Origin of the sequence: Acinetobacter pollinis, assembly GCF_015627175.1 — a bacterium.
In the GTDB taxonomy this organism is placed as follows: domain Bacteria; phylum Pseudomonadota; class Gammaproteobacteria; order Pseudomonadales; family Moraxellaceae; genus Acinetobacter; species Acinetobacter pollinis.
Genome location: NZ_VTDQ01000016.1, coordinates 1 through 52,865 on the forward strand (window position 1 = coordinate 1; position 52,865 = coordinate 52,865).

The 52,865-nt window shown below is 38.0% G+C and carries 66 protein-coding genes, 1 tRNA gene and 1 other RNA gene; 14 read left to right on the forward strand and 54 right to left on the reverse strand.

The annotated features are described in order from the left end of the window. Together I2F23_RS07620 and I2F23_RS07625 are read left to right on the forward strand one after the other, a co-directional pair. Window positions 1-268: glycoside hydrolase family protein (locus I2F23_RS07620; protein WP_195772000.1), on the forward strand; the 268-nt coding region annotated here is incomplete at its 5' end. Between the two features lie 38 nt (window positions 269-306). Then, a complete protein-coding gene (locus I2F23_RS07625; protein ID WP_195772001.1) occupies window positions 307-510 on the forward strand; it encodes a hypothetical protein in 204 nt (67 codons plus the stop codon). A 149-nt stretch (window positions 511-659) separates the two neighbouring features. Here the strand turns inward: I2F23_RS07625 and I2F23_RS07630 are convergent, their stop codons facing one another. The 43 genes from I2F23_RS07630 to I2F23_RS07835 all read right to left on the reverse strand — a co-directional run bounded on the left by I2F23_RS07630 (window position 660) and on the right by I2F23_RS07835 (window position 31,304). Further along, the gene (locus I2F23_RS07630) at window positions 660-1,973 is read right to left on the reverse strand and encodes a hypothetical protein (RefSeq protein ID WP_195772002.1); all 1,314 of its coding nucleotides are present in this window, start codon (window positions 1,971-1,973) and stop codon (window positions 660-662) included. Window position 1,974: 1 nt separating this feature from the next. Next, window positions 1,975-2,499, reverse strand: a complete 525-nt coding sequence (locus I2F23_RS07635) for a hypothetical protein (RefSeq protein ID WP_195772062.1) — start codon at window positions 2,497-2,499, stop codon at window positions 1,975-1,977. Continuing rightward, window positions 2,499-3,542: a baseplate J/gp47 family protein gene (locus I2F23_RS07640; RefSeq protein WP_195772003.1), complete on the reverse strand. Its 1,044-nt coding sequence runs from the start codon at window positions 3,540-3,542 to the stop codon at window positions 2,499-2,501. Before I2F23_RS07640 ends, I2F23_RS07635 begins: the two co-directional genes overlap by 1 nt. A 1-nt stretch (window position 3,543) precedes the next feature. Then, on the reverse strand, window positions 3,544-3,906 hold the full coding sequence (locus tag I2F23_RS07645) for a phage GP46 family protein (RefSeq protein WP_195772004.1): 363 nt from the start codon (window positions 3,904-3,906) through the stop codon (window positions 3,544-3,546). A 3-nt stretch (window positions 3,907-3,909) separates the two neighbouring features. Then, on the reverse strand, window positions 3,910-4,374 hold the full coding sequence (locus I2F23_RS07650) for a phage baseplate assembly protein domain-containing protein (protein WP_195772005.1): 465 nt from the start codon (window positions 4,372-4,374) through the stop codon (window positions 3,910-3,912). After that, the gene (locus I2F23_RS07655; protein ID WP_195772006.1) at window positions 4,371-5,468 is read right to left on the reverse strand and encodes a phage baseplate assembly protein; all 1,098 of its coding nucleotides are present in this window, start codon (window positions 5,466-5,468) and stop codon (window positions 4,371-4,373) included. Before I2F23_RS07655 ends, I2F23_RS07650 begins: the two co-directional genes overlap by 4 nt. Beyond that, window positions 5,458-6,642, reverse strand: a complete 1,185-nt coding sequence (locus I2F23_RS07660; protein WP_195772007.1) for a DNA circularization N-terminal domain-containing protein — start codon at window positions 6,640-6,642, stop codon at window positions 5,458-5,460. Before I2F23_RS07660 ends, I2F23_RS07655 begins: the two co-directional genes overlap by 11 nt. Before the next feature lie 74 nt (window positions 6,643-6,716). Continuing rightward, on the reverse strand, window positions 6,717-8,867 hold the full coding sequence (locus I2F23_RS07665; RefSeq protein ID WP_195772008.1) for a phage tail tape measure protein: 2,151 nt from the start codon (window positions 8,865-8,867) through the stop codon (window positions 6,717-6,719). Between the two features lie 199 nt (window positions 8,868-9,066). Further along, the gene (locus tag I2F23_RS07670; RefSeq protein WP_195772009.1) at window positions 9,067-9,399 is read right to left on the reverse strand and encodes a hypothetical protein; all 333 of its coding nucleotides are present in this window, start codon (window positions 9,397-9,399) and stop codon (window positions 9,067-9,069) included. A gap of 2 nt (window positions 9,400-9,401) precedes the next feature. Then, entirely contained in the window at window positions 9,402-9,782 is a 381-nt protein-coding gene (locus tag I2F23_RS07675) for a hypothetical protein (RefSeq protein WP_195772010.1), read from the reverse strand. Window positions 9,783-9,901: 119 nt separating this feature from the next. Next, complete coding sequence (locus tag I2F23_RS13995) at window positions 9,902-10,036, reverse strand: hypothetical protein (protein ID WP_266096415.1); 135 nt, start codon at window positions 10,034-10,036, stop codon at window positions 9,902-9,904. A gap of 35 nt (window positions 10,037-10,071) precedes the next feature. Continuing rightward, on the reverse strand, window positions 10,072-10,863 hold the full coding sequence (locus I2F23_RS07680; RefSeq protein WP_195772011.1) for a phage tail sheath C-terminal domain-containing protein: 792 nt from the start codon (window positions 10,861-10,863) through the stop codon (window positions 10,072-10,074). Between the two features lies 1 nt (window position 10,864). Beyond that, entirely contained in the window at window positions 10,865-11,446 is a 582-nt protein-coding gene (locus I2F23_RS07685) for a hypothetical protein (RefSeq protein ID WP_195772012.1), read from the reverse strand. Then, window positions 11,395-11,682: a hypothetical protein gene (locus I2F23_RS07690; protein WP_195772013.1), complete on the reverse strand. Its 288-nt coding sequence runs from the start codon at window positions 11,680-11,682 to the stop codon at window positions 11,395-11,397. Before I2F23_RS07690 ends, I2F23_RS07685 begins: the two co-directional genes overlap by 52 nt. After that, complete coding sequence (locus tag I2F23_RS07695) at window positions 11,679-12,227, reverse strand: hypothetical protein (protein ID WP_195772014.1); 549 nt, start codon at window positions 12,225-12,227, stop codon at window positions 11,679-11,681. The genes I2F23_RS07690 and I2F23_RS07695 overlap by 4 nt, the downstream gene beginning before the upstream one ends. An 11-nt stretch (window positions 12,228-12,238) precedes the next feature. Next, the gene (locus I2F23_RS07700; RefSeq protein ID WP_195772015.1) at window positions 12,239-12,841 is read right to left on the reverse strand and encodes a phage protein Gp37; all 603 of its coding nucleotides are present in this window, start codon (window positions 12,839-12,841) and stop codon (window positions 12,239-12,241) included. Beyond that, a complete protein-coding gene (locus I2F23_RS07705; protein WP_195772016.1) occupies window positions 12,835-13,263 on the reverse strand; it encodes a gp436 family protein in 429 nt (142 codons plus the stop codon). The genes I2F23_RS07700 and I2F23_RS07705 overlap by 7 nt, the downstream gene beginning before the upstream one ends. 2 nt (window positions 13,264-13,265) lie before the next feature. Then, window positions 13,266-14,195: a Mu-like prophage major head subunit gpT family protein gene (locus I2F23_RS07710; RefSeq protein ID WP_195772017.1), complete on the reverse strand. Its 930-nt coding sequence runs from the start codon at window positions 14,193-14,195 to the stop codon at window positions 13,266-13,268. Continuing rightward, complete coding sequence (locus I2F23_RS07715; protein WP_195772018.1) at window positions 14,192-14,614, reverse strand: hypothetical protein; 423 nt, start codon at window positions 14,612-14,614, stop codon at window positions 14,192-14,194. Before I2F23_RS07715 ends, I2F23_RS07710 begins: the two co-directional genes overlap by 4 nt. Continuing rightward, entirely contained in the window at window positions 14,611-15,687 is a 1,077-nt protein-coding gene (locus I2F23_RS07720) for a phage protease (RefSeq protein WP_195772063.1), read from the reverse strand. Before I2F23_RS07720 ends, I2F23_RS07715 begins: the two co-directional genes overlap by 4 nt. 173 nt (window positions 15,688-15,860) lie before the next feature. Continuing rightward, window positions 15,861-16,337 (reverse strand): phage virion morphogenesis protein, encoded by a 477-nt coding sequence (locus tag I2F23_RS07725; protein WP_195772019.1) that lies wholly within the window; start codon window positions 16,335-16,337, stop codon window positions 15,861-15,863. A gap of 113 nt (window positions 16,338-16,450) precedes the next feature. Continuing rightward, complete coding sequence (locus I2F23_RS07730; protein WP_195772020.1) at window positions 16,451-17,773, reverse strand: phage head morphogenesis protein; 1,323 nt, start codon at window positions 17,771-17,773, stop codon at window positions 16,451-16,453. Then, window positions 17,770-19,332, reverse strand: a complete 1,563-nt coding sequence (locus tag I2F23_RS07735) for a DUF935 domain-containing protein (RefSeq protein WP_195772021.1) — start codon at window positions 19,330-19,332, stop codon at window positions 17,770-17,772. Before I2F23_RS07735 ends, I2F23_RS07730 begins: the two co-directional genes overlap by 4 nt. A 72-nt stretch (window positions 19,333-19,404) precedes the next feature. Continuing rightward, entirely contained in the window at window positions 19,405-20,172 is a 768-nt protein-coding gene (locus I2F23_RS07740) for a DNA adenine methylase (protein ID WP_195772022.1), read from the reverse strand. 244 nt (window positions 20,173-20,416) lie between these two features. Continuing rightward, window positions 20,417-20,998, reverse strand: coding sequence for a hypothetical protein (locus I2F23_RS07745; protein ID WP_195772023.1), 582 nt, complete (start codon window positions 20,996-20,998; stop codon window positions 20,417-20,419). 48 nt (window positions 20,999-21,046) lie between these two features. Next, window positions 21,047-22,582 carry a hypothetical protein gene (locus tag I2F23_RS07750; protein ID WP_195772024.1) on the reverse strand — a complete coding sequence of 512 codons (1,536 nt, stop codon included), beginning with the start codon at window positions 22,580-22,582 and terminating at the stop codon, window positions 21,047-21,049. Beyond that, window positions 22,582-23,127, reverse strand: coding sequence for a DUF3486 family protein (locus I2F23_RS07755; RefSeq protein ID WP_195772025.1), 546 nt, complete (start codon window positions 23,125-23,127; stop codon window positions 22,582-22,584). Before I2F23_RS07755 ends, I2F23_RS07750 begins: the two co-directional genes overlap by 1 nt. Window positions 23,128-23,130: 3 nt before the next feature. Beyond that, window positions 23,131-23,439 (reverse strand): hypothetical protein, encoded by a 309-nt coding sequence (locus I2F23_RS07760; protein ID WP_195772026.1) that lies wholly within the window; start codon window positions 23,437-23,439, stop codon window positions 23,131-23,133. After that, the gene (locus I2F23_RS07765; protein ID WP_195772027.1) at window positions 23,436-23,780 is read right to left on the reverse strand and encodes a hypothetical protein; all 345 of its coding nucleotides are present in this window, start codon (window positions 23,778-23,780) and stop codon (window positions 23,436-23,438) included. The genes I2F23_RS07760 and I2F23_RS07765 overlap by 4 nt, the downstream gene beginning before the upstream one ends. Further along, window positions 23,777-24,061: a DUF7940 domain-containing protein gene (locus I2F23_RS07770; protein WP_195772028.1), complete on the reverse strand. Its 285-nt coding sequence runs from the start codon at window positions 24,059-24,061 to the stop codon at window positions 23,777-23,779. The genes I2F23_RS07765 and I2F23_RS07770 overlap by 4 nt, the downstream gene beginning before the upstream one ends. After that, on the reverse strand, window positions 24,058-24,558 hold the full coding sequence (locus tag I2F23_RS07775) for a glycoside hydrolase family 108 protein (RefSeq protein WP_195772029.1): 501 nt from the start codon (window positions 24,556-24,558) through the stop codon (window positions 24,058-24,060). Before I2F23_RS07775 ends, I2F23_RS07770 begins: the two co-directional genes overlap by 4 nt. A 120-nt stretch (window positions 24,559-24,678) precedes the next feature. Beyond that, window positions 24,679-25,107, reverse strand: coding sequence for a Mor transcription activator family protein (locus tag I2F23_RS07780; RefSeq protein ID WP_195772030.1), 429 nt, complete (start codon window positions 25,105-25,107; stop codon window positions 24,679-24,681). After that, window positions 25,076-25,504 carry a gp16 family protein gene (locus I2F23_RS07785; protein ID WP_195772031.1) on the reverse strand — a complete coding sequence of 143 codons (429 nt, stop codon included), beginning with the start codon at window positions 25,502-25,504 and terminating at the stop codon, window positions 25,076-25,078. The genes I2F23_RS07780 and I2F23_RS07785 overlap by 32 nt, the downstream gene beginning before the upstream one ends. After that, window positions 25,485-25,700 carry a hypothetical protein gene (locus tag I2F23_RS07790; protein WP_195772032.1) on the reverse strand — a complete coding sequence of 72 codons (216 nt, stop codon included), beginning with the start codon at window positions 25,698-25,700 and terminating at the stop codon, window positions 25,485-25,487. Before I2F23_RS07790 ends, I2F23_RS07785 begins: the two co-directional genes overlap by 20 nt. Window positions 25,701-25,705: 5 nt before the next feature. After that, window positions 25,706-25,782, reverse strand: an RNA gene (locus I2F23_RS07795) — hammerhead ribozyme type II. Then, window positions 25,781-26,053: an HU family DNA-binding protein gene (locus tag I2F23_RS07800; protein ID WP_195772033.1), complete on the reverse strand. Its 273-nt coding sequence runs from the start codon at window positions 26,051-26,053 to the stop codon at window positions 25,781-25,783. Before I2F23_RS07800 ends, I2F23_RS07795 begins: the two co-directional genes overlap by 2 nt. A gap of 16 nt (window positions 26,054-26,069) precedes the next feature. Then, window positions 26,070-26,687 carry a DUF3164 family protein gene (locus tag I2F23_RS07805; protein ID WP_195772034.1) on the reverse strand — a complete coding sequence of 206 codons (618 nt, stop codon included), beginning with the start codon at window positions 26,685-26,687 and terminating at the stop codon, window positions 26,070-26,072. Window positions 26,688-26,691: 4 nt separating this feature from the next. Further along, entirely contained in the window at window positions 26,692-26,895 is a 204-nt protein-coding gene (locus I2F23_RS07810) for a TraR/DksA C4-type zinc finger protein (protein WP_195772035.1), read from the reverse strand. Beyond that, on the reverse strand, window positions 26,895-27,218 hold the full coding sequence (locus I2F23_RS07815; protein ID WP_195772036.1) for a LysR family transcriptional regulator: 324 nt from the start codon (window positions 27,216-27,218) through the stop codon (window positions 26,895-26,897). Before I2F23_RS07815 ends, I2F23_RS07810 begins: the two co-directional genes overlap by 1 nt. 164 nt (window positions 27,219-27,382) lie before the next feature. Next, window positions 27,383-28,075: a hypothetical protein gene (locus tag I2F23_RS07820; protein WP_195772037.1), complete on the reverse strand. Its 693-nt coding sequence runs from the start codon at window positions 28,073-28,075 to the stop codon at window positions 27,383-27,385. Window positions 28,076-28,089: 14 nt separating this feature from the next. Further along, window positions 28,090-28,839, reverse strand: coding sequence for an AAA family ATPase (locus tag I2F23_RS07825; RefSeq protein WP_195772038.1), 750 nt, complete (start codon window positions 28,837-28,839; stop codon window positions 28,090-28,092). Window positions 28,840-28,907: 68 nt separating this feature from the next. Then, complete coding sequence (locus I2F23_RS07830; protein WP_195772039.1) at window positions 28,908-31,043, reverse strand: Mu transposase C-terminal domain-containing protein; 2,136 nt, start codon at window positions 31,041-31,043, stop codon at window positions 28,908-28,910. Then, window positions 31,044-31,304 (reverse strand): helix-turn-helix domain-containing protein, encoded by a 261-nt coding sequence (locus I2F23_RS07835; protein WP_195772040.1) that lies wholly within the window; start codon window positions 31,302-31,304, stop codon window positions 31,044-31,046. It lies immediately after the preceding gene. A 223-nt stretch (window positions 31,305-31,527) separates the two neighbouring features. Between I2F23_RS07835 and I2F23_RS07840 the strand changes: the two genes are divergently transcribed. The 4 genes from I2F23_RS07840 to I2F23_RS07855 all read left to right on the forward strand — a co-directional run bounded on the left by I2F23_RS07840 (window position 31,528) and on the right by I2F23_RS07855 (window position 33,035). Then, the gene (locus I2F23_RS07840) at window positions 31,528-32,142 is read left to right on the forward strand and encodes a hypothetical protein (RefSeq protein WP_195772041.1); all 615 of its coding nucleotides are present in this window, start codon (window positions 31,528-31,530) and stop codon (window positions 32,140-32,142) included. Further along, window positions 32,129-32,386, forward strand: a complete 258-nt coding sequence (locus I2F23_RS07845; RefSeq protein ID WP_195772042.1) for a hypothetical protein — start codon at window positions 32,129-32,131, stop codon at window positions 32,384-32,386. Before I2F23_RS07840 ends, I2F23_RS07845 begins: the two co-directional genes overlap by 14 nt. Window positions 32,387-32,610: 224 nt before the next feature. Further along, complete coding sequence (locus I2F23_RS07850) at window positions 32,611-32,808, forward strand: hypothetical protein (RefSeq protein ID WP_195772043.1); 198 nt, start codon at window positions 32,611-32,613, stop codon at window positions 32,806-32,808. 150 nt (window positions 32,809-32,958) lie between these two features. Continuing rightward, window positions 32,959-33,035 (forward strand) — tRNA-Ile (locus I2F23_RS07855). Window positions 33,036-33,329: 294 nt separating this feature from the next. On the opposite strand, the gene I2F23_RS07860 is transcribed toward I2F23_RS07855, so the two are convergent. The 3 genes from I2F23_RS07860 to I2F23_RS07870 are packed head-to-tail and all read right to left on the reverse strand — an operon-like array spanning window position 33,330 to window position 35,121. After that, window positions 33,330-33,755 carry a hypothetical protein gene (locus I2F23_RS07860; RefSeq protein ID WP_195772044.1) on the reverse strand — a complete coding sequence of 142 codons (426 nt, stop codon included), beginning with the start codon at window positions 33,753-33,755 and terminating at the stop codon, window positions 33,330-33,332. A gap of 8 nt (window positions 33,756-33,763) precedes the next feature. Then, entirely contained in the window at window positions 33,764-34,606 is an 843-nt protein-coding gene (locus I2F23_RS07865) for an FAD:protein FMN transferase (RefSeq protein WP_323127189.1), read from the reverse strand. Then, window positions 34,597-35,121 carry an FMN-binding protein gene (locus I2F23_RS07870; protein WP_195772046.1) on the reverse strand — a complete coding sequence of 175 codons (525 nt, stop codon included), beginning with the start codon at window positions 35,119-35,121 and terminating at the stop codon, window positions 34,597-34,599. The genes I2F23_RS07865 and I2F23_RS07870 overlap by 10 nt, the downstream gene beginning before the upstream one ends. Before the next feature lie 124 nt (window positions 35,122-35,245). Between I2F23_RS07870 and I2F23_RS07875 the strand changes: the two genes are divergently transcribed. Continuing rightward, a complete protein-coding gene (locus I2F23_RS07875; protein WP_211140202.1) occupies window positions 35,246-36,175 on the forward strand; it encodes a DUF6662 family protein in 930 nt (309 codons plus the stop codon). 208 nt (window positions 36,176-36,383) lie between these two features. Here the strand turns inward: I2F23_RS07875 and I2F23_RS07880 are convergent, their stop codons facing one another. Together I2F23_RS07880 and I2F23_RS07885 are read right to left on the reverse strand one after the other, a co-directional pair. Continuing rightward, window positions 36,384-37,292: a DUF5655 domain-containing protein gene (locus I2F23_RS07880; RefSeq protein WP_195772047.1), complete on the reverse strand. Its 909-nt coding sequence runs from the start codon at window positions 37,290-37,292 to the stop codon at window positions 36,384-36,386. A 242-nt stretch (window positions 37,293-37,534) separates the two neighbouring features. Next, window positions 37,535-38,062 carry a DUF2939 domain-containing protein gene (locus I2F23_RS07885; protein WP_195772048.1) on the reverse strand — a complete coding sequence of 176 codons (528 nt, stop codon included), beginning with the start codon at window positions 38,060-38,062 and terminating at the stop codon, window positions 37,535-37,537. A gap of 329 nt (window positions 38,063-38,391) precedes the next feature. Between I2F23_RS07885 and I2F23_RS07890 the strand changes: the two genes are divergently transcribed. The 7 genes from I2F23_RS07890 to I2F23_RS07920 all read left to right on the forward strand — a co-directional run bounded on the left by I2F23_RS07890 (window position 38,392) and on the right by I2F23_RS07920 (window position 46,043). Beyond that, on the forward strand, window positions 38,392-40,788 hold the full coding sequence (locus tag I2F23_RS07890) for a TonB-dependent receptor plug domain-containing protein (protein WP_195772049.1): 2,397 nt from the start codon (window positions 38,392-38,394) through the stop codon (window positions 40,786-40,788). A 62-nt stretch (window positions 40,789-40,850) separates the two neighbouring features. Beyond that, a complete protein-coding gene (locus I2F23_RS07895) occupies window positions 40,851-41,828 on the forward strand; it encodes an ABC transporter substrate-binding protein (RefSeq protein ID WP_195772050.1) in 978 nt (325 codons plus the stop codon). Between the two features lie 9 nt (window positions 41,829-41,837). Beyond that, window positions 41,838-42,725, forward strand: coding sequence for an amino acid ABC transporter permease (locus I2F23_RS07900; protein WP_195772051.1), 888 nt, complete (start codon window positions 41,838-41,840; stop codon window positions 42,723-42,725). Next, window positions 42,722-43,498 (forward strand): amino acid ABC transporter ATP-binding protein, encoded by a 777-nt coding sequence (locus I2F23_RS07905; RefSeq protein ID WP_195772052.1) that lies wholly within the window; start codon window positions 42,722-42,724, stop codon window positions 43,496-43,498. The genes I2F23_RS07900 and I2F23_RS07905 overlap by 4 nt, the downstream gene beginning before the upstream one ends. Window positions 43,499-43,583: 85 nt before the next feature. Further along, on the forward strand, window positions 43,584-44,771 hold the full coding sequence (locus tag I2F23_RS07910) for an MFS transporter (RefSeq protein WP_195772053.1): 1,188 nt from the start codon (window positions 43,584-43,586) through the stop codon (window positions 44,769-44,771). 47 nt (window positions 44,772-44,818) lie between these two features. Then, window positions 44,819-45,103 (forward strand): DUF1330 domain-containing protein, encoded by a 285-nt coding sequence (locus I2F23_RS07915; RefSeq protein ID WP_195772054.1) that lies wholly within the window; start codon window positions 44,819-44,821, stop codon window positions 45,101-45,103. Window positions 45,104-45,209: 106 nt separating this feature from the next. Further along, window positions 45,210-46,043: a helix-turn-helix domain-containing protein gene (locus I2F23_RS07920; RefSeq protein ID WP_195772055.1), complete on the forward strand. Its 834-nt coding sequence runs from the start codon at window positions 45,210-45,212 to the stop codon at window positions 46,041-46,043. Window positions 46,044-46,095: 52 nt separating this feature from the next. Here I2F23_RS07920 and I2F23_RS07925 read toward each other — a convergent pair whose 3' ends face one another. From I2F23_RS07925 to I2F23_RS07950, 6 genes are all read right to left on the reverse strand, one after another. Continuing rightward, the gene (locus I2F23_RS07925) at window positions 46,096-46,794 is read right to left on the reverse strand and encodes an acetolactate decarboxylase (RefSeq protein ID WP_195772056.1); all 699 of its coding nucleotides are present in this window, start codon (window positions 46,792-46,794) and stop codon (window positions 46,096-46,098) included. Window positions 46,795-46,803: 9 nt separating this feature from the next. Then, a complete protein-coding gene (locus I2F23_RS07930) occupies window positions 46,804-47,097 on the reverse strand; it encodes a putative quinol monooxygenase (protein WP_195772057.1) in 294 nt (97 codons plus the stop codon). Between the two features lie 180 nt (window positions 47,098-47,277). Then, window positions 47,278-47,535: a cupin domain-containing protein gene (locus I2F23_RS07935; protein WP_195772058.1), complete on the reverse strand. Its 258-nt coding sequence runs from the start codon at window positions 47,533-47,535 to the stop codon at window positions 47,278-47,280. Between the two features lie 160 nt (window positions 47,536-47,695). After that, window positions 47,696-50,428 (reverse strand): type VI secretion system Vgr family protein, encoded by a 2,733-nt coding sequence (locus I2F23_RS07940; RefSeq protein WP_195772059.1) that lies wholly within the window; start codon window positions 50,426-50,428, stop codon window positions 47,696-47,698. A gap of 67 nt (window positions 50,429-50,495) precedes the next feature. Continuing rightward, entirely contained in the window at window positions 50,496-52,187 is a 1,692-nt protein-coding gene (locus tag I2F23_RS07945; protein ID WP_195772060.1) for an esterase/lipase family protein, read from the reverse strand. Next, a partial coding sequence (locus tag I2F23_RS07950) for a T6SS immunity protein Tli4 family protein (protein ID WP_266096416.1) occupies window positions 52,180-52,865 on the reverse strand: 686 nt, incomplete at its 5' end. The genes I2F23_RS07950 and I2F23_RS07945, both read right to left, overlap by 8 nt.

The window sequence follows — 52,865 nt, forward strand, 5'->3', positions numbered from 1 at the left end:
GCTCAAAGCATCTATTCCAAATGTACAACTTTCACAAGATGAATATGATGTTTATCTAGACTTTGTGTATCAGTTTGGCATTGGTACGTTTAATCAATCTTCTATGCGAAATTATTTACTAAAAGGTGACTATAAGCAAGCTTGTACAGCGTTATTAAAATATAAATATACGGCTGGTCGGGATTGTTCAGTCCGATCAAATAATTGCTATGGTGTCTACGTTAGACAATTTAATAGATACCAAAAATGTATAGGAATGAATCAATGACTTATTTCATTGCAATATGTAAATATTGGAAAGAGTTTATGATTTTACTTCTAATATTTTTAGTACTTGGTCTTGTTGTTATCTTAAGTCATAAAGACAATCAAATGATGTTAATTAAACAAAAGTATCCCTCTTATGTGGCAGAGCAATCGGAGCAACATCTAAAAGCACAGCTTGCTTTACAGGAAAAACAAGAAGAATACGACAATCAAATTATTATTGCAGAGAAAAACTATATGTAAGTTGCCGATTTATTTTGCACTCTTTTACATTTCATTTTGCACCGTTTTTTTACAGTTATTTTGCACTAAACCTTAAATTCTAACGATTTTTATACTTAACCTATTTAGTGCAAAATAAAGTGTCAATATCTCCATTTATATAGTTAATCTTATGGGCGAGCATAAATGGTATGTCTACCATTTAACATACCTGTTGGAAAGTCTGAATCCTTAGTGGTTTTACTCACTTCTTTAGCGTAAAAGGCTACTGAATAAACCAACGTTTCATTATTTGGTGTACTCACTGTTCTCATTTCAAAAGGTATACCTAATACGATATTACCGTCTTTATCTGTAGCTGCACGAACGACTTGTGTATTCACTGGTGTATAGTCAGCATTTGGTAAAGCTGCTGTTTGTTTGGCAACCTCAACAATCGCCCATAGCTCTTTATTGAGTTGGTCTTGAAGTTGACTGCGGTAATAAGTCGGAATATGGGTCACAGGCTTTTCAAATGTAGAAAGGCTATTTAACTCAATATACTTTTTAGTAGTATCACTATAATAGAACCATTCATAATTTGGATAAATTGCGTATCCATCATCTTGTTGAGCATCCTCAACGCCACTTTTATTTGAGAAATCTACTGTTGATGTATAACCAACTGGGGAGAAGCTTTTTGGACGATCATTTACATAGATTGAACCTTTTCCATTGCCATAGTCTTTATTCCAAACGGATAAATCATAAGCAATCTCTGCATATCCACCTTGAGGCAATTCAAAAACATATTTTAATGGTGTTTCTTTAAGGTCATATCCTGCGGCATTGTAAGTTCTAACGTTATTATCAGTCAGTTTTGTTCCATCTTGGCTAAATGTTCTGACGTAAATATTACCGTTACCTTGTGGTTGAAAATCGAAATAGAGTAAGAACTGGCCATAAGAACGCCAAGGTTTAAATGTAAAAGTGCCTGATTTACTGTTCCACCAACGGACACCGCCAACTTCAAAGTTTGTATCACCATCTAAACCGTCCCAACCATAAACACGGTTTGTATCAGCAATAGGAGTATCAGCACTTGCTGTCATAGGTAAGTTAACCCCAAAAGTACTGGCAAGTAGGTACTGTGGGTGAGGATTCTTCGCACTTTTATGTTGTTGTAAATTTGCTGAAGCATAGTCTATGGCTTGTTGTAGTGCTGCTTTGGTTGCTAAGGTCATGAGTCTATTTTCTATGGCTTCAGCAAGTGCCATCACGCTATCATTGGTTGCAATAATTTTATAAAGCTGTTCTCGGCTATTACTATCGAGTGTATAGCCATTTTTCTCAATAAGATTACAGAGCTCTTCTTGTAGGGTGTTGCACCAATCAGGGGTGAGGTAGGTGGCATCTTGGCCTGAAAGGTCGCTATTGTCATGAAAGCCTGCTTTACCTGTCCCGTTTAGATCAGGACGTGCATTCACGCTATTAATTCTTTGCATTTTAACTCTCTAATTCAATTTTTAAATAGGCAGGGAGATAGTGTTCGGCAATACAACTTAGATCAGTATTGGCATTGAGCTTTAACTTCACCTTGTAGCGCAGTTGTTCGGTATTTACGGACAGATTGCATGGCGTTGTGCACTGTATTGGTTTGTAAGTCGTAATTTTGAGGAGGGTTAATCCAAATAGTGTCAAGATGGTTTTTAAGTAGCTCAAGTTAAAAACATTTTGGGTTTCTTTAATCCAAGAAAGTATATTTAAACGTTCCTCTATATTTGGTGTGGTAATAGCATTACATTTAAGGGGTAAACCAAACTCTGCTTCGTATTCACTGATTAATTCCACAGGAATAGATGACAACGTATTCAGGAGACGCTTTGCATCAAGATCGCATTGTGCAAGTGCTTTTGCATGTACCAAAATGTCTGCTGCAATCGTGGTATTGGGTGCTGTGTCATAGCCACCAGTCGGTAAGAGTTGGCGTAGTACCGTGGCGTATAAGCGAGTAGTTTCTTCTATCGTCATCATGTTTGTTTCACTACAATATTACCTGCACGTAACCATTCAACATGCATCCAATTGACTTCAGCAACAATATTACTGTTCTGCGATAACACGACATCACTTACATTATCTAATGCCATGATACGGCTGATTAACGTTGAAACTTGGAGGGTCTGAGCAGGTTCAAGTTCATTGAAGTAGCTTTTTATGGTTTCTTCTACATCGGTTAAGTTGGCAGATATTCCTGTAATAGTGGCGACTAAATCGACTTTACGTTCTGTTGGTGCAAAAGCACGACAATCTGCCCAAAAGCCTGCATAGTCATCTAAAACAGCTTGTGCTGTATCTAAAAGAGATTTAGAGGGGAGAGCCTTTCCACTGGCGGTGATAGCAACATCTAAAGAACCAAGCCCTCGACGTTTAGGGTAAACGTAAATGTATTCAACCCCTGAAATTGTATGCATTACAGATACAATATCGGCTTTACGATCCCGATTAAAACCGAGTTGCTTGCGTTCAAGTAGACGTGTACGCCAGTCTTCTAGTGCTTCGCTATCTGCACCACCAGTTAAATTATTGACAGTTGCTGTACCATCAAGACCTGCTAAAGGGCTAACCCAAAGCAATGATGTGCCTGTAAAATTCCAACTTGCACCAACTTGATCAGCAGTAATATTAACGATCGTCTTTTGCCCAGAAATTAAATAAGTATCATTGATAACATGCCAGTAATAGCCATTGCCATCCGTCAGTTTTGTGCCTGACTTAATTGTTAAGTCGACGTTAGATTGAGCTGTAACTGATCCTGTGGTCGTACTTCCACCTAAACGAGGAAGATTGAGTTCTTCAGCATGAATATATAAGTAAGGCTCATCTGCGGTACTAATAAAAAGCTGGCGTTGTATGTAGGTTTGATGGTGATATAAGCCTTCAACAACTGAGGCTGTACCATCGGCACGGATACCTGCATCAGAGTCATCTGAAGCAGTAATTCCTGTTGTATTACGATATTCTTGAAGAATGCTTTTGCGTATTTGTTCAAAGCTTTTAATGGAGTAAGCCATCTTATCCTCCGACTGCAACAAAGTAAGGAATTGTTTGTTTTTGTCCTGTGAGACGTGTGACCTCAATACTTAAATCAACACGACTTTGTACAGTTTGTGATGCACTCACGACGATGTCTGATAAGCGATCAGGGATAAGATCATCCAATGCTTCTGCTGCATATTGTTCTATCAGTTGCAACATGCGTGGTACATCTTTTGAGCGCTTTAATTTGTAGAACTGACTGCCTAAATCGGGATTAGCCCAATATTTTGCACGGTGAATATTTAAGCGCTGACAGATACAAATGACATCATCTTGTGTGAATGTCGCATCAAGTGAAGTCAAGATGTAGTCTTTGGTTTCTAGATTAATATTCGCCATGCGTTATCCTTCCATTTTTTGGTTAGGTGAAGGGGAGTTACCATGATTATGGCCGTTATAAACTTCTCTAATTTGTTGCATCGTTCCTGTTTTATCTTTGACTTGACCATCGACAAATAAGTCACCTTTGATGTGTGTGCCATCTTTTTTAAGCCAGACAGAATGTCCAAATTGGTCATAAATACAGGTTTCGCCTGATGCAACATCCACAGTGATTGCACCACCTTTAGTGGCGATCACCACGGAACGTGAGGTCTTGCCTTGTAGGGGTAACAGCACTACCTTTGCATCTTTAGGTATATGTGAGCTAAAGCCGATTTGCTGATAATTTTCAATTTCTTGTAAAACTTCATCGGCAAAGCCTTTAAGCTGTAATGCGCTTGATCCCGCACGGGCAACGATACCTAAAAAGCTTTGACGGACTTGAGTTTTCGCTTTGCCAATTTGATGGCGAACTGTATGAATCATTGGGCTTGTCTTCGGTGATGTTTGTGGTGACGATTACGCTTTTTATGCGTTTTGTTTTTCTCAGCAATCGGTTGTACCCAGTCACCTTGTCTTTTGAGTTTGAGTTCAGTGGTTTGTCCATTGCTGCGGGATAGGTGTAATGTACGTCCCATCACTGCCCATTTCGCAGTTGCCCGACTGAGTACGTCACTTCTTAGATTGAGATACCAACCTGCTGACCAGACTTTTTCATCAACTGTCCAACCTGCAACCGTTACTTTTAGGTTATATGCTTCAAGGTTGTTATCACCGATGATCTTTTTAAGTGCCACATCTGCTTCAGCTTTTGTATCAATATCACCGAGTGAAACAATTTTTAGGCGATTAAATGGGTAAGGTGTTTTTGTCAGAGTCTCAGCCAAAATGTGATTTGCATTGCTGTCTTGACTAAGTATTTTTATTTGGCTGAAAACATCAGATACATCCTCATCATATTGGGCATCAAGGACATTGTTTTGATTACCATCAAACATAAGCTGTAAAGATGTTTGAACATAGTATGGTCGTTCAAAGGGGTTACCAATTTGAAGTGTGCCATCTGCATCTAGCCAAATTGTTTGACCTGTGGCTGAAGCGGCTTTCGTTAATGCATCCCAAAGTGATTCGCTTGGCTCAACAGATATTTTACTTTTTAAGGTATTGTCATCATGGATGATAATTTTGGGAAATAGCTGACTAAGATTGCCCTTTTTAATGTATTGGTTGATGAGTTCTTCAAGACTGATTTGTCGACCATTAAATATAGGAACAGAGCAGTTAATCAACTGCCCAACCAAGTCACGTCCTGAAATCTGTAAACCGCGTCCATGTCTTGTGATTGCTTCAGATAAGCGATCAACAATGCCTGTCATAATTAACTGATTGTCGTAGTACAACTGAGCTTGTTGACCTGCGCTGATACTGTTAGGCAGTTGATCATAAACAGGATTAAATAATGTGACACTAAAACTGTCGGCAGGAATATCAATGGCATTATCTACAGTTGCCTCGTCCCAACCCGATAGCTCGTATCCTCCAATCATTAAGCGAATACTTTTATTTTGATTATCTTGCATAAACGTTTAACTCCATTCCTTTTAAAAGAAGTGCAGGGTTGTTTAAGCGTGGGTTAAGACGTTGAATTTCATTTGCACGGGTATAGTCACCATACAATTGATGTGCAAGCCAATGCAGGGTACATGGCAACGTAATGGTCGTTGTTGTAAGCGGAGGGCGTTGCTCAATGAGTTCTTGTATTTGCAGGTGTATCTCATCTGCAAGGTTTTTATAAACTTGAATCTGTTGTGTGTTAATAAGCGTTAGACTTGCCGTTGTACGTCGTTCTTCATTAATGGCTTGTTGTATTGCTTTACGTACAGACTGACGCACTAATGCGAGTTCTAACGGGGTGAAACTACTTGTTGTTTGGTTATGACTGAGTTCGGTGCGTGTTTGTTGAATAATGGTTTGAGCAAGTGAAACATGACTTGAAATAACACAGGCACGCCATGCTTGTTGTAACGTTGTTTTTTCATCATTTTCAAACAGTGTGCTAAAGCGAGTAATACGTTTAGATAAGTCTCTCCATTTTGTGAGTGCTGAAATATTCGTATCAAAGGTAAGTAATTGTCCTAAATCATCTACAAATGCCGTGATATAGCTTGGTGGGGAGAGCATATCGTCTATATTTTGTTTGGCAAGGTTGAGGTAAGTACGAGCAGTATTTATACCTGTACGAATACGATTTACGATATGGAAAAGGTGATCAGAATCTTCATTGTTGAGTTGAGCAAGCTCACTTTGTAATGCTGTGGCAGGTGCTGCAATAATGCTTTTTGTATCTGTAATATTCTGATTAACGGTAACTGGCGTAAAAAAGTTTTGTTGCTCTTTACCGACAATAAATTCAATGTTGATTGTGCATGCATCAACATTATCCGCTTCATGATCAATACTGTAATTTGCGACACTGGCATTGCACATGCCATAAATAGGGTGAATTAGTACACCGCTACCACGGCTATTGAGTGCATCAATCAGTTGATCTGAGTCCGCTTTGTATGTATTGCCTGTAAAGATTGCATTGATTGAAATTTTACGAGGGTCTTTGCCTACGTCCTCAATGCTCGCTTCGTCAGAAAAAGGAGCTTGATGTATTGCTTGAGCTTTTGAAACAGCATCTTTAATTGTACTGCACTCAAAATAAATGCCTCTAAAGCTTGCATCTTGTAACTCGTTTTTCCATGACATTGCAATAGACCTTAACCATAATAAGGTCTATTGTGCGATGGTCTATCGTTTATCGGAGCGGGAAAATATTCCGATTATTTTAAGGCAAGTGGGGCAATTGCTCCGTACCTCTGCTCTTGTTGAGTGGCATGAGATGAAATGCTTTGTGCAAGAGAGCTTAACGGTTGAGGAGCAGGAAAGTTCGGCAATATGGGTTTATTATTTACAATAGTTTGAGCAAGCATTGAAAAACCCTGATTTATTGAGTTAGTTTGCTTTTGTTGTTCTGCAATCATTTGCTCATATTTCGCTTGGCCTTCTAAAGCATCTTTGGCTTCTTGATTACCAAAAAAAGCCAATGCCTGTGTGATTTTTTCACCGCCCCAGTTATCAAATTTCTGACCTGTTTCAGTAGTCATGTACATATTGCGAGAGACTGTGCCGACACCGTAGCCCAAGGCACCAGCGATGGCGACTTGGCCTGCTGCAGAACCGATCACTGCACCTGTACCCGTTGCAATTGCACTACCACCACGCATGACAGCACCACCTAAGCTACCTTTGCCTCCTAATGCTCCACCAAGAACAGCACCACCACCTGCGGCTGCCAGTACAGATAAAGCACCTGTGGCTGCAATGGCTGATGCTGTTAGTGCTTCGTTAGAGCGCATGGTACTAACAAGTCCTTTTTCAAAATTACCTAAAGCACTATTTACAGTTTCATAGATTTTAATCTGAGCGAGTATTTTTTCTTGTTCTACAGCTTCGCTTTGAGCAAACTCATTGTCGCCTTTAATATCGGCAAGGCTTGCTGTCGCGCCTTCTTTATTCCATGACTTATCATAAATGTCTTTATAGTCGCCATTTTTTACACCTGTGATGATGGCCGATATACCTGCTAAAGATTGTTTATTATGAAAAATATCCCCAAATTCACCCGATGTAACTAATTCTATAGCTTGTTTTGTACGGCTAATTTCCTCTTGGTTCTTACTTTTTATAGCAGTAGCAAGGCGAGCATTTAACTTTTGATATTGTGGGTTTTTAGAAAGCTGTCTATCCATGAGCATCGCAACGGATGTAATGGTATCAACACCTTTGATTTGGTTGTTTGCTAGATAAGTTGTTAAATCAAAAACACGTTTATTCTTTTTTCCAAGTTTGGTCGGATCGCCTTTTTCAACATGGATATTTTTAGCAATCGCATCTTTAAAGTGCTTTTGGTTGACTAGGCCATAGAGGTCATCAATATTCGTTGCGGCTTCACCTGGTGTACCTGTATATTTTCTAGCAAGCTGTAGGTGAGTAGTTACATCATTTAAACCACGTTCCCCTGTGTAGCCTGCACGACTTGCACTGGCTAAGAGTACAGGTAAGAACTGTGACATATCTTTTAACTCAAAGCCACCTGCTTGTCCTGAGCCAATCATACGGTCGAAAGCCACTTGTGTTCGATCTACGCCAACCCCAAATTGTTTGACCTGTTGAGCAAGTTTAGCCATATCTGTTTCATCAGCACCACTTGCAAATGATGATTTTGCAATGGCTTGTAAAGGTGCTTTTAAGTCAGAAACTTTTTCATAAATTCCTGATGCTGCTAAAATCCCTGCGGCTTGTGATGTACCTTCAACAGTACCATGTCCTTGACGTACAGCATCTTTTGCATACCCCATAAGTTGTTCGTTTTGGGCTTTTGCTTCTTGCTTAGACATTCCATTAAAGCCATTGGTTATACTTGCTGTTGCATCAAAAATGACTTTGGAAAAGTTGCGACCACGTTCAAGTGGAGTCGCTGCGACTGCCTTTGCTGCCATATATCCACCTGTAACACCGCCGACAACTGCACCGCCTTTTTGCCACAGGGAAGCTGTTTCTTTACTGGCCTTTTGGGTACGTTGGCTTGACTGTTCAACTTGCTTCATCCAGTTTGCCATCTGTTTGGCAGAACCTTCTTGCTGTTTGAGTAGTTGGCTTTGTAATTTGGTTTGAATAGACTGCTGACGTAAAACACCTTCAAGCATTCTGTTAGTGCGTAGTAGTTGATCTCCTGCACGCGCTGTATTTATTGTGGCTTCTGTACCTGCTTTTGCAGTATTTACAAACTTTGCTTGAGCGCTATTTACTTGCGTCCATTGCTGATTGAGTTTGGTCGTCGATTGAACCTGATAATCAGATATCCGCTTTAATTCAGTGCCCGCATTACCTTTAATTTGAAGCGTCAATGAAACGGTCGTATTTTTACTCATTTGTTAGAATGCCTGCGTTTTGTCGAAACATAGGTTGTGCCATGAGTTTTAAATGGCTTAGATGTAGAAGGCTTTACATCGGTAGAGGTTTTTTTAGATGGGATTTGATGAGTATTGTCTAGCCGCTCATCGTTTAACAGCGCGATTGCTAAATCAAGCGGCATATTTGCCGCTTGATCAAAAGGAACTCCGATCTGCATCAATGCTCGGATGACTTTTGCTCTGACGTTGTATGCTCGGCTTGTTCCTTTGCATCTAACTTTTCTTTCAAATGATTTAAGTAATCTAAGTTTGTGCGAGAGGAGTGACCAAGCATGTCATAAGTAACGTCATACTCAGTCCCATCTTCAGCAATCAGTTTGGTCATTGCAGACAGGTCAGCAATAGCAATAAATTGACCTGCTTGAACTGATGCTTGGGATTGCAAGTATTCAATTGCAGTCATTTGTCGCATAACGACTTTCTTACTTTTAACTTCGGTTTGACCCACTAGCTTTTTGATCGCAACGGGTAGAGTGCCTTTAATTTCCATTTTTAACTCGCAGATTCGTCTAAATCGTCTAATGCAAACATGGTTAAATCACGACGTGTCTCACCATCGACTGAGTATGCATCGCTGACTGTTTGGGTTGTGCAATCGATATAAGTTTTACGGTAGTTGCCTGTTACAGACTCTAGGCTAATACGTGCATCTTCAATATCAGCCCATGCCACAGTATCTTTACCATCGGGAATAACGACAGAAACATCTAATGTGTAGGTCTTAATCCCATTGGCTTTATATTTGACCTTCCCAGTACGGTTCATGGTCTTAATGGGTTTTTTACCCGTATCTATTTTTGGAGTACATGTTGCACAGTCATATTCTTGACCGTTTACGCTCATGACAATAATTCCGACTGCATCTTCAGCCATGTGAAATCTCTTTGATTAAGATGATCTAAGCCTAAATTAAGTTTTATGTAGGTGAAGTGGGAAAATATTCCACAAAAAAAGACCACCGATGGTAGTCCTTTTATAGAGAAGAGTATGAACTATAAGCTACATGAAAGCGTTAGCGTATAGCTTTGTATTGTATTGTTTTGACAGTCACTACTTTGTGTTGCTTGTAATGATACTTGAGTATTGACGGGTTTATTTGTACCTACACTTTGACAAGCGCTTAGCATAAATAGACTCGTTAAAATTAAGAAATATCGCATGTTTAATACACATCAATAGTCGTATCAATCACATGCATACCACGTACCCAGTTAGAAGGAATACGTGCATCAACACGGTAGCGATCGGTTGTATTTTCGGTAACAGTCAGTTGATCTGCGGTGGCTTCAACATTTTGCAAAATTTCCGCTTTATCGAGTTTAATTGCTTCGGTTAAAAAAATCGAGCGTAGGTTACGACGTTGTGCAGCAGTATTTTTACGACGACGTTGTTTTGATGCAGCAGCACGCATAACTTTACGTACATAGTCGATGGTTAAAGCCCCATTAATATCAAGCATGATGTCATCGTCTAAACCACTATCAGGATTGGTGCGATAAGTTGAAACTGCACGAACAATTTCTGGGATACCATCTGCTCCTGTTTGGATCATACAGACACCTGCATTAAGTGCTCGTTCCATACGTCCAAAAGTGAGCTTGTACTCATCAGAAACGGCTGTAACACCACCTAAATTTACGCCATTAAATGGCAGCGCAGGGTCTTGTGAGTCTGCAAGAGCAGCAGCCATTGCCCCTGCAATTTCAGGTTCTTGATCTACTGCACCGTGATAGCAAACAGCGACTATCCGATAGCTTGTTTTTACACTGGTTTGTGCTGCAAAGATCGTTGCATCATCTACATTGGTAAATGGGACAATTAAAATAGCAGGGCGTTGCTCAACGTTATTACTCACGGTATTTAAGTGATCTACCCATACATTAATATCATCGGGTGGGGTAGACAGAGCAATAATTGTATGACCGAGTGGAGCAATGATTTCTTGAATAGACATTTTATGTATCCCCTTTAACTTTGAGGCGAGTATTACGACTTCTGAGAACACCATCTTGAACTGCTAATGAATAGGATGAGAAGTCAAACAAAAACGGGATTGATAACTCAAACTTTCCTGTTTCATCTACAACAAAGTATGCAGCGGGGTCAGGATTGTAATCAAAAATTAGATTAAGGATGCATGAAGGTTGGCATGTACCTGTGATGTGAACGGTATTACTATCATCTTTAACTAAACTTGTAATATTAGGCGCATCAGGCACACTTGTATTTGGAGAAACCTTATAGTAGATATCCGTGATCAACCCTTGCACACTCGTAATAATGTGGTAGATACCATCTTCTGCTGTCACCGTAAGGGTATTTGCTGCGATTACACCATTGACCTTCATAGCAAGCACATTGAATGTATCAATGATTCCATTCGGATGAATAACCTTTACGGCATCTTTGATATCTTGTTGTGCCCAGCAATTTAATTCTAAAGTGGTACTTTTTTGTTGAATATTAATTCGGTCAAGCTGTTTTACTATTTTTGAGGTATCATTTCCCCCGTTTGGTTCTGAGACTTTCCCAAGCAATCTACCTCCACAGTTTGATAGGTTTTAATTGCAGCTTTAAGCATCCGTCCTGCCTCTGAGTTTTGCCCAAAAACTTTATCCGCAGATGCTGTATCGTATATAGCTATAGGCGTAGATTGCACTGGACTATCATTAGTAATAAACAAAACTTTTTGAGTATTATTGAGCAATCCTGAGCGTTGGGTATTAATATTGACCTGAGTATATATACCAGGTGTTTTTATAAAACTAGTCATACGGCATCCCCATGAAGCTTCACAGGAATTTCAAATTGCTTTTTACCATTTGCCCATTCAACCAAAATAGATGCATTTCGGTAAGCATATTGTGGGAATATAATTATTTTATGAGTGTTTGCATCATATTTTAAGCCATTCAATGCATCATTTTTACTTACATCACTTACAGAAATTTTTTGATTTCCATCACTTGGTGTAATTATTAATGGAATTTCAGTTGCTGTAAGTGAATCCTGATAAATTACTGTATCGTCCGCAATAGTAATATCAGTGATTGGAATCAGATTGGTGTCTTGTTGCTTCGTATTGTTATCCTCTGTTGGTGTTGGTGTTGGTGTTGGTGTTGGTGTTGGTGTTGGTGTTGGTGTTGGTGTTGGTGTTGGTGTTGGTGTTTGATCTTTTGGATCAACCTGTATAACGCCACCTAACTTTTCTACTGCTACAAATAAAGCATTTAGTTTATTGACCATCTCTCCAGTCGCCTCATCACGGCCTGTTATACGTACAGTCATATCTAATTCAACCTCTGTTTTTAAACTCATGGTTTAACCTTTTATTTGGGTAAAGAAATAAGATCATGCTCATCTGCCACATCATCCTGTGGCTGAAAAACATAGTCCAAATTAATGCGATGGATTTCGCTTGTTGTCATTTCTTCAGTACGATCACGGTCTGAAGCTGTGATGACATATTGGGTTGTGAACTCTTGTGCAAGTACGCTAATAGACTGTTCACGTACCGCAGTGTTAAAAATCGTTTTCGTGCGTCCAAGCTTTAGGGGTGCAATCCCTGTTAAGCCTGTTATTGATAAATCATTGTTGGTAAGAAGTCGTTGTACATGGTCAAGCATCTGATATGTACCAATATCAAATGCTGTACCTTGGCGACGGGTTTCTTCATTACGTAATGAGCGTGCGCCAACGAGAACAACAAATGTGACTGGATATTCAGTCTTGTTATGACTGATTCGTTTAGGTGAACCTGAACCATCAAATGTGATCCAAATGGCAGGGAAGCTACGAATGGCTGTGGTGATGTCATCATCAAACTCACCACCATAGGTCTTAATTTCACGTACCCATGACCATTTCTTTTCTTGGATTTGCTCGGCCATCAGGTCTTTGATGGCTTGCTCAATCAGACTCAAATTCACCATGATCTATCTCCGAAATCATGCCGACCAACAGTAAATACCACATTGTTGGCTGAGCTTTTTGTAGGCATAGAATCTCCCGCAGGTGTACCACCTAAACCGATTTCACCTTTGGCAATTTTCGTCAGTGTTCTCATACAGCCATCAAATCGAATCTTAATCGGGCTGTTTTCTGATAGATTGCCTGTCTCTGCATAGTAGCGTGCAAGATTACAAGCAATATTGATCAAGAAAGGAGGGATAGGGTGCAACGGTAATGTGTAGCGACTTGCAAGATAGGCATCAACTTCACTGTTTGCTTCTTCAATCGCAGCATTCAATTTGTCGTAATTAATCTCACCTGTATAAGGTTGCTCGGTATCTGTAAGCTGTATAAGCTCATGTTCACCAAACTTTCGACGCATGACTTCTACCGTTGCATACATGGTTATTTCTCCCCAGTAGAACCTACAGCCATTTGCCACAAGCCATAACCTGCCGCACCGCGTGCTTCAGCACCGAACTTAAACTTTTTACGGTTAAATACGCTGTCACTTGAAGTATCTGTTAAAGCAACAAATACAGGCTGTTTACGAGGTTGGAAAATGATTGGTTTAATGGCTTTGCTTGCATCAAGTAAGTGCCACTCGCTATCTGTTTCAAGCCAACCTGCAACCACCACAGTGGCTGTGCCTTTATAAGGGTTTGGTTTGCCATCTTCTAAACGGTCTACCGTCATCAATACATTGGCTTCATCTTCAAGTGCAGGTGGTACAAGTAAAATATTGGGGTTTAAGTTAAGTGGTCGCCCTTCGTTGTCTTTCATGCTACGAATCATGGTACGTGCTTTACCATAACTATTGCGTGCAGCTTCTAGGCTTGATGCATCTAACTTCACATCGAGTTTATTAGAAACAAGCTTTTTGCCTTTGCCTGCACCCACTTCATGGTTCGTTGCATAGAAGCTCTTGCCGTCGTAGCAAGGTTGATGAAATCCTTGTGAAATGGCAGTAAACACCAAGTCATCTGCCCATTGTTTTGAGCTTTCACCAGCCATTTGAGCCTGCGGTTTATAGATTCCAATGTTGTCGTCTTCAATATCATTGCGGTCAATTTCAACCGTTGCCTCAAAGTCATCATTGGTAATGGTATAGGCATGTGCAGATAATTGGCTAATGACTTTATCACCAAGCCATTTGCGTAATTTTGGAAACTTTTCAATCCATGCATAACTGTTCGATTTACCATTACTTGGTACTTCCATCGCGACCAAGTTCCATTGGCTCGGTGCTGCATCAAAAGCATTATTAAAGATGGTTTTAATACTGGTGGCTAAAGCAGTAATCACCGCACTTGCATTTTTTTCATTAAAAATCATTCAATTTCTACCCATACGTAATTTGTGAAACGGCTATCAAAGCCCATAAATTTGCCTGCTAAAGCGCGTGAGCCATTGCCATCACTTTTAGCGACGGTTTGGTTGTCACTAATAAAGACCTTTACACCAAGGTCGGCTTGAGTGATGGGATCACTCGAGTCATTGCTCATGAGAAATTGTGCTTTACGCTGTACTTGTGCAATCGCATCACCATCTGCACCTGTGTTTTGTGCTGAGTTATCCCAAATACCTAAACAAATTTGATCTGCACCACCAATATTTTGGCTATCTAAGGCAAGACCTGATTTATCGACTACAGCAAACGTGCCTTGTAATACAGTCGCGCCCGCTTTAAGTGGTACAGGCATGAGTCGCCCTGCACGTTGTTCCGTTACAATTGCAACATCGGTTTTACTCATGTCACAGCTCCTAAGTCTTTCGCGCTTAAGCCCAATTGCGATGCCACATTTAAAGTAAGGTCATCATGTTGTGCAGGGCGTTGGTTGTTGTCAGCTAAGTTGAGTGTCTGGGTTTGACGTTGGTTGAGTGCCGCGATTTTTGGAATGCTATCTAAATGTGCTTTAAGACCATCAGGGTCTTTTTCCCCAAATGCTTTCGCCCATTGAATTGTTGCTTCACCTGTTAAACGTCCATCGCTACATGCAGCTGTAATGAGTTGCTCAATTTCATGTTTTTGATGATTGGCTGACACTTGTACTGATTGTTGAACGGCTTGTTGATATACAGCCATCGGTACATATTCGGCAGGGTTGGGGCTTTGGTTATTTGCTGCGACTTTTGTGGTGAGTGCTTGAACGGCATCAAAGAGGTTTTGTGCATTTTCAGCAATCTGAATATCTGTACCATCTTCAATACGTGTAATCAGTTTATTGAGTTCCGCCAAAATATCATTTGCATCGGCAGAAATAGGCAGATTTAACATCCAACGCAAGCGTTCGAGTAATTCGTCCATATCATTGTCCTGTGAGGTTTGAGTAAGGAAGTCTTGAGCGGCTGCTGCAAGTTTTGCTTCAGGAAGTTGGTCAAGATTTGGGGTATTTGTTAAAGCAACATGGAGTAGGGCAAGCACATTGCCGTTGCTGTCATATAGAAAAACAGGTGATATATATTTATATTCTTTGGCTTCGATATAGCTTTGTGCTTTATCTGTCCATTCAAATGCATTGCTACATATTCCAACGCCTTCTACATAGATAAAGCCATTTGGCTTTAACCATCCCGCAGCAGGTGCAGGTTCATTGTCTTCTTGGATACGTAAGGTAGAATGTTCATAATCTATGACCATGTCGATCTGACGTTTATTCAACTCAGCAACAATGGCACGACCACGCTCAGGGGTGAGTTCCCAGTGTGGGGCATCTGTAGGGCGACCATCTATGCCACGAAATATCCCTTCAGGAATAATCACAAAGTGGTCGGTTGATGCCGTAATGTCGAATGAGCAAGCTGCTGCAAGTGGTTTCTTTTTCATACTTGCAGTATTCATGACAAATGAACTTTAAAAAGCGGGAAAACCTTCCGAATTGGTTTTTGCGTTCTAAGGCGTTTTAAGCCTTATTTTTATCTAAGCTGATAGATTTATTATTCTTGTTTTTAAAATGGCTTGCTTAAAAGTCTAACGAGCTTCTAACGCCATTGAGATGCTTAATCAAATAGTGATTGATAGAAATATTCAATATCATGCGTCAAAGCATCTTCAGCTTCAGGTTGTAAATTGCCATCTTTATCCATAGGTAAGAAAGGACGAGCAGGGATATTTCCCCAAGGTAGTGGTACATTTCTTTTGTTGTGCCCGTATTGCCCTTGCTTTGCACCAAACTGGTGGGTAGCGGCTTTAGGGTCATTTGTACCAATAACAACCTCCTCTTTATTTACTTTGGTGCTGATGCTATTTCTAAGCTGTCCAGTTTGATAAAGCTTTTTGCCACCTTTGCGTTTGGCAAGCGTGACAGCACTCAGTCCTGCCCAAGCAGGTCGACCTTCACTGTCAAAGTTATCTTCAACCACTGTTAAAAAGCTACTTGCGATTGCATGGCCGAGTTTACTTGTATCATTTAAATGTGTAGACACAGATTGTAACTTATCAATCAGTGCTTGATTATTGATCTGAATAGTTGTCATGTTTTATACTCGTTTATACCTTGTTAGGGCAGTAGTTTCCAAATAGAAAGGTTGCGGGGATCTTTCCTTTGCATTATGACGTGCAAGTCGTCCGCTATTCTGACAAGGCTCATTTATCTAATTTTCTCAAGTAATCCAGACTTGACATTCCCATCTATAGATTCAGTCGATACTTTAAAAATACTTACAATCTCCATGACACCATTTTGTGGGCGTATAGACAGCTTCAACACACTACTTTCTGCATGTTTTTCTAATACAGGTACCATCAACAGTACGCTGTCATTTTTTATATCCCATAATACCTGTTTCACATTTCTGATGAGGATAGGGAGCTGTTGCCACTCTTCAAGCGTGGGTGCATTACCTGCTTCACCATGTCGTTGTGCCTTTTTACCGACCATGAGATGATCACTAATCGTTAGTATCGGGCTTTCAACTGCTTGATTCTTGGCTGTTAAAAACTCAATATCTGTATTTTGTAATACGCCAACAGTACTGGTTTGCCGTTGGGTGCGACCAAAACTCATCGCATTATCGACAAAGGCTTGATGAGCTTTTAGACGGGTCGGTGCTGTTAAAATAGCCTCAACTGCTTTGAGTCCAGCTGTATTGCCAATCAGTTTAGTCGCCCGATCTGTGAGTACTTTGTCGATTAAATAGCTTGTTGCAGGTGAACCATTGAAGCCCGCAGCAGGGGCAAAGGTAAGTGTGCCGTCTTTGGTGGGAATATTAAACTGAGTACGTTTTACAGTAACATCTGCACCTGTTTGTCGATCTGTACCTACACGTTCATAAATCTCGGTGCTGTGACCTTCGCTGTCTAAAATATCTTTGCCTTCAACTTCACTGGCTGAACGTGCAATGACCCGACACTTACAACCCCACTCAGATGGTGGATAAGCGACTGACCAAAAGCCATCATCAAAACGAAAGATACAGCCATCTAATGCTAAATGTTGTTTACGTGGGTTCTTAATGGTGATGTGCCGCCATTCCCAATAGGGTCGGGTATCGGTTGAGGCGAGCATTGCTTTATAGCGTCCTGCACTAAAGGCACTTTGCATGTTGGTGTCATAAATTGTACGTAAGCGTCGAGGGCTACCCAGTTGTACTTCTTGGTCTTTGCCTTCAGGGTTTTTAACCACCTTTTTACCCCACCAACCTTTGTCTTGTAGGATAGGCGTTAGATTGTCTTTCCACTTCTCAAAACTTTGTCCAGTTTCTAACGCTGTAATCAATGATTTTCTAATGTCTTGAAGTACATCGATACGAGCGACTTTGGCGACTGTAAAGGCACGACTATGGGCATCATCTAGAGTTTCATGCCAATCCCAACCCAATTTAAAGCCTTTCTTTTTGAGGTAATCAATGGCATCGGTAGGTGGTAAGTCAAATAAAGCGTTGAGTTCAGGGCGTTGAGGGGTATGGCTCATGTTTCAGCCTCAACGCTTAAGCGGCCTAACATTTCACAAGCAAAAATCAGTTGGGTCAGGCGCTCTTGTAATGCAGGTTCATCATCTGTCGGATATAAGTCAGAAAGTAGCTGTAAAACTTCATCTTCATTATTTTGATTTTGAATTTTTTCAATAAGTGTACTTAACCATTGTTCACTAATCGTTTGGCTTTCATCTACTTGTTGGTTCAACAAAAGCTGCATGGCTTGGTCTTCAAGCGGGATTTGTGCGCTATTGGATGCCACTAAATGGTTAATGAGCTGTGGTTGATAACGATTGGCAGAAAGGTTAGGCGTTACAGGTGCACGTTGTAAAATTGCTGTTTTATCATCTTCAGGCTCAGGAATACCAAGTTTTTGATGCACCCATGAAGTTGGAATTTTCACACCAACATCGACTAATGCGGGAATAGATTTACTAAACTTTTCTAAATCTTCAGTGTCTGTGGTATCAAAATAAAACTTAGGATAACGGTCAGGGGTAATGTTTGGATAGTTCAAACGCATTAAATAGCTAACAAGGCTATCATTGATTGAACGTGCAAGCTGAAGTGCATCTGATTTCTTAATGGTATCAAACTGTACTTCATGCGTTTTACTCTGTGCATGTGTACTGGTTTTACCATCGGCTTGGCTGAGTAACGTACCGCCAACAATAACTTTGGAGGCAGTTTTCTCACACCAATCAATCAAGCTAAAGTGATTTTTAGTATCGCCATTTGCTGCACTTTGGAAATCAATTTTCATGCCTTGCGGGATGATGCCGCCTGCATTACGACCAATGCTCATCACAGCACGGGCAAGGGTCATTTTCTCATCTTGGGTTGCTCCGCTTGGATATTGTCCAATACGAATGGGTAAGCCATAAATCTCTAAAAATTCCATGACATCACGTGTGCCATAGTTTTTAAATAGAAAAGGCCATGCCAAAATACGGTTTAGACCTGAACGTGCAATGTAGCCCGACTTGGCTTTGTGGTAGTGAATGAACCAACCAAAGTCATTAAATTCACAGCCCATCATTGAGCCATCATTAATGCGTAATGTGTTGGGTTGATCGTATGGTGTTAAGAAGTGGCGAGGGTTAATATGCTCAAAGCTTTTTGGTAGCCATAAGTTACCAAGTTGTTGCCATTCAATTTCTTGGCAACTATAGCCATGACCGACTGCATCCATTGCATCGAATAAGAACATTTCAAAGTTCTCAATGTCATCAATCCATTCACGGACTTCTTCAGCAATTTTTCGTTCTTGGTCTGTTGAGTTTTTAGGTGGATGCATACCCCATGGTAAGCTATTCACAGCTTTAATACGTTTGTCCATTTCACTAAAGATATGACCGTCACGCTCAACCATGTCTGCCCATAAGTCGGCTTGTGTGGCAAGGTGGCCTTGCTCACCCTCAGTAAGCATTTTATGCAGTTTGGCAGGTGTTAAACCGATGACAGGATGTTCTTGCCATTGGTTGGCTAAGAATGTAATCCCTGCGGTTTGATTGCTTTCTAACGCTTGTCGGTTTTCTTTTTTTCGTTTTGCCATAAAAATTAAGCACAATATAAAATTGTGCTTAATTTGAATCAAATATGGTTTTTGTTCAGCGGGAAAGTATTCCTAGTAATTGGTAATAATCAACTCGGATTTTTTCCCACGACTTTCAACTTTTCTACCTATTATATAAGCAAGTTCTGTTTGTTGAATATTGAATTCTTTGTAAATTTCTCTAATGTCAGGATGGTCATTGATAGAAAGCATGACTTTTCCATCACATGAACTCATCAGGTCAGCAAGTTTTTGGTATTGGTCTAAACCAAACTCCATACCATAACCTGATAGTTTCCAATATGGGGGATCTGCATAAAAGAAGGTATGTGGGCGATCATATTTTTCAAAGCACTTATCCCAACTTAAATGCTCAACAGTAACACCTGACAGCCTCAGGTGCGCTTCACTGAGTTGTTCTTCAATTCTGAGTAAGTTTATAGGCTTTGTTGTCGTGGCTGTTCCAAAAGAGCGACTTGTCGTGTTCGCACCAAAGGCAAGTTGCTGGAGGTAATAAAACCGAGTAGCTCTTTGAATATCTGTCATGAGCGATGTATCTGCATTTTTAAGCCAGTCAAACATTTGACGGCTGACCAATGCCCATTTAAATTGTTTGACAAACTCCTCAAGATGATTTTGTACTACGCGATATAGATTAACTAGCTCACCATCTATGTCATTAATTACTTCAACTTTTGATGCAATTTCACGCATAAAAAATAAAGCGCCACCGCCTGTAAATAGTTCTACATAGCATTTATGTTCAGGAATATTTTTTGTTAATTCCTTTACGAGACGTCTTTTTCCACCTTGCCAAGGAATAATCGGGCTAATTTTCATGCAACTACCTGTAAAAACGTTAGAATTTATTAAAAACGTTAGAATTTTCTGATAGCCTAGCGTTGCTATGTACATGGCAACGGGGCTTTGCTTAAGACAGGTATCTTGTCGAGAGGGGCTGTGTATGTGACCGCATATACAGTTCCCCCGTTCTAATCGTATTTTAGGTGGTTATATAACAAGAAATTATGGGAAATTATTCCTTGTTTGGAATGAATGTTTTTTAGTTTATTGTGGACTAAAGTTATTTGCGGCCATCTGAAATAACAAAGAATATCTTATTGAGTTCAGGGCTATAGTTTACGGTGTAGTCATATCCACGTATCCTTTTTTGAGCTGCTTTCTTGGGGTGGCTAGTTGCATCATGTACTAAAGCTCCGACAGTGATTACTGTCTCTGTTCCTTGTTTTGATGGGTTGATTGCTTCAGATGCTCCAACCATTGCTGTAAGTATGGTTGTTTTCTGACTATCGGTCTTAGGCATTTCTGCAAGTATTAAAAGCTCTCTTAAAGTGTTGTCATCATTGATAGGAGCAGATATTTTTAATAAATCCGTTTTTGTTAAAAGTTGAACAATTGAATATTTTTGATCTGCCTCTTTAGTAACTTTCTTGATTTTGAAAATAGTGCTTTGGGGATCAATTTCATTCATTAAGATATTAAAAATATTTTTGAAATTTTGAGCATTGATATTTAAACTTTTATAATTCATTCGTTGAATGTAATTAGTGGGTGGTTTGGTTATATGGTTCTCATTGGCTTGTTGTGCTTGAACTGTTTCAAAATTCACCATACAAATCATTGCTGTTAATATAATTTTTCTCATAATTCCCCCTTATAAAGAGGGTCTCATGTTACTTGGTTTTTCTTGAAATTAAAAACAGCCCACTTCGCTAAATAATCCATCAATCACATCATCTTTTTCTAACTTACTAGGCTCAAAAAACTCAATCGGTGCGGTTGGGTTTTTACTTGCATAGTCAGCGAGTAGGTGAGCAATGGCACTATCGCCATGACGGTCTTTATTATTGGCATTTGTTTTACCTTGCGCGGGAATACGTGCCACACCATTGACCATCACAAAAGCTCTATGATCTTCAATCACATCGAGATCGGCAGGCATATTCTCAATATCGCCATCTTCTAAAGATGCTTTAAAGTGAGGTGTATGATCTCGATACCACGTTTCTGTCAGCATCACAGCTTCAACCCGTTCACCATAGCGTACTTGCATCGCTTCAGCTAAAAAGCCACCATTACCACCCGCATCATGTGCAGCCTTACTGAAGTTTGGAAGTTGTGCCACCATTAGCTCTAAAAACTTCTCTTGTTGCTTGTAGGGTACTCGGAACATCTCAAATAAAAAGGGAATACGCTTTTTAGTATTTTGCTGTTCGATCAATGGCCAAAAAGAGCAAGCATTGCGTTTACGTGCAAAGTCCAAGCCATAAAAGCTTTTGGCTTTCACTGGGATAGCATCAAGTAATGGCTTTAGGTGTTCATCAAAGAAATCTTCAACATCCGCATTACGAGCTTCCTCACTCACTTTGTCAAAGTCATCCCAACCTTTTGGTGCTTCAAAGCGAATCACAGGTACAGTAGTATCTTTGCGGTTCTCCAGTAAAGAATGAGGCAACCAACGACCGCCGCCTTTGCTAGGTATTACATCCAACTCCTCATCTGAAGCACTGCCGTAAAAGTCGTAAACTTCCTGTACCCATTCGGCTTCTTTCTCTTTACAGTAGGGTTCACCTTTACGCATACACACACGTTTATATAAACCTTGTTCTACGGCTTCTTTAAAACTTGTACGGTGTAGTGAGCCTTTACGTTTACCTGCACGTATCTGATTAATTAGTTCGTTAAAGGGATTGTCTTCACCATCATGCGTGCTAATTACACGCACACAGCCACCCCAAATTAATAGAGCAAGGGCAGCTTTTAACAGTTCATCTAACGACTCATGGAATGCAGCTTCATCTAAAATGACACGTCCTTGTCGTCCACGTAAGTTCGATGGGCGACTGGTCAAGGCCTCAATACGGTAGCCCGATTTAGGAAAACGAATAATATAGGTTTGAATATGTTTGTCACCATCTTCCCAAATACCTTCCTCAACCGCATCGGCTGCAAGTCCATAGGCTCTTGCCCACATCGCACAGGCTTGAATAAACTCAACTGTCATATCTTTGTTATAGCCAAGATAATAAGTATTTTGTCCACCTGCTTTTTGGTCACTCGCAGACTCAAGTGCCGCATCGGCAGCTTCTGCCCATGTGAGTCCAATCCGTCGTGACTTCTCGCCAATCTTGAGCGGACTACGATCTGCAATCCATGCTTGTTGGTAGGGTAATAATACCGCAGGTACATCACTGTTAAAGTCAGGTTTAGGAAATGGTGAGTCAGTCATTAGTCTGCAATTCCTAAAATTTGTTTTCTAATTTCTGTTGCTGTTTCATTCGACAGTCCACCTTTTTTAGCAATCTTCTCAACTGCTTTAGCTGCTTTTTCAACTTTGTCTTGAACTTCCATTTGCCACTTTTTCTGATTGACTGAGGCTTTGGTAATCTCAGCAATGCCTTTACTACAACTTGCAATGAGTGCCAATCGTTTTGCAGGATCGGCATTTTCTTCATTGGCTTGTTGCAAAGAAATCAGTGCATTAAAAAGCTCTGTTTGTACCAATGATAAGACAGCGGCAGAGCGTTGGTCGCCATCATCAGGTGCGGCATCGGCAATAAGAAGTGCCGCTTGCGTACTGGCTTGTACGGCTGCAAGCTTCTGTTCTAGCTTTTGCCCATAGCGATGTACACTAGATTTACTAATGTTATAGCCACGTTGTTGCAACACATGGGCAATTTCTTCATAACCACAAAAGCCTTTATCTCTAAACCATGTGTTTAACCATTGCTTATCTTCTTCATCAAGCAAGTCAACCGCAGATTCTCTTGCCATGTGTTAGTTCCAGTACTTCGTTGGGCGAGCAATTCCCGCAGGGCAATGCACTGTATAGTCGACAACATCCACACCATTACTGTTCAGCTTTGCATGCCAATGCCCATCAGGTTTTTTATCAATGTCTACAAGCGCACGATCTTTTAAGTACTCAAGTTCGCTATGTAGCTCTGTTGGCGTACAATCTTCATAAAGCGATTGAACCACAGTTAAAAGCAATTGATCTTGTGCGCCTATTGGACGTGCTTTATTCAGGGCGTTGAGTAGATTCCAACGCAAGTTTTCACGTCGTGCTTTAATAATATCTGTCATTTCTTTTGTACCTGTTCTTTATGGACATTGAGAAGTTGAGTGGCCACCGCATCAAGCTTTGCTTCAATAATTGTTTGCCCACGAATGTAGTCATCACGCCCAACATAGTTTTGCGGTACTTCAGCTTTGAAATGTAAAAACTGTCGTTCTAAATTGCGAATTTCATCTTGTGCTTTAAGCGCTTGTTTACCGATTTCTTCAATCTTCTGATTAGTCACATTAAAATTTTGCGTTAGATTATGCTCGGCACGAGTTAGAAAATGTTTAACTGCACCAACGAGTGTGCCAATCAAAGCCCCAAGCAATGAAATGATCTGCCATGTTTCGAGCTGTATGATCATTCCACCACCTTTGTTTTGGTTTGGTTGATGAAACGAGTAATCGTGCCAATCATTGCCAGTGCTGCAATCACTCTGTTTTGAGTTGCATCAGGCAATAGCTTTAAAACTTCTTGTGGAATTCCAAAAGTTGCAATGTAACAAATTAAGCCAAATGCCCAATTAGAAAACCATAGCCAACCTTTACGCCAGTTGTTGACAAGCTTTTGAGGTTTAGTTGCTGATACTTGTTCTGATGTATCGCTCGTTTCTTTCTTTTCTTCAGGTAGATCATTGTTACTCATACGGTATCAGTTGCTCCGTATCGTAAGTTTTGAGCAACACGACGTACCCAACCTTTACCAAACACGCCAAAGGTACTGAGCTTTGTGTAGAAATCTAAACGTTCAGCATTAAAAAGCGCGAGTACATCACTCAATGGTTTTGCTTTAATCGCATTAATGGTCATCAATCCAATGATGCCATCATCAGCAACACATACAGCACGTTGTAACATCCGAATAGCATTACCCGTACCATGATTCACAGCAGCATCAAACAGTTGATAACTGAGTTCACTTGGGTATTGGTCAGCTTGAATACGTTGCCAAAACGCAACGCGATAAATAGACTTAGCTTGCTCAATGCTCATGTCTTTCATAGAGCCGTTATAGCCATTTGCTCTTGCTGTACTTGCCGTAATTCCCCAAATTGTTTCCCCGCCTTGATCATTCGGGTTGTTTACATAGCCACCTTCATGACCTAAGGTACGCTCGAAAACTTCATCAAAACTAATTGTCATATAGGTTAATTAATATAAATAAAACCCATAGTGGAGGAAGTCGATTTATTAAAAAATGGGAATCAATTCCGTAAAAAAGGCTGCCTGAGGCAACCTTAAAAAAGCGAGTAATGTATATCACTAAGCCTCAAATAAACTCAGTTGATCATCATCTTTTTTTTGTTGTTCGACATCATGCATTTTGCGTTTAATTTCACGAATCCAACGCTCTGTAACTTTGTACTTTTTAGCAAGCTCTTTGTTGAGCTTAGGCTTACCACCCAGTTCTCTGAGTTCTTGTTTAATTCGTTCATCACGTAAATAGTTAATATAACGGTCAGGCTTTGGAATGTAGACCATTTCTCCATTCCAAAATTGTGCAAGTTTTTTTAAGTTGTTGAAGCCGATGAATTCAGCCAATTCGTGACTTTCAGTGACATTAGTCGAACGAGGGAATTTGTACTCTGAGCCACCAAATTCACTCGATAAAGCAAGTGCAGTACGGTAATCAGTAAGCTGAACAATGAGTCTGAGCGTCTCAGGAAGTTTGTTGATTGAACTGGATTGCATGGCTGACTCGCTTTTTTTTGTACTCTAAAGCCGCAACTATACGATAAAGCTCATTTACACTGCAAAATTCTAACGCTTCTTTATTAAACATTTTTTTAGCTATTCCTTTTGCATAGTTCCAGTGTAGCTTATGATCTGCAAGAATAGCTTCAATTTTATTGATAAGATTCTGCTTTGAAAAGGCGACATCAGGCTTTTGACCAAAATCTTTTTTAGCAAAACCTAGATGCTCAAAATGTTTTAATACCTTAATCAATTGATCATCATTCAAATGTTTTGCAGAGCGTTCACCTGTCACTTGTTCTAGTAAGTCACGGTAAGTGTCATCATCTAAGCCCAGTGACTTTTTAGCCACGTGAATAGTGGCAAGGCGTTGGTTACGAGTTGGTTTTTTCATGATCTACTGCCTTAGATAATGCCGCTTGATTGACTTGATGCAATGCTCGGTCAAAACCGCCATTGGAAATAAAACAGTCCATCGGATTGTTTAGATTCAACATGTAATAATCTGTTTTACAGGTCGTACAAACAGTAAAACGTTCAAACGTTAAACCACATTGATGACATTGAAAATGAAATGCTGTATGACTCATATTTTATCTCGCTGCTCGTCAGTACTTAGTCACGACACTAAGTAGACAAAAGCACGACCTGAGCCGTGCTTTTGTTTCGCTTAATTCACCGCGTCTTTTAGCCCTTTACCTGCTTTAAAGCTAGGTTGTTTACTGGCTTTAATTTCGAGTGGTTCACCTGTAGCAGGGTTGCGACCTGTACGTGCTGCACGCTCTTTAATACTAAACGTCCCAAAGCCTAAAATAGCCACGTCACCGCCTGTTTTTAATACTTCAGTAATACTGTCTTCAAAAGCATTTAATGCAGTACTTGCCTGAGTCTTTGTTAAGCCTGATTTTTCAGCAATCGCTTGAACAAGTTGTGTTTTATTCATAATGAATTTCCTTGGTTTAAATATTGGCAAAATCTAACGAAATCGGTTGATATTTGCCGTTATTATCTCGCTCATAAAAGCGAATATAATTCTTACTATCGGTGACCATAATACTGTCACTAATTGCTTGCATGGCTTTCTGCCAACGCTCATCTTGGATATCGTGTCGACGCAAACTGAGTACACGACCTGTCGATATTTTTCCTTCTTTATCTACTTGGAAGGCATCATTAACTAAAATTTTAATATAGCTATTAGAACCTTCAGACCATGACTGAATACAGTCATCAATCAGTGCTTTAGCGGCAGCAAGACGTTCATCAAAACGAATGGAGTCCTGATTTTGACGCACAATTTTATACGTTCCATCAAAACTTAACAGAGTAACATTGCCTTTATTACCGCCAAGCTGAATGTCATATTGTTCTGCTGAAAGCTGAATAAAAGCAGCAACATCTGCAAAAGCTTTACGTTTAAAAGCCTGCATTTGTATTTGTAATGCTTTGGCTTCTTCAATTAAGTCCTTGGTCAGATCATCACGTTCTAGTTCAATAGGCTTAATCTGAGCTTCAGGAATCAAACGGCCTTTTGCATCTTGTTTGAAGCCGAAAGGGATATCTACAACTTGATTCATACTATTATCCTTTATTAGTGCGTTCAAAACGGCTTTGACATTCAATACAACGTGTAACTCCACCAAGCTTGCGACGTTGCTCAGGAATCGTGGAATCGCATTCAATACATTCAAGTAAGCTACTTGACTGAGAGTGACTTCTAGCTGCTAAGCTATGTGCCAAATTCTTCTCAATTACAGTGTTTGCAATATCTGCACAATCGGCCATTATTTATCTCCTTTATTACACTGTAATGTGCAACTTTGGCACGCACGCCAGTGACGCATTTCAATAGGGTTTTGTGTGGGTGCATTACGCTCTTTGTATTGCTTGCACTCACTATTTAAAAGTGATTTATTCAAGTGAGGGCATTGCACTTTATTAAGTTTTGTCAGTACCGCCTCAATTAAACGATCTGTTTTACCGACGTATTTATCACGTAAAGCAAGCGATAAACTGCAACGTGCATAACCAATCTCATCAGCAACCTTTTGTAAGCTACCTAACTCAGCAACACGCTGTTCTACCAATTCTTTCCAGTTGTTAACCATGATGAATACTCACTAACAGGCTAAGTACGCATACCAAAATCATGAGGATGACTAAAGCAATCCGATACAGGTGCTGCTGAAGCTGAGCTTTGTGCTTGTAGGCTTCAAATTGAGCCTTAATGTTGTCTCTTTCTTCAATCAAATGGACGCGATGTATATTTGGGCTACGCATAGAATTCATCCATTGCACCGTGTTTTATTTCATCATCAAGCTCAGGACGTTCTGAGTACATGGTTTCATTCAAGTTAGGGTCAAAAACCTGCTTTACTCTTTGTACTTGTGGTGGTTTAGCACCTGTATTCATACTAGGTAAAAGCATATATTTGGCTTTACCACCTGTTGTTTTTGCTTCTTGTACTCTTTGAACATATCCTGCTTCATAGAGCATTGATAAGTAACTACTGGCAGTAGACACCTTGACCTGAAGGTCATCATTGCTTGATAAAGCAGCCAACTCATCAGGGCTAACAGCTTTCTGTGTAATACGTAAAGTATTCCACATTGCTTTATTACCAGTGATGCCTAACAACTCTCCAGACTTAGTCATCTGAGGGTAGTGATAGCCCAAGTCTTGAACTAAACGATAGACTTTTTGTTTCACCTGACAGTTCGGGTGGTGTAGTGGTTGCATTGAAATAACTCTAACTAGATCGGCTTTAGCTAGTTGATTAACGAAACTACGTGCACTGTCATATTTCATGCTACCTAAGTCCGCAACTTGCTGAATTGTGAACTCTTCTGCATTGTCACGAATGGCAAGCCAAACACGTTGGCGAGGTGTTTGATACGGTTGCTTTTTGTTTGGCATAAGGTCTTTCAATGATTTAAAATTTGGCTTAAAAAATGCGATATCCATGAGAGCGACTCCGTTCAGAAACTACGAGGTTTTGGGCTTTCGCCTGTTACAAATCCATGCGGTAAAATCTCCGCAAGATTGTCTACGGTTACGTGTTTACAGCCTTCTTCTAAAGCGAATTCATGGAGCATTTCCAAATTTGTAGATACACGACGTGTTGACCCTCTAACTGATGCAAGTAACTTCTCAAGTACAGGTCGATCAATTTCAATTTTGGGTGCGTAAATACTACTTAAACAGATGCAGTCATCTAAGTCAGAAGGTAATGCAGGCACCCAATTAAGGATTCGACCGTGGAAACGTTCCCACTTTTCTAATTTTCGAGCCAGTTGTTCTTCACCAATAATTAAAAATGTACCTTGTGAACCCTCATATAAGTCGCGCACAATCTCTACTTTATTGCCATTCACTAGATGATCAAACTCATCAATAATCAGTGGTCGACCTGATTTTGCAAGCTCTGCACTGGCTATTTGCATCATCTTACTCAAGGTGGATGGGGCAGGAATACTCATCTCACGTAATACAGATTCAATGAAAGATTTCTTAGTATCACTAGACTTTACTTGCACATAAAATGCATTGGCTTTGGTTGCGACAAAGTTGGCTGCTGTTGACTTACCGAACCCTGATGGGCCATAGAAAGCAGAAATACCAGGCAACAACGGATTACGCTTTAAAGTACGTTGTACAGCTTCATAGCACTGTGCGATATTACGAATATTAGCGATACCGCCCATTTGAGTATTGACATTCTGTGTCATTTAAATCACCATATAAAAAGTAGTTGGTTGTTTTTTGTGCTGTACTCCACATACAGCACAGTCTCAATTTATGCTTGACGGCACTCTAAGTAGCTTTTGAGTGTTCCGTCAGACATACTAATTTGTTTAAACTTCTTAGAACTCGGGAAGAGCTTCCAAAAATCTTGGTCTTCCTCAGATACAATTTCCCCCGCTTGAATTTTCTGATCGATCTCAATCCAACGTTGAATTTTGTCACTTTTAACAATAGGTCTTTCATCTTCTAACGGCATACGCTTTGCCTTAAAAAACGGTTGATTCTGTTCAGGCTCTACAGGTAATGCATGTAATTCCTCCATTAATTTTCTGCGTTTCATTTCATCAAACGGAATAATGTCTTGGTTATTAATGTGCTCTAAAACAGCTTTTGGACTGACTTCTGCCAAAGCTTCTGCCTGATGTACAGCCAGTCGTCGCAAACGACCTTGTGCACGTTTCTCAACAGCTTGCTCAATCTTAGTTTTAGGGAAATAATCACGCTTATTCGCATTCCACAATGCATGACAAATAAACTGACCCTCAACATTACGAACAGTAATTTTGTCGGCATTATGGATGTCATATCCAACCAATACAGCATCACCGTGAAACTGCTCTAGATCGGCACTAAAATAACGATTACCAAATAGCTCAATTTCACCGCGACGAACTTTGCGTTCTTCATACGGGCGGAATAAATCTTCGGCATCCCAGTCCTCAACTAAGTCAATGGGAGCACCTTGTGAGATAGCCTCATTCCATGCTTCAATCGGTGTTTGATACCGCTTTTTTAAAGTATTCGGATCTGTGAAACGTTTTAAGCCACTGTGTGGTTTATTGTTATATGCATCAACAACTTGCTCTGCATAACAAAGAAAGTCCTTCCATGTCATCAAGGCTTTTGCACTACCAAACTTTTTGATTTCGTTACGTGTCAACTTGTGTACAGCATTACTGGCTTCGTTATCCATGTCTTTACCAATATATGTTGGTAAATTTCTTGCTGCTTTTACCCATAAAGTTTGGTGGCTACGCTCAATAATTCCTTTCGCTTGCGAGTTATACGGTAGGGCATGACTAATTTCTGTATTCAAACGAGCCAGTACCCCGTGCCCCTGAGCATTTAACAAGTCATTCTTATAACCTGAGCCGTTATCAACATAAAAAATTGCAGGGATACCGCATGTTGTTGCACTCATACGAATTGCATCAAGTACACACCAACTACTTTCAGATAATGAAATTGACCAACCTACAACTCGACGAGTCGCTACATCAATAATAGATGTAATTTCAGGTCGAAATGGTCTGCCGTGTAGTGGGTGAGCAACTTCAGCATCAAAGCAATGCCCATCGGCTGTATATACATCAGATGGCAATAATGACTCTGTACCTCGACGTATAAATGGTTGTATGTTGCGTAACTCTTTCGTGCCCATACGACCACGCATTACCTCAACATTTCCCATTTTCTCTTTTAGAAACCGTCTTGCTTGTGCATAGCTAGGGCAGGGTGATCCATTTAAATAATTTGGAAGTAGCTCCATACAAGCTGCAAGCGTTGGTTTTTGAGGCTGTCCCCATACTTTAATTAAAGCATCTGCCCATACAGGTATTGGATTTATACGTTGTTTAGGTGCAAGTACACTAAGTACAGGAATATTATGCTTTTCAGCATCATCAACCGCCTTCATCCAGTCAAATAAAGAACGACGGCTAACAGTACGTGTTGAACCTGACTTCGCATTTGCTTTATTTAAAGCATCTAATATTGGCTCAGGCAATTTTTGATCATTAGCATCATCAATAAACTGCTGAATAGTAGGTGTTTTCTTTTGACCTGCTTTAATTTTTTGCTCTAAATAACGAACGATAATTAGCTTATGTGCTGCTATTTCTCTTTGGGCATCAGTCAAATGACCTTTACTATCTATATGTATAGGCAGTTGCTTTTCTTTAGGTAAACTTGGCTTTGGATTGATATGCTTATCAATAATTAATGCCAACTCAATAGGCACAATAAAAAGTTTCTTAGTCCCATTTCTACCTGTAGACTTTTCAATCTCAAAAGACCAGTTTTCTTTTTTAGCACGATATTCAAAACCTTGGCGGTTATTTGGATAACTGCTATTTTGAATGACAGATTGCAATTTAACGAGTTCCTGAATACTATACAAACGTTTCATCTATAGATCCTTATTTCTAAGGTTACGTGGATAAATACGTTTATTTTGATTAGTCCAACGTGTGGGAAATAGAATATGCAATGGGATATTTAAAAAGTCAGAAATGATTTGTTCCCCTTTTTTACTTGGCTTATCTAATGCATTTCGGATTGTTTGAGGTGGAACATCATATATTTTTGCTAGAGCTGTCAAAGACTTACATCTTCTTTCTATAGCTGCTTTAATTTGATGTCTATCCCAACTTTCTAGTTGTTTACACATGTGAAAAATCCCTAGCCCCTGTGGCTTTTTTTAATACCGTTAGATTAGGCGTTTGCCATATCTAACGACATGTTAGTATGCAAAAGTATTCAAATCAATACTTTTGCATACTAAAATTGAGATTATTTTATTCAAATTATATAACTAATTGTTATTTAATATTATTTTTATGCAAAAAAAGTATTCATTTTTGCATACCTATTTTGCATTTGAGGAGATAAATATGCAAAATGATGAGGCAAAAGAGTTTTGGGATAGACTGACCTATTTAATTGGAGCAGAAAGACCTTACTCTTGGGCTGAGAATAGAGGAATAAACAAATCATCATTTCAGTCAGCAAAAAATAGAGGAACAAAGCCTTTACCTAAAACAATAAAACTATGGGCTGAGCGTATAGGGTGTAATTATGAGTGGCTCAACAATGGAGTGGGAGAGCCTTATACAAAAGAAAGTAACAGCTTAAATGATCCCAAAGAAAAAACCTCTGTAGAACAAGAGCCAAATTTAAATAAAGACTTACTAATACAAGCATTTAATGCGTTAGAAAGCTCATTACAGAATGCAAATAAGGAAATGGAACCCAAAGGGCGAGCACGCTTTATTAGTGCCTTATATGAGGGATTAAGGAAAGATGATGGTATTGATATACAGGTGTTGTCTGATTGTATTTACACGATTGAAGAAGCATTAGCATTAAGGCGACAACTAATGTCGTCCAAGGCTAAGGCACAGCTTATATTATCTATATATAGACTGTATATTTGTAATACTTCTGATAATGAAGTCATTCAATCAACAATCAAACAATTAGTAGGTAATTTTTATGATGGAGAATAATAATATTTTTAGTATCAATGAGATGCAAACAACTAAAAATATTAAAGAAATTTTTGATGCTGAAGCCAAAGATAAAGATGTTGTAATACAGTTGAAGCTAAAGAATAAGGAGATATTTGAACTAAAGTTCAATTTAGACTCTATAGATCGGCCAAACCAAGATATCAATAAGATTGTTGGTGTAACAGTTGAGAAACTCCTGAATAGAGTACCAATACTATTAACGGTGCAAAATGAAATGTAAAAATAAACTGATATGAAAATAATTATAAAATTTAGTGCAAAATAAAGGGTAAATTGGTATTTCACTAATTTACCCTTTTTAATTTCTTCAAACTCTTATATATCAATGCTTTCATCCCACATTATCCCACCTGGTCACACACAGTCCCACATACGTGCAGTGCAGAATAAGTTAGTAAGTCACACTATAATGAAAAAATCAAAATTATCTTGCGTGATGCTCATATGGCTGAGTCTTATGCTAACAGCTTGTCAGAGCAACTTGCCTCAGCAAATAAAAAGCTCAGCACTGTTGATCGACAAACCGAAACAGAATATACCTATAAACTCGCAAACGTATTCCAAAGTTGCGTTACAGAATATAGAAAAATGGCAGAAAATGCTGATAATGCCACAGCTACTCTGAATAGATTAAGTTATTGATATTATAAAATAAAATGAGTTTATGATTTGACGGGTATCTATTTTTTAACCGAATATTCGGATAGTTCATAAAATTACTTGCAAAATATACTGGGTTTAGATAAGATTCATGCCAGAACGAATCCTTTGAAATACAAAGAGTTGTCGTTTGGGCCTATAGCTCAGTTGGTTAGAGCAGCGGACTCATAATCCGTTGGTCCCGTGTTCGAGTCACGGTGGGCCCACCATTATTAAACCTCGTAATTTTTTGAGTTATGAGGTTTTTTAGTCTCTAGATTTCCAGTTTTTATGCTGTTCTGAAGGACTGCAAAGTGGTCTATCTTGTGTAAGTACTATGTGAATCAATTCATATAAATTCTAATGGTTATACAACAGTAGAATTTGATAGTGATGTAAAAATCACTGAAAAAATGGGTTAGTTCTTAAATTTAAATTATATCTATGATTAATAAAATTTTTGGTATAAACAATCAAAGTTTGAAGTCAATGTGTAATCTTTTAACTGGTATCAAACAAGTATTTTATTTTATTATTTTCTTGCGTTTTCGACCGATGATAATGTGAATAGGTAGAAATATAATTACAAATATACCCATCCAAATATGTAGCATTTTGGCCGTTGCCATCCATGACTCACCACTGTAATACAGGGCAATACCACTAAATGCAAGTATAAACATGGTAATTAACATCGGAATACCAGACTTTAGATTTCTTTTCGTTTCTAAAGAAAGTTGTATATGAATGGGAATTAATGAACCAATTAAGATAAGCATGAGACTTGCAGAAATACCATGTAGTTTTAGAGTATATGTTGTCCATATGGTTGGATCATACATTTTCCAGTCTTGTGTATAGGCAAAATATAGCCCTGTTATACTTAAAACTGACCATATAACATATAAAAATGTTCGATGAAATTTGGGTAGGCGAATAGAAACTTTCACAACAGATCCTAAAATGATTCAGTCAGTACAGCATGTGCACCAAATTTGGCTAAACAAGGGTGGTTCGTATTTAAACTTGTTGCAACTACTTTTGTTAATGCATCTGCAAGCCATGCTTGTGATGCAATGACACTAAAACTTATATTTTTTACAATTGACTCACCTGTGAAAGGATGAATAAGATGAGAAATTTTTTTTCCTTGCCATGTTTTTTCGGTGAAATAACTTGCAGATGTTGCGATGGCACCATTTGACAACAAACCTATAGATTTTACTTCAGAAGGTCGATCTGGATTACGAATACAAATTTGTTCATTCATTTGACCTAAAACTCTTAAGTCTCCACCTGCATTGACCACTGCATTTTTGATACCACGTTGATTTAACCAATGTATTGCTAAATCTACTGCAAAACCTTTTGCAATCCCACCCAGATCAATGGCTATGGGCTGTAAGAAACGGACTTGATTATTTGGTAGCAATTGCATGGCTGATTGATCTATAACTTGAGAAATATGACGATGACGAACTGGTAAGTATTCAAGTTGCATTAGCTTAGATGCCACGGTACAGTCAAATAATCCATGGGTATATTGATATATTTTTTGTGCTCGACACAGCACTTGATATAACCAAGGATGAACAGTCACAATTTTTTGATATGCATTTGAATTTAATCGACTGAGTTCACTTTCAGCATGGTGAAAACTCATAATATTCTGGACATCTTGAATGATTGCATAAGCTCGATTAATTATATGATGTACATCTACTTCGCTCATGTCAGAAGTCTGATCTACTTTTATTTCAACAAATGTACCTAGAAGTGGCCTAGAGCGGACTATTTTAATGACTTTAACTCCATTGCATAGAGTCCCATAATACGGTGAACACCATCGGTGATATGTTTAGAAGATAAGGTTGCACCACTAATATTTTGAATATCTTTTCCTAAAGTAATTGCAGAGCTTGAAGTTTTACCCACAAATTGCTCACGCCAAGAAGCATTTCTAACTTGAGAACCATAAGTTTCGGTGTACTCCATAATCTCAATTTGTTTTACTGCACCTTTTGCATTAATACCTACGGCATAAGTAATCATTTCATGCTTTCCTAAAACCTGATCTATTACCAACCAATCACCTTCTTTTGTTTTAAAAATTTGATCTGTTTTTAAAGGTGAGGTAATACCAGATACTTCTTTTAATTTCTTTTCTTGATCTTTCGTGAGTTGAATATTCTGCTGTGTCAGTAGCTGATGAGGAAAAATAACTTGTTTTACCTGTTCGGCTGTTAAGTATGTTGTTGCATGCGAAACAAGTGGTGTAACGAATAATGTTGCACCGACAACAGATGTCCACTTCATAATAAACCCCTATTTTTTGAGGCTTTATTTTTAACATTTCATCTTAAATATTTCTTAAATTTAATAATAATTTAAGGAAAAGTGATAATCATTATATTTTAGATTAACGAAAGAGCAACAATTAATGCACATGCATTCTGTAAGAAAAACAATATTGTCTCTATGTTTGGCACTTGGTGTAGGTCATCTCTCGCATGCAGGTGAAAGTTTATTCGGATTTGCTTACACACTTGACACACAGCCCAAAGGAACCTTTGAGTTTGAACAACGCTTTGATGTTACTCATGGGCAGAGAACAGGTACATATAATTTAGGTCTATATCGTTCAGAAATTGAATATGGCCTAACCGATAATCTTCAAGTTGCTGGTTACCTAAATGCTTATTCTATTCAAGCAAAGAAAAACTATTTAAACGCAGATATGTGTGAAGGCCATACAGATGGCGAACCATGTACTGCAGGTTTTGGGGTGCCAAGTAGTGCGCACGATTCAGATTCTTATAATAAATTTAAAATTGATGGTGGCTCTCTAGAGCTAATTTGGCGTATTTTAAACCCAGTAACATCTCCTGTTGGTGTAGGGGTATACATTGAACCAACGCTCGGTCAACTTGAAGACTCACTTGAAATGAGACTTCTTTTACAATCTAACTTTTTAGATGATCGTCTTATTCTTACACTGAATTTCTTATATGAACCTGAAAAAGAAAAATATGATGATGCAGGAACAATCAGAAATTCAATGGGTGATATCCTTTATGGAGCGAGTTATCGTTTTGCACCAAACTGGTCTGCAGGTATAGAGGGTCGATATCATACCGATCATGATGGTTATTTTTGGAATACACATACACAAACAGCTCATTTTCTTGGTCCGACAGTACATTATGCCAGTGAAAAATGGTGGGCAACAGCAAGCTGGCGTTATCAATTAGAAGGTAAATGTTATGCAGATGGAACGGCTGATTGTTCTGTACGTACAGGATACGATAAAGTGTCTGATAACCATGGTAAAAACCAGTTTGTCGTAAAATTTGGTTTCCCATTCGGTTAATAAAGTGATTATGCTAGCGTAAGAGCGAAAGCCTTTATGCTAGCCAAAAATTCCGTTAAGTTTAGGTAAAAATAACAAAAGTCTGCAAATGTTTTTATGCACCTCTTATAGAGCAGTTCTAGTTTATAAGTTCTGATATGTAAAAATTCATGATATTGATCCGATGTTGAAACTTTATCGTTACATCGGATTTTACTTTAGCTTGGTGCTACAGTAATTCTTTGATTAAACTTAAAATATATTCTAGGTGATGAGTGTCTGATACATCGAGTTGATAATCTCCTACACCCCAATGTCCAATATTGGAGACATCACGAAATAAATATTTTGTATCATCTAACGTAGTTATTTTTGCATTTAACGTAATTCGAATAAGTTTTTGATATATCTCTATATATACAATATTCTTTTTTTGCTTTTTGAAGGCAATATAGAGTTTTTTAGGATTAATTTCAAAGTTAGAAGATAAATTTAATATCGCATTACGAAATGCTTCATATAGTTCTTTAATTTCCTCAGATTTATTATTGAGATGATATTCTTCATCGTAGTTCTGAATTTGTTTAGATATATTCTCAATATTGTGAGATTCAGCTTTTTGTACTTGCTTTATTGAAGGTGCAGATTTAGATTTCTGTAATGGATGAATTGAAATAATACCTTTTTGATATCTTTTAATCTCCCAGAGTTCTATGCCTAAATCTTTAAAGTTAGTGGATTGTTTTTGAAAGTCTGTAAAACTTGGAGATACGAAAAGAATTCTACTTTGCGACCAGTCGATGTCTGTTCTTTTGAGGGTGTGATGCTGGCTCTCATTATACTCTATAATAAAGTCCGCTTTATACTCTAGCATTAAATTAAGATAGGACACACCTTGATCGACCACGCTATAGTTGCGATCGCGTTTATATTCAATAATTACAAATGCGTTACTTTCAGTATCAAAAGCTAATGTATCTATACGATAATTTTTTATAGTGAATTCAGATTTAATCATTTTTAAGTCTGTAAATTTTTCTAAATTTTTTTCAAATAAACTTTGTATTTCCTTTTCTAATTTAAAAGGATCTTCATCTAATTCAAGTAATAAATCATTCTGTGATTGATAGATTTGCATGAGTAATCCTTAGCCTATAGAAGTATTAGCTTTATGTGATTCTTATCTTATTGAAGTCACAGTTTAGTATATTTAAAGTGCTTTATGGAAAATATCTTTATATTTCAAGATGATATTAGTTTTTTACGATTGCTGGCATAATATTATTAATGAAACTATCTATTTAATTTATTTTTTGTCTAATAGAGAAATAAAAGAGGCATTATTTTCCATATTAGGAAAATGCCTCTTCGCTTTTATGATTAGTGATTATCCATTGGAATATTAATTTTTACTACTTTCCAGCTGAGTCCATCTCGCTCTAAAACGATACTTATAGTTTCTGGTTTTCCTTGAGCTTTAATATTGACTTCGAATTGATTGAAGGACAAATAACGTGTTGAATAGGTTTCTACCGAATTTGCTGTATTAGAAGTAGATGTATGAGATGGAGTATTAAATCCAGTGTTCGGCTTTTTTCCTTGCATCATTAAAGTTATGCCTTCTGGTGTGATGGCAAGATCTACGATTTTTTCAACCATTGACATTGCAAACATACTACTAAGTTGCTCCATCCCATCTGTACGGTTTGAAGTACTCATTTTTTTCATAATATATGCATTCACTTGATCTTTTAAATTTTGACGTACGCTTGGAAAATTAATATAGGTTGATACCTTATTGCTGTCGTTTGCTTCTACCGCATTTTTCATATTATGAAGCGTAATATACGGCGATGCATAAAAATATACTGCAATAAGTAAAATAACGGCGAGAACTTTTTTATTCATGAAAAACTTTCCAAGTGTCGTAATTAACATAAAGCCGAATGAGTCAGATTCAACTTATGGTGATTGCTTTTAAAATATGATTATACACTTTATTATAGTTGAAATTAATTTAAGATAATGAATTATAAGATTTTTAATTCTAATTTAGGCATCATTCGTTATAAAATAAGAGAAAAGTGCATATAAGGAAATCATTTTTTACACTACATATGTGTCATAAATAAGCTGTCTTAAATCTTTTTTTTTCATATAGATAGGTTTAAAAGTTAATTTACATGATTTCAAAAATTAATAACATAAATAAACAATATCTTAAAAATGTATGACCAATGGAAAACACGTTTAGAGTTAAGTTACTCACATTATTGGTAGCTAGTAGTCTTTACCAAGTTACGCATGCAGAAAATAATACAGATGCATCTTCTGAGAATAAAGTTCAATCATTAAATAAAATTATTGTTACGGGTACGAGAAAAGTAAATCGATCTGCGACTCAGTCAGCACAACCTATTGATGTGATTACAGCAGATGATTTGCAGCAACGCACAGGTACAAGTGAATTAGGTACCGCACTTGCTAAAATAATTCCTTCAATTAACTTCCCAAGACCTTCGGTGGCTGATGGTGCTGAATTTGTACGTCCTGCACAATTGAAAGGTTTGTCACCTGATCAGGTATTGGTTTTAGTAAATGGTAAACGCCGTCATACCAGTGCATTTATTAATATGGGCGGTGCTATTGGTCGTGGTTCATCACCATCCGATTTAAATGCCATTCCTATGTCGGCAGTAGCGCGAATTGAAGTTTTAAAAGATGGCGCATCTGCACGCTATGGTTCTGATGCAATTGCAGGTGTAATCAACATTATCTTAAAAACAGATACCAAGCACGGTGAAGCTGGAGTACGTTACGGGCAGTATTCAGAAGGTGATGGTGCGCAAAAACAAAGTTTTGTTTCGGGTGGCGTGAATTTAAATGACCATGGCTTTGTAACCGTTGCAGGTGAATTGGAAAATGATGACTATACCAATCGTGCAGGGTTAGATAAACGCGATGTTAAATCTACGACTTACGGACAGCGAACCTTTCGTTATGGTGACCCTAAGCAGGATACTGTAAAACTTGCGATTAATAGTGAATACGATATTTCAGATGCTGCAACTTTATATGGTTTTGGTACATATAGTCGTAAAGATGGTGAGTCCACTGCATTTTATCGTTTAAGTAATGGCACCAATAATGTCAGTAAAATTTATCCAAATGGTTATTTACCTTTAATTTTAGGCGTATCTGAAGATCTTGCAGCTGTCGCAGGAATTAAAGGCAATCTTGCAGATTGGCGTTATGATGCATCTATTAATTTTGGCCGTAATAAATATACGGTAGATACAGATACCATTAATGTAAGTGCCTATAAAGATTTTGGTTACATACCAACACGCTTTTATAATGGTACGCTTATTAATGATCAGACTGCGCTAAATTTTGATTTATCTAGAGACTTTAATATAGACTTCTTAGATGGTCCATTAACATTTTCGACTGGATTACAGTATTTAAATCAGAACTATCAAATTAAAGCAGGTGAACCACTTTCTTATTATAAAACAGGTTCTTCAGGTTTAGCAGGTTTTAGAGATGCAGATGCAGGGCAATGGTCTCGAGATAGTTACGCTGCTTATGCAGATTTAGAAGCGAATATTACGGAAAAACTGTCAGGTTCTGCAGCATACCGCTATGAATATTATAATGACTTTGGCAGTACAAATAATGGTTCTTTGTCTTTAAGATATGCGCAAAGTCCCGCAGTTGCTTTTAGAGGAAGTGTTTCTACAGGCTTCCGTGTACCAAGTTTAGCCCAAACTCATTACGCACAAACCTCATCTCAGTTAATTAATGAAAGTGTCGTAGAAGCTGGAACATTCCCTACAGATTCTAAAGTTGCACGCCTTTTGGGTGCTGAAGATTTAAAACCAGAAACATCGCGTGACTATAGTCTTGGTATAGTCTTAACACCGACAGATAATTTTTATTTAACATTAGACGCTTATCTAATTGATATTAAAAATCGTATTAGTCTTTCATCGAATTTAGATGCGAGTAGTAGTACGGTACGTTCATATTTAGCACAAAACGGCATTACGGATATTAATTTTAGTACTGTGAGATTCTTTAATAACGCCGCAGATACACGTACTAAAGGGATAGATCTTGTTGCAAACTATGCTTGGAACGATTTACCTTACGGTCATTTAAATACATCTGTGGCGTATAATTACAATGAAAACAAGGTTACTAAGGTCAGAGCAAATCCAGCTATATTAAATGCGCTTAATGTTAACCTGAACAGAATTGATCGCCGTGAACAGTATGGTATTTTAGCTGCAAGTACGCCAAAACATAAATTAACGATTACGAACGACTATACAATTGGCAATTGGGGAATTAATGCCAATGTAACGCGTTATGGTAGTTTTAAGACGTATAGCAATAGCGGGCCTGCATTTGACCAAAAGTATAGTGCGAAATGGTTGCTAGATTTAGCGCTGTCTTATAAATATGACAACTGGAAGTTTGAGCTAGGTGGTGACAATATTACCAATGTATATCCAGACAAAGATGTGACGACTGCAGGTTCTACAGGGGGTAGTATTCAATATAGCTTATTCTCTCCATTTGGTGCCAATGGCGCGTTTTATTACACTCGTATTACATATCATTGGTAACTATAAGAAAGATGTTTGATGCAATATATACCTATTGCATCAAATACAATAAGGATAATGCTGTGCGACTTAAAACAAAGCTTTTGGCTTGTGCATCTATGGCTATATGCATAAGTATGTTAATAGGATGTGAGCAGTCGACCTCAAGTTCTATTTCAGAAGCAACCATAAAAACCATGCCTATTCATATGCGTGAGTTACTTGCAAGAAATACCATCCCTATTCATACCTTACCCAATAAAGATGCGATTCAAGCGATTCCAAGTCATCACCCTTTTGTCAATGATGGCTTTTTTACAGTTGCTATTATCTCTGGCAATTCACCTCCCATTACTACGCTTGCATTAGATAATAAAACACCAATTGGTATAGAGGTTGATGTCGCACGTCTAATTGCAGACAGTTTGGGTTTGAAACTCAAGCTGATTCCAACCTCTTGGGAGGATTGGCCACTTGGCATTGATTCGGGTAAATATGATGCTGCACTCATTAATATTTCTGTGAGTAAAGCACGTAAGGCACGATTTGATTTTGTGACATATCGAAAAGATAGTCTAGGGCTTTTTGTGTCTGTAGACAGCCCTATTCAAAAAATTGAAACAGCTAAGGACGTTGCAGGGCAAAGAGTTATTGTTGGTGCTGGAACGAACCAAGAAAAAATATTATTAAGTTGGATGGATGAAAATAAAAAAGCAGGATTAGCTGAAACAGTGCCTGTTTATTTTGAAGATAAAGCCATGGCAATTTTAGCATTAGAAGCAGGTAGAGCAGATGTTTACTTTGTACCAAATCCTTCTGGAACATGGCGAATGGAAAATGGTGCAAAAATAAAGCGTGTGGGATATTTGAATGGCGGATGGCCTAAAACAGCAGATATTGCGGTGACATTAAAGAAAAATTCAGGGCTCTCTGAGGCAATACAAAAGGCCATTAATGGCGATATCCAAAATGGAAAAATGCATGAAGTTCTCAGTCGTTGGGGATTGGGTGACGAAGCATTACAACATTCTGAAATTAATCCACAAGGATTTGGTGAGTAGAGTATTTACATGGCTAAAGCGTTTTCATCTTATAAAATAATAAAAGCAAAATATCCGTTACGTTATGTAGGTAGTGCGATTTCTATTCTTTTTATTTTAATTATTTTGGAGTCGGTATTTTTTAATGACAAATGGGAATGGTCAGTTTTTCGATTATGGTTCTTCGATCCAGCCGTCATAAATGGTTTATATCTGACATTAAAACTTACGTTTTCCGCAATGTTTTTAAGCTTCTTTTTAGGTGGTATTTTGGCCATGATGCGATTGTCTACATCTTGGTTAGTCAGAGGGGTGGCATGGTCTTATATTTGGTTATTTCGCTCGGTTCCATTATTGGTAGTACTTATTATTTTATATAATTTTTCATATCTTTATGAACGTATAGCCATAGCGATTCCGTTTACCGAAGTGGTTTTTGCCAGTTATAAAACTGTGAATGCTTTAGATCAGTTTACAACAGCACTGATTGGTTTAGCGATTGTGCAAAGTGCTTATACTGCCGAAATTATACGAGGTGGTATTTTATCGGTAGATAAAGGGCAGTCCGAGGCAGCGGCAGCTTTGGGACTTTCTTGGTGGCATAAAACATATCGTATTATTTTTCCGCAAGCGATTCGCGGCATTTTACCTGCATTGGTAAATGAATGTATTAGTTTGTCTAAGGGGACAGCAATTGTTTATGTTTTAGCCATGCCAGAATTATTTTATACAGTTCAAATGGTATATAACCGCAATCAACAAATTATTCCTTTACTTATGGTTGCAGCAGTGTGGTATACCATTATTACCAGTGTTTTTTCTGTCGTACAATATTTTATAGAATCGAAGTTATCACGTAATCAGCGTAAAGAAAAAAAATCACTAAAATCGATGTTGGGGTGGGGTAAAGCATCATGAGTCGCCATCAAAAATTAGGTCATATTTCTATTCAAGATGTTTCAAAAAAATATGGTTCAGATTATGCACTAAAAGAAGTGAGCCTTGAAATTCCAGCAGGTTCAGTGACTGTAATTTTAGGCCCTTCAGGTTCTGGAAAAACCACGCTTTTAAGAACATTAAATCATTTAGAACGGCCAGATAAGGGGTTGATCAAAATTGATGATGCATTTATTGGATATAGACTTAAAAATAATGCATTGTATGAGCTAAAAGACAAAGACGTATTATTACAACGTATTCATGTAGGGTATGTTTTTCAGAACTTTAATCTTTTTCCACATTTGACAGTATTGCAAAATATTATAGAAGCACCACTTGCTCATAAGAAAATGTCCAAATCTGAAGCTATACAAAAAGCCAAAGTGCTCTTAGAAAGTGTAGGCTTATTAGAAAAAATTGATGCTTGGCCTCAGCAACTTTCGGGTGGTCAGCAACAACGCGTTGCTATTGCACGTGCACTTGCCTTAGACCCCAAAGTTATTTTATTCGATGAACCTACGTCGGCACTCGATCCTGAACTTGTAGGTGAGGTACTCAGTGTTATTCAAAAATTGGCTCAACTTGGTAAGACTATGGTTGTGGTCACTCATGAAATTGGCTTTGCAAAAGAAGTGGCCGATCATGTAGTTTTTATGGATAAAGGTGAAATTATCGAATCAGGCACAGCAGAACAAGTATTAAATCATCCAACACATGTGAGAACTCAAAGCTTTCTATCTAAAGTCATCTAAATCAGTTCTAGCGTTGATCATCCCTTATTTTGTTCTATTATTTTTAGTATGATTTATTTCTATTAGAATAAATCTAGGAAAAATAATGGGTGATCATACCAAACCATATTCGATGTTTCTTGTATTGTTGGCATTAGCATTAGGCGGTTTTTGTATAGGAACAACCGAATTTCTTGCGATGGGGCTTATTCAAGAAATTGCAAATAGCCTAAGTATTTCAGTGCCTGTTGCAGGACATTTTATCAGTGCTTACGCACTTGGTGTTTTATTCGGTGCCCCAGTATTTGCGATACTCGGTGCTAGAGTACCACGCAAAGCCTTTTTATTAGGACTCATTTTATTTTATGGGGTTGCCAACTCTATAACAGCATTTGCACAAAGTTATGAAGCAATTTTGTTTTCCAGATTTGTTGCTGGTTTACCCCATGGTGCATATTTTGGTATTGCCTCTTTGGTTGCAGCAGAATTAGCAGGTCCTAAAAGAAGGGCAACTGCAGTTGCTCGTATGATGTTAGGTTTAACTGTTGCAAATGTCTTAGGTGTACCACTTGCCACGTGGATTGGCCAAAATTTTGGATGGCATGCAGGATTTGGCTTTTCTGCAACAATTGCTTTATTAACTGTAATCGCTATTATTTTATGTGTTCCACATGTTCCAACTCATAATGAAGCCAGTATCCGACAAGAATTAAAAGGTTTTAAAAATGTAGATATGTGGCTCACACTTGCAGTTGCAGCTATCGGTTTTGGTGGAATATTTGCAGTCTATAGTTATGTATCTCCAATACTTACACATTATACTCATTTAAAAACGGAAATGATTCCAATTGTATTGGCGATCTGGGGCGTTGGAATGGTATGTAGTAATTTTATCGCAGGTTATTTTGCCGATAAAAACAATACCAAAGCAATTACTGGTATTTTGGTTTGTTCGACTCTCGCTTTTGTACTGGCTTTCTTTATGATGAGTAATGTGTATACCGCCGTCATTGCTCTATTTTTTATTGGTATTACAGTTATGGGTTTAGCTGCGCCGTTGCAGACCAGATTAATGGATGTTGCAGGGAATGCACAATCTTTGGCAGCTTCTTTAAATCATTCTGCCTTTAATTTTGCCAATGCATCAGGTGCTTTTTTAGGTGGTTTGGTTCTAGAACATAACCTAGGCTGGCTCTCACCATTTGGTGTGGGAATTTGTCTAAGTTTAGGTGGTTTACTCATGTTTTTTATTGCTTTAAAGGTTCAAAAGAGAAAAAATGAGCAGCTTACTTAATTTCTGCTAATATAAGTGAATAACTTTTTCAAAGTGGGGAATATGATATGGCTGGATATTGGATCGCACACGTTAATGTAAAAGATGCAGAAAAGTTTACACGTTATATGGAAATTGCACCTAAAGTTATTCAGCAGTATGGTGGCAAGTTACTTGTGTGTGGTGGTGCTTCAGAGAGCTTAGAAGGGCAAGCATTTCAACAACACGTTGTGATTGAATTTGAAAGTTTAGATGCAGCAAAAGCATGCTACTTGTCTGAAGAATACCAAAAAGCAAAAGCCGTAAGAGAGGGTGCAGGTGAGGTAATGGTTACCTTACTTGAGTCACTTTAAATATTCAGTTTAATTCGCTATATACGTTTTAATCGATGTATATAGCGATCCTATCTATAAGTATCAGCTGTTGAAAGCGTAGCACGTATGTCATATGAGCTAAAATATGGTGCCTCATTTCTTTTATCCTTCTATTGCCCTTAAACAATATATTAGTAAATATTGGTACTGGATTAATATCGATGCTATGCCAGTATTGCCTCCTGGATCAGGTTCTGAAATTTTTATATTTAACAAGAAAATAGCCGTTTATGATGCGTCCAGACCAAATAATGTTCATTATGTAGATAGTGTGTTAATTAGACCAAGATATGCACCTATACATTTTTGTTTAGATGAACCTGTCAGTTTTATATCTATACGTTTTCGGCTTGGAAGTATTAATACATTTATAAAAGATTTTGAAGCAGATTATGAAACGATTGTAAACCCTTATGATTTATGGGGGGATGCCATAACGCAACTAAGAGAAAATATTATTCAAACACAGCATCTTTATAATAAAGTAATGTATATAGAGGACTTCTTATTAAATCGTTTACGGTATCAGTATCGACCAGTAACTAATAAATTGAGCTTGACCAATGAGTTCTTAAATAGAGTTTACTATGGCATGGAAAGTGTTTCACTAAAGGAAATAGCTCAAGATATTGGATACAGTCAAAGACACTTGCAGAAAACAGTAAAATTAGTAACAGGACTGAGCCTTGTTGAAGTAAAACGTCTTATTCGATTTGAGCATGCGATGAAGCAAGTATTAACGCACAATACAATCTCATTTTCTAATCAAGATCATTTAAACCATTATTATGATCAAGCCCATTTTATTAAAGAGTTTTCTTATTTTACAGAAATGTCACCGAAAAAATTCTTATTAAAAAATAAAACAAGCTCTCATTTTTATAATCGTATTGCTTCAACTTTAGATGATAAAAATTAAGTTAAACTACCTATACCATACCTATAAAGGTGATGGATATAGGCAGAATTTTTTATTGTTCAACTTTACGAATAACTTCATCCAAGCCTTCAATATCTATATTAAGGTTCTTAAATGCTGATGTTTTTGGATGGGTAATTTCTATTACATTTTTTTCTTCGCATTGTAAAAGAGCAGAGGAAAAATAGTAGTCTAGAACATGCCCACTCACAGATTTGTCTTCACTTAAAAAATGTAAGTGAAAACCTGGTACAGAAATTCTTCCAAACATTTCAGGTGTCCAAAATCCAACAAGATGACCTTGAATTTCTTTGTAAGTTGAAACTTCCTGATGATCTGAAACCTCTTGAACACTTCTTGTTTCAGAGGATGCGTAAGGTCGTCTGAGTGTAAGCTCATGAAATGTCGCTTTAATACGTAGTGCAATAAAATTATTATTTAATGGTATTACTGCTTGAACAAATTGTTCGAGATTTTTTGTTGATGCCTCGCCAATATGATATTCCTGAAAATGATCAAAGCTTGTAACCTGATAAAAGGGTACTTCTAGAGGGGCTTCAGGTGTTTTAAGTGCCTCTTCTGCTGTTGCTGTATAGGGTGTACCGTTCAGGATTGTCATTTCTGCATTTAAATTTTCAGAGCAACCTAAGCCAATACTTGAACATGAGCATACTTTATATATATCTTGATCTGGTGAAAAATACCCAGACATAAGTGCACCGATGGTTGAAAACTGATAGATTTTAGACATTTTTATTTCCTATAGTTCAAATAATGAAAGGTTTTTTATAGTGACATCTGTTGCATGTTTATTAACAAAAGCGAAAAAATCTTGAAAGTGCTGAGATGTTTTATGTGTATTCAATGTTGTTTCATCTTCCCATATTTCATAAAAGACGAAACTATTTTTATTTAATTGGTCTTGGTGTAGATCGTATCGGATATTTCCTGATTCTGCACGTGACAACTCAACAATAGATGAAAGCTCGCGATGTAATTCATCTTTATTTATATCCAAAAAATGCATTGTCGCAATAATATAAATGTTACTCATATAAATATACCTTTAAAAATATGGTTTTTTACCAAGTTCAGAGATGGATATTGGGAGAGAATGAATATCAAACTAAATAAGAATCAGAGTTACCTATCGCTCCTGTAATACCTCTATGTATATGATGGACTGACTCAACAAAAGCCTCTCCTTTTTTATGTCCATCTTTATCTTGAATAGTTAGAGTTCCATGTTATATCCTGCATTTGGATATGGATCATGATGTAAAGGCAGTATTGAGTTCGGTTTTAACTTAAAATGAAGAACGGATAATTCTGGAAATCCATTTGGATATTTGATATATGGTTTACGATCCCAAGAGTGCTGAGTTTTTAAAGGAACATCTACTTTAGCTGGTTGTGTTTGCTCAAAATGAGCATATAAAGGCACGCTGAATAGTACAGTATATGTACCTAGAGCAAGCATAATTTTTTTCATTTGGTATAAACTCAAAAGAGAACATGCTTAGACTATAATGGGTAATTATTTTTATTTATTGTAAAAATACGAACTCGTATAATTAAAAAATACAGCTGGTTTTTTAAATTATACTCACTTAAATATTATATTTAAGTGAGTAGTTGAGTGTATAAATAACTTATAAAATTTCTAAATGAATTGCTGTCATTGCGTCTTTTGTATAAATATTTGTTTTGCCACTTTCATCAGAAATGCCTTCATGAACCTGACCATCTGCACTAGTCATTCTATATTTAATATTCTTTGCAGGTGTACCATCTGGATAATGCAATATAAAATGCTCGTCATAGCTAGCTTTATGTTCAGGCATTTTAGGTAGTTGACTCGATAGTGTACTTCCATGAGTAACTTTAACTTGTCCTCCTTTAAGCTCGAGTGTACCTGGACAACCTATTTCAATATTTCCACCTTCTATTTTGATGTAAGCATCTTGAGCATTAATAAGAATCCCTTTCCCACTTTCGATACGTAGTAGATCTTCTAATGCATAAATATGCATTTTTCTTTTGGAGGATAGGTTCATGTTCGATTTTTGTGAGCTTATATCAATATCACCCTCACCAGATTTGATTTTTATACCCGCATGTTTTGCAAAAATACTAATTTTATTTAGTGCTTTTGCAACCCAATTTTTACCAGTAAAAAACTGTAAATTTTCAGGTGTACTCATATCAATATTTTTCTTAGAAGATACAAATGTACCTTGTTGACTATCAATAAGAATACCTGACTCACTATGCAGTGCCATTAACCCTTCAGTATTTTTGTCATATTGATTTAATTTTTCATTTAATTGTGTTTGTGTTTCTAAATCTGGTTCATCAATATCGTGAGCTTTTGCTAACTCTTTAAAATGTTCATCAAATTTTGTATGGAACTCAATATTTTTTTTGATTTTATCTCTAGATAGTTGTGCACCTAAGGCTTGCCCATCTCCTTCAGTGGTAAATAGCATTCCTTTAGATGCACGAATCGCCCCCCAAGCATCTGTACGAAGTTCAAAACCATCACCACGACTTTCACTTTCCGAATTTTCTTTAGGATGACTTAAATGGCCTAAGTTTAATTGAGAAGTATTATGGCTACTTTGAATTTGTGCACTAATTTGCCCAGTCGTGTCGTCAAATCTAAGTTGGTTAAATCCTTGACCTAAAACCTCTTTTGAACGTATACCGCTAAGTTTTTTCGTATCGGGAAGTTTTCCTATAGTGTCAAACTGGGTAGGGGAGCGATGTGCCTCATGTAAACGTCCAATAACAAATGGACGATCAATGTTTCCTTCAAAAAAATCTATAGCTACGATTTCTCCTTTACGAGGAAGGAAACGCACACCATGACCTTCACCTGCCCAAGGTGTGAGTACATCGACCCACGCAGAGTCAGTATCGGTATTATTGGAACCTGCACCTCCATCATGTGCATGATCTTCAGGACGTGTAAATAAGAAACGTACTTTAATACGACCCCATTCATCTACATAAATTTCTTCATTGTCAGTTCCAACCACAATTGCACGCTGTATATGAGCAGTAGGGCGATGAACCAGAGGATTATATTCAGGAACTACAGGAATGTGGCGTCGAATGACTGTTAATTCGCTAAACTGGCGCTCTTCTTGGCGGTCTTTCGTGATATGCCAATGACTAAGTTTTAATAAGTGATCTAATTGATCTTGAATATCGGTAGGTAAATTATTTTGGTTATAGAATTTTTTATTTAAAATTAGAAACTCTTTATCGTGTTCGCCATGTTGCCAATTTAATTCAGGATGATTTTCCAACTTAAACCAATAGCCCACTTGTGCATCTCGTACACTGCTATGAGCAGTAAAATACTTAGATTGCAACTCATGTAGCTGAGAAAAATGCTGATTGGTTTTCTCAATTTGTTTATGTGTTGAAGACGTTGCCTGATCTTCTCCTTTTAAATCCGACACCCAAGCTGGAGATATAGACCAAGCTTGTTCTAAGCTGAGTGATACATTATCGAGTTGTTGGCTATGTACATGCGCACTTAAAACACTACCGCTACCATCTTCTTGTAATAACTCATCTGCCTGCCAACGTTGTATATAAGTTGAGGTAGGCTGTAATTCTCGTTGTGAGGTAAAGCTAGTAATGCAATCAAATTTTTCAGTAGCTTGGCTTCTGTTATGGTAGCGAATATTTCTTCTTTTTAATGATTGAAATTGATTATTTTCATCAATTAATTTGAGTTGTTGTGCTTCAATTTGTCGGGAAGCTATACCGAAAGGGTTACTTTCGTCGACCAACCAACAAATTGCTTCTTCTCGCAGAATACGGGTAATAAAGTCATAGTCTGTTTCATTGTACTGCATGACAAATGGTCTGATATCATATGTTTTGGTTAGTCCGCTTAGATCTAGTAATAAGCTAGAAGCAAACAAAGTACTTTTTGACTGCCATTCTTTAAATAAAATTTGAATAATTTCAGGCACACTTTTACTTACAAAAACACGGCTATTTCTTCTTTTATGCCATAAGCTTGTCGCATCTTGTAAGGTCAGACGATAAACTGCCATTCCACCATCGCTTTTGCCCTGACTTGCACCTGTAATAATGCCAGTAGTTCTTATAAGCTCATTTTGATCTGTAACTTGATCGACAGCAACCCTACAACCAATAAATTGTTTTAAAGATAGAAATGGATTTTTAGATAAACAAATTAATTCGGCAGACAAACCACTGTTAATACGATGCTGACCATGAATACGTTGCAACATGACTTGAGCATTGAGTTCAATATCTGAAAATTGAATTCGGATCGCATGATTTTGAATACCAAACCCAAGTTTGTCTAAGGTATTGAAAATAGTATCTGGATCTAACATGACTGTGACCTATATTTACATAAAATAAGATATGGCATATACATAACTAACTAAAAGCAGTAAGGAATTATCGATGCTTCGGCTGAATATTGTTTGTATGAATAATTTTAACAATAGAGTAGAGAACCGAGCGTCGAACGTGTGTGTTGTTATAAGAATGTTGATGGTCGAAACCTTCTATACGAAATACCTGTTGTACGCCTTTTTTACCTTGTGGTGCATTGGCAGATACGTGCGGTACGGTGCCGTCGCCAAAAGAGTCGGAAGAGGAAATAGAAAAGTGAGCCAGCTCGCCATTACTCAGCGCAATGTAACGTGTACCATCGTTCTCTTTACCAACATCAATATCAGTTAGACTTGGAAGTTTTTTGTGTTGCTCAAAGCTATCTAAAATTGCTTCGGATTTTTTATTAAGATTTGTTGCATGCTGTTGTGCGTTAGCAGGGGGTAAATATTGCAACTGCATTTCATTTAAGCCTTTTACGGGTTGGCTCAGTGTCCAAGTTAAGCATTCAAAACTTTTGTTTTTTTTGTCGTGGCCATAGTGAACATAACTACATGGATGGTAGTGGTCTGCGATTTTTGTATGAAATCCCTTAACCAAGTCAATTTTTCTAAAATAAATATCTTTTAACTGTTGCCCTACTTCAAGCTTTACAATCTTTGCAGGGTCAATGAAGTCTTCTTTAACCATTTCCCACCATACCCGATCTGACTTATAAATTTCGCTATATGGGTCTTGTTTAGGTAGGGTAACCGTATAATTGTTTTGGTTGCTGTCTTTACCTTTTAAAAATAGCCAAGGCTTACCTTGGTTGTAGCGTGGGGTAGGTAGTAGCTCTAAGCTACCTGGCGAGTTAGCAATCACTGCTGTGGTGTGTTCGGTATGGGGACCCATGACAATAGAGGGGATCAATCCAGCATCACCACACCCCGAAACTATACGTCTATATGCTAAAGAAGCTCCTTCTGCAGGCATAACGCCATGTACTACACCTGCAATATCTGCCTCTCTGAGTTGTACCAAGCGACGGGTAAGTAGGCCACCCATAGAGTGCGTGACAATAATAAATTTATGAAATTTATCTCCCCATTCTTTTTTAATTTTATCGAGTTCTTTTGCAATGTTTTGTGCGCCATCTTCATTCGATTGTAGCCAGTTATAGCCTTTGGCATATACGGGGAAATGAAATTTTTTTAAATGTTCAATTTCTGAAGCAGTTATAGGTTGCAAAGAAGAAGCTGCTCCCCAATTTTTCACCTCGTCAGTGTTTAATAAATGACTCCATTCTGAAACTTCAGTAAATGAGTTAAGTCTCCCGTATTTTGCAGAAACAGAGTCTCTTTCTTCCAAGTATATATCATTTAATTTATCTTGTAAGTAGGTTAAAATATCTCCGTAACTCCCTGAATCTACGGTTCCCCAACCACGTTTTCTTAACGCTTTTTCAGTTAGTTTGAGTTTAGATGTAACTTTAATACTTTGAGAGGGGTCTACTTCAGTCGTGAGTGGATTAAGCTCGGTTTCTAGCTGAGCAGGTGTTTTTAGACACTGATCAGCCAGTTTAGAAAACTGTCCTAGAAGATTTCCAAGTTTCCATACAGAATTTTTTGTCTTTTTTGTTCGGACATTAGAACCCATAATGCCAGGTATAAAAATAATAGGTATGGTGTCTGGGTTTTGTATTTCTACAGGTGTACCAAGCTTATTACAACTTGGACTGGTTACCGAAGATGCACGAATTGTACTCTCACTCATGAGTAGGCTCCTGTAGACGTTTTTGGTTAGGTTCAGAGAGTCGAATACTATCGCGAATAAAATCGTACAAGCGTAGTACCGATTTTTGACTGACAGTCGAGTTTAAATGTTCATCGGATGGTGCACCTTCACGGTCTAAGGCACTCTTAAGTTCTAATTTAATGAATGGGTCATTATTATTCTGTAGGTCACCTAAATATTGCCAAGTACCGAGTTCGTAGCCACGTTCAAAGTATCCACGTGTAGAAAGATGTTGAATAAGCTCTTCACCCGCAAAGCCATGAATAGTTTTTTTCTCTTCTCTTAGGGGATTGACTTTTATTAATGCACTAAAAAGAAGAGGCATTTGGGCAGTACGTTTTTTAACAAGTTGAATGATGGGCTCATCTGATTCGAGTCGAACACGATGCTCTAATGTAATATCTACTCGTGGATAGCTTGGAAATCGTAAATAAAGATGGCTACCTCCCCAAACATGGTTTAAGGTCATATCATCGAAAATAAAGAAGTCTCCCCAACAGTATCCAGGTTGGTTGCGATTTTCGGCAGTACGTGGGTGAGTATTTCTGAGGTTATAGTCTAAGTGATCTAAGACACGACTTAGTAGGTTTGTACTTGCCCCACTTTTAAGAACCAGCATTGTTCCAGGTTTAATATACATATAGGCTTCAATATCAT

Coding starts and splice junctions, on each gene's coding strand:
- I2F23_RS07835 (WP_195772040.1), bottom strand. CDS start 31,304: ATGTGTAAACAACTAGAAAGTTGGGATAGACATCAAATTAAAGCAGCT.
- I2F23_RS07850 (WP_195772043.1), top strand. CDS start 32,611: ATGGCTGAGTCTTATGCTAACAGCTTGTCAGAGCAACTTGCCTCAGCA.
- I2F23_RS07755 (WP_195772025.1), bottom strand. CDS start 23,127: ATGGCAAGAGAATCTGCGGTTGACTTGCTTGATGAAGAAGATAAGCAA.
- I2F23_RS07745 (WP_195772023.1), bottom strand. CDS start 20,998: ATGAGAAAAATTATATTAACAGCAATGATTTGTATGGTGAATTTTGAA.
- I2F23_RS07740 (WP_195772022.1), bottom strand. CDS start 20,172: ATGAAAATTAGCCCGATTATTCCTTGGCAAGGTGGAAAAAGACGTCTC.
- I2F23_RS07820 (WP_195772037.1), bottom strand. CDS start 28,075: ATGGATATCGCATTTTTTAAGCCAAATTTTAAATCATTGAAAGACCTT.
- I2F23_RS07870 (WP_195772046.1), bottom strand. CDS start 35,121: ATGAAGTGGACATCTGTTGTCGGTGCAACATTATTCGTTACACCACTT.
- I2F23_RS07780 (WP_195772030.1), bottom strand. CDS start 25,107: ATGCAATCCAGTTCAATCAACAAACTTCCTGAGACGCTCAGACTCATT.
- I2F23_RS07840 (WP_195772041.1), top strand. CDS start 31,528: ATGCAAAATGATGAGGCAAAAGAGTTTTGGGATAGACTGACCTATTTA.
- I2F23_RS07770 (WP_195772028.1), bottom strand. CDS start 24,061: ATGAGTAACAATGATCTACCTGAAGAAAAGAAAGAAACGAGCGATACA.
- I2F23_RS07700 (WP_195772015.1), bottom strand. CDS start 12,841: ATGGTGAATTTGAGTCTGATTGAGCAAGCCATCAAAGACCTGATGGCC.
- I2F23_RS07660 (WP_195772007.1), bottom strand. CDS start 6,642: ATGTCATGGAAAAACGAGTTACAAGATGCAAGCTTTAGAGGCATTTAT.
- I2F23_RS07880 (WP_195772047.1), bottom strand. CDS start 37,292: ATGCAAATCTATCAATCACAGAATGATTTATTACTTGAATTAGATGAA.
- I2F23_RS07885 (WP_195772048.1), bottom strand. CDS start 38,062: ATGAATAAAAAAGTTCTCGCCGTTATTTTACTTATTGCAGTATATTTT.
- I2F23_RS07640 (WP_195772003.1), bottom strand. CDS start 3,542: ATGGCTTACTCCATTAAAAGCTTTGAACAAATACGCAAAAGCATTCTT.
- I2F23_RS07830 (WP_195772039.1), bottom strand. CDS start 31,043: ATGAAACGTTTGTATAGTATTCAGGAACTCGTTAAATTGCAATCTGTC.
- I2F23_RS07650 (WP_195772005.1), bottom strand. CDS start 4,374: ATGATTCATACAGTTCGCCATCAAATTGGCAAAGCGAAAACTCAAGTC.
- I2F23_RS07935 (WP_195772058.1), bottom strand. CDS start 47,535: ATGAAAAAAATTATGCTTGCTCTAGGTACATATACTGTACTATTCAGC.
- I2F23_RS07665 (WP_195772008.1), bottom strand. CDS start 8,867: ATGAGTAAAAATACGACCGTTTCATTGACGCTTCAAATTAAAGGTAAT.
- I2F23_RS07720 (WP_195772063.1), bottom strand. CDS start 15,687: ATGAAAAAGAAACCACTTGCAGCAGCTTGCTCATTCGACATTACGGCA.
- I2F23_RS07825 (WP_195772038.1), bottom strand. CDS start 28,839: ATGACACAGAATGTCAATACTCAAATGGGCGGTATCGCTAATATTCGT.
- I2F23_RS07725 (WP_195772019.1), bottom strand. CDS start 16,337: ATGACAACTATTCAGATCAATAATCAAGCACTGATTGATAAGTTACAA.
- I2F23_RS07915 (WP_195772054.1), top strand. CDS start 44,819: ATGGCTGGATATTGGATCGCACACGTTAATGTAAAAGATGCAGAAAAG.
- I2F23_RS13995 (WP_266096415.1), bottom strand. CDS start 10,036: ATGCTAAGCGCTTGTCAAAGTGTAGGTACAAATAAACCCGTCAATACT.
- I2F23_RS07815 (WP_195772036.1), bottom strand. CDS start 27,218: ATGGTTAACAACTGGAAAGAATTGGTAGAACAGCGTGTTGCTGAGTTA.
- I2F23_RS07890 (WP_195772049.1), top strand. CDS start 38,392: ATGGAAAACACGTTTAGAGTTAAGTTACTCACATTATTGGTAGCTAGT.
- I2F23_RS07690 (WP_195772013.1), bottom strand. CDS start 11,682: ATGACTAGTTTTATAAAAACACCTGGTATATATACTCAGGTCAATATT.
- I2F23_RS07695 (WP_195772014.1), bottom strand. CDS start 12,227: ATGAGTTTAAAAACAGAGGTTGAATTAGATATGACTGTACGTATAACA.
- I2F23_RS07645 (WP_195772004.1), bottom strand. CDS start 3,906: ATGGCGAATATTAATCTAGAAACCAAAGACTACATCTTGACTTCACTT.
- I2F23_RS07810 (WP_195772035.1), bottom strand. CDS start 26,895: ATGGCCGATTGTGCAGATATTGCAAACACTGTAATTGAGAAGAATTTG.
- I2F23_RS07900 (WP_195772051.1), top strand. CDS start 41,838: ATGGCTAAAGCGTTTTCATCTTATAAAATAATAAAAGCAAAATATCCG.
- I2F23_RS07635 (WP_195772062.1), bottom strand. CDS start 2,499: ATGACGATAGAAGAAACTACTCGCTTATACGCCACGGTACTACGCCAA.
- I2F23_RS07910 (WP_195772053.1), top strand. CDS start 43,584: ATGGGTGATCATACCAAACCATATTCGATGTTTCTTGTATTGTTGGCA.
- I2F23_RS07845 (WP_195772042.1), top strand. CDS start 32,129: ATGATGGAGAATAATAATATTTTTAGTATCAATGAGATGCAAACAACT.
- I2F23_RS07930 (WP_195772057.1), bottom strand. CDS start 47,097: ATGAGTAACATTTATATTATTGCGACAATGCATTTTTTGGATATAAAT.
- I2F23_RS07790 (WP_195772032.1), bottom strand. CDS start 25,700: ATGAGTCATACAGCATTTCATTTTCAATGTCATCAATGTGGTTTAACG.
- I2F23_RS07945 (WP_195772060.1), bottom strand. CDS start 52,187: ATGAGTGAGAGTACAATTCGTGCATCTTCGGTAACCAGTCCAAGTTGT.
- I2F23_RS07940 (WP_195772059.1), bottom strand. CDS start 50,428: ATGTTAGATCCAGATACTATTTTCAATACCTTAGACAAACTTGGGTTT.
- I2F23_RS07775 (WP_195772029.1), bottom strand. CDS start 24,558: ATGACAATTAGTTTTGATGAAGTTTTCGAGCGTACCTTAGGTCATGAA.
- I2F23_RS07715 (WP_195772018.1), bottom strand. CDS start 14,614: ATGAGTAAAACCGATGTTGCAATTGTAACGGAACAACGTGCAGGGCGA.
- I2F23_RS07680 (WP_195772011.1), bottom strand. CDS start 10,863: ATGTCTATTCAAGAAATCATTGCTCCACTCGGTCATACAATTATTGCT.
- I2F23_RS07735 (WP_195772021.1), bottom strand. CDS start 19,332: ATGGCAAAACGAAAAAAAGAAAACCGACAAGCGTTAGAAAGCAATCAA.
- I2F23_RS07800 (WP_195772033.1), bottom strand. CDS start 26,053: ATGAATAAAACACAACTTGTTCAAGCGATTGCTGAAAAATCAGGCTTA.
- I2F23_RS07920 (WP_195772055.1), top strand. CDS start 45,210: ATGGTGCCTCATTTCTTTTATCCTTCTATTGCCCTTAAACAATATATT.
- I2F23_RS07750 (WP_195772024.1), bottom strand. CDS start 22,582: ATGACTGACTCACCATTTCCTAAACCTGACTTTAACAGTGATGTACCT.
- I2F23_RS07710 (WP_195772017.1), bottom strand. CDS start 14,195: ATGATTTTTAATGAAAAAAATGCAAGTGCGGTGATTACTGCTTTAGCC.
- I2F23_RS07730 (WP_195772020.1), bottom strand. CDS start 17,773: ATGAGCCATACCCCTCAACGCCCTGAACTCAACGCTTTATTTGACTTA.
- I2F23_RS07760 (WP_195772026.1), bottom strand. CDS start 23,439: ATGACAGATATTATTAAAGCACGACGTGAAAACTTGCGTTGGAATCTA.
- I2F23_RS07670 (WP_195772009.1), bottom strand. CDS start 9,399: ATGGAAATTAAAGGCACTCTACCCGTTGCGATCAAAAAGCTAGTGGGT.
- I2F23_RS07875 (WP_211140202.1), top strand. CDS start 35,246: ATGCACATGCATTCTGTAAGAAAAACAATATTGTCTCTATGTTTGGCA.
- I2F23_RS07625 (WP_195772001.1), top strand. CDS start 307: ATGATTTTACTTCTAATATTTTTAGTACTTGGTCTTGTTGTTATCTTA.
- I2F23_RS07675 (WP_195772010.1), bottom strand. CDS start 9,782: ATGGCTGAAGATGCAGTCGGAATTATTGTCATGAGCGTAAACGGTCAA.
- I2F23_RS07905 (WP_195772052.1), top strand. CDS start 42,722: ATGAGTCGCCATCAAAAATTAGGTCATATTTCTATTCAAGATGTTTCA.
- I2F23_RS07655 (WP_195772006.1), bottom strand. CDS start 5,468: ATGCAAGATAATCAAAATAAAAGTATTCGCTTAATGATTGGAGGATAC.
- I2F23_RS07705 (WP_195772016.1), bottom strand. CDS start 13,263: ATGTATGCAACGGTAGAAGTCATGCGTCGAAAGTTTGGTGAACATGAG.
- I2F23_RS07805 (WP_195772034.1), bottom strand. CDS start 26,687: ATGAATCAAGTTGTAGATATCCCTTTCGGCTTCAAACAAGATGCAAAA.
- I2F23_RS07785 (WP_195772031.1), bottom strand. CDS start 25,504: ATGAAAAAACCAACTCGTAACCAACGCCTTGCCACTATTCACGTGGCT.
- I2F23_RS07765 (WP_195772027.1), bottom strand. CDS start 23,780: ATGATCATACAGCTCGAAACATGGCAGATCATTTCATTGCTTGGGGCT.
- I2F23_RS07925 (WP_195772056.1), bottom strand. CDS start 46,794: ATGTCTAAAATCTATCAGTTTTCAACCATCGGTGCACTTATGTCTGGG.
- I2F23_RS07630 (WP_195772002.1), bottom strand. CDS start 1,973: ATGCAAAGAATTAATAGCGTGAATGCACGTCCTGATCTAAACGGGACA.